This is a genomic window from Gemmatimonadota bacterium, from assembly GCA_009838645.1.
Classification (GTDB): domain Bacteria; phylum JAAXHH01; class JAAXHH01; order JAAXHH01; family JAAXHH01; genus JAAXHH01.
Window position 1 is genome coordinate 71,983 of sequence record VXRC01000045.1, and the last position, 57,209, is coordinate 129,191.

49 protein-coding genes are annotated in these 57,209 nt (G+C 61.9%); 23 read left to right on the forward strand and 26 right to left on the reverse strand.

Translation table 11 applies throughout. From position 1 onward, the window contains the following. From F4Y38_12755 to ggt, 3 genes are all read right to left on the reverse strand, one after another. On the reverse strand, nt 1–1,301 hold a 1,301-nt coding region (locus tag F4Y38_12755; protein MXY50151.1), incomplete at its 3' end, for a hypothetical protein. Continuing rightward, on the reverse strand, nt 1,279–2,301 hold the full coding sequence (locus tag F4Y38_12760) for a pyridoxal-phosphate dependent enzyme (GenBank protein MXY50152.1): 1,023 nt from the start codon (nt 2,299–2,301) through the stop codon (nt 1,279–1,281). The genes F4Y38_12755 and F4Y38_12760, both read right to left, overlap by 23 nt. A 72-nt stretch (nt 2,302–2,373) precedes the next feature. After that, nucleotides 2,374–4,146, reverse strand: a complete 1,773-nt coding sequence (gene ggt, locus F4Y38_12765; GenBank protein MXY50153.1) for a gamma-glutamyltransferase — start codon at nt 4,144–4,146, stop codon at nt 2,374–2,376. Nucleotides 4,147–4,458: 312 nt separating this feature from the next. Between ggt and F4Y38_12770 the strand changes: the two genes are divergently transcribed. The 3 genes from F4Y38_12770 to F4Y38_12780 are packed head-to-tail and all read left to right on the forward strand — an operon-like array spanning nt 4,459 to nt 8,080. Further along, nucleotides 4,459–5,604 carry an alanine--glyoxylate aminotransferase family protein gene (locus F4Y38_12770; GenBank protein ID MXY50154.1) on the forward strand — a complete coding sequence of 382 codons (1,146 nt, stop codon included), beginning with the start codon at nt 4,459–4,461 and terminating at the stop codon, nt 5,602–5,604. Between the two features lie 14 nt (nt 5,605–5,618). After that, entirely contained in the window at nt 5,619–5,945 is a 327-nt protein-coding gene (locus F4Y38_12775) for an NIPSNAP family protein (GenBank protein ID MXY50155.1), read from the forward strand. Nucleotides 5,946–6,004: 59 nt separating this feature from the next. Continuing rightward, a complete protein-coding gene (locus F4Y38_12780) occupies nt 6,005–8,080 on the forward strand; it encodes an amino acid permease (GenBank protein ID MXY50156.1) in 2,076 nt (691 codons plus the stop codon). Nucleotides 8,081–8,149: 69 nt separating this feature from the next. On the opposite strand, the gene F4Y38_12785 is transcribed toward F4Y38_12780, so the two are convergent. Then, a complete protein-coding gene (locus tag F4Y38_12785; GenBank protein ID MXY50157.1) occupies nt 8,150–9,082 on the reverse strand; it encodes a hypothetical protein in 933 nt (310 codons plus the stop codon). Between the two features lie 171 nt (nt 9,083–9,253). On the opposite strand from F4Y38_12785, the gene F4Y38_12790 reads away from it, so the two are divergent. Further along, nucleotides 9,254–10,168 (forward strand): hypothetical protein, encoded by a 915-nt coding sequence (locus F4Y38_12790; protein MXY50158.1) that lies wholly within the window; start codon nt 9,254–9,256, stop codon nt 10,166–10,168. Between the two features lie 68 nt (nt 10,169–10,236). Here F4Y38_12790 and F4Y38_12795 read toward each other — a convergent pair whose 3' ends face one another. After that, on the reverse strand, nt 10,237–11,676 hold the full coding sequence (locus F4Y38_12795) for an amidohydrolase family protein (protein MXY50159.1): 1,440 nt from the start codon (nt 11,674–11,676) through the stop codon (nt 10,237–10,239). On the opposite strand from F4Y38_12795, the gene F4Y38_12800 reads away from it, so the two are divergent. The 3 genes from F4Y38_12800 to F4Y38_12810 are packed head-to-tail and all read left to right on the forward strand — an operon-like array spanning nt 11,240 to nt 14,167. Further along, the gene (locus F4Y38_12800; protein ID MXY50160.1) at nt 11,240–12,574 is read left to right on the forward strand and encodes an aminotransferase class I/II-fold pyridoxal phosphate-dependent enzyme; all 1,335 of its coding nucleotides are present in this window, start codon (nt 11,240–11,242) and stop codon (nt 12,572–12,574) included. The two genes, F4Y38_12795 and F4Y38_12800, sit on opposite strands and share 437 nt — an antisense overlap. A gap of 24 nt (nt 12,575–12,598) precedes the next feature. Continuing rightward, the gene (locus tag F4Y38_12805) at nt 12,599–13,363 is read left to right on the forward strand and encodes a hypothetical protein (protein ID MXY50161.1); all 765 of its coding nucleotides are present in this window, start codon (nt 12,599–12,601) and stop codon (nt 13,361–13,363) included. A 3-nt stretch (nt 13,364–13,366) separates the two neighbouring features. After that, entirely contained in the window at nt 13,367–14,167 is an 801-nt protein-coding gene (locus F4Y38_12810) for a phytanoyl-CoA dioxygenase family protein (protein MXY50162.1), read from the forward strand. Between the two features lie 33 nt (nt 14,168–14,200). Here the strand turns inward: F4Y38_12810 and F4Y38_12815 are convergent, their stop codons facing one another. Further along, nucleotides 14,201–14,716 (reverse strand): hypothetical protein, encoded by a 516-nt coding sequence (locus F4Y38_12815; protein ID MXY50163.1) that lies wholly within the window; start codon nt 14,714–14,716, stop codon nt 14,201–14,203. Nucleotides 14,717–14,722: 6 nt separating this feature from the next. After that, the gene (locus F4Y38_12820) at nt 14,723–15,829 is read right to left on the reverse strand and encodes an ImmA/IrrE family metallo-endopeptidase (GenBank protein ID MXY50164.1); all 1,107 of its coding nucleotides are present in this window, start codon (nt 15,827–15,829) and stop codon (nt 14,723–14,725) included. Nucleotides 15,830–16,125: 296 nt separating this feature from the next. Between F4Y38_12820 and tenA the strand changes: the two genes are divergently transcribed. The 6 genes from tenA to F4Y38_12850 all read left to right on the forward strand — a co-directional run bounded on the left by tenA (nt 16,126) and on the right by F4Y38_12850 (nt 22,328). Next, on the forward strand, nt 16,126–16,809 hold the full coding sequence (gene tenA, locus F4Y38_12825) for a thiaminase II (protein ID MXY50165.1): 684 nt from the start codon (nt 16,126–16,128) through the stop codon (nt 16,807–16,809). Between the two features lie 205 nt (nt 16,810–17,014). Beyond that, the gene (locus tag F4Y38_12830; protein ID MXY50166.1) at nt 17,015–17,269 is read left to right on the forward strand and encodes an AbrB/MazE/SpoVT family DNA-binding domain-containing protein; all 255 of its coding nucleotides are present in this window, start codon (nt 17,015–17,017) and stop codon (nt 17,267–17,269) included. After that, nucleotides 17,269–17,601: a type II toxin-antitoxin system PemK/MazF family toxin gene (locus F4Y38_12835; GenBank protein ID MXY50167.1), complete on the forward strand. Its 333-nt coding sequence runs from the start codon at nt 17,269–17,271 to the stop codon at nt 17,599–17,601. Before F4Y38_12830 ends, F4Y38_12835 begins: the two co-directional genes overlap by 1 nt. Before the next feature lie 177 nt (nt 17,602–17,778). Next, on the forward strand, nt 17,779–18,072 hold the full coding sequence (locus tag F4Y38_12840; protein ID MXY50168.1) for a type II toxin-antitoxin system Phd/YefM family antitoxin: 294 nt from the start codon (nt 17,779–17,781) through the stop codon (nt 18,070–18,072). Nucleotides 18,073–18,691: 619 nt separating this feature from the next. After that, nucleotides 18,692–20,857, forward strand: coding sequence for a helicase (locus tag F4Y38_12845; GenBank protein MXY50169.1), 2,166 nt, complete (start codon nt 18,692–18,694; stop codon nt 20,855–20,857). A 73-nt stretch (nt 20,858–20,930) separates the two neighbouring features. After that, nucleotides 20,931–22,328 (forward strand): AAA family ATPase, encoded by a 1,398-nt coding sequence (locus F4Y38_12850; protein MXY50170.1) that lies wholly within the window; start codon nt 20,931–20,933, stop codon nt 22,326–22,328. Nucleotides 22,329–22,534: 206 nt separating this feature from the next. Here the strand turns inward: F4Y38_12850 and F4Y38_12855 are convergent, their stop codons facing one another. After that, on the reverse strand, nt 22,535–23,365 hold the full coding sequence (locus tag F4Y38_12855; protein ID MXY50171.1) for a DnaJ domain-containing protein: 831 nt from the start codon (nt 23,363–23,365) through the stop codon (nt 22,535–22,537). Between F4Y38_12855 and F4Y38_12860 the strand changes: the two genes are divergently transcribed. Next, on the forward strand, nt 23,261–24,310 hold the full coding sequence (locus F4Y38_12860; protein ID MXY50172.1) for a phytanoyl-CoA dioxygenase family protein: 1,050 nt from the start codon (nt 23,261–23,263) through the stop codon (nt 24,308–24,310). The genes F4Y38_12855 and F4Y38_12860 overlap by 105 nt on opposite strands. On the opposite strand, the gene F4Y38_12865 is transcribed toward F4Y38_12860, so the two are convergent. Both F4Y38_12865 and F4Y38_12870 read right to left on the reverse strand, forming a co-directional pair. Continuing rightward, the gene (locus F4Y38_12865) at nt 24,307–25,002 is read right to left on the reverse strand and encodes a methylated-DNA--[protein]-cysteine S-methyltransferase (protein ID MXY50173.1); all 696 of its coding nucleotides are present in this window, start codon (nt 25,000–25,002) and stop codon (nt 24,307–24,309) included. The two genes, F4Y38_12860 and F4Y38_12865, sit on opposite strands and share 4 nt — an antisense overlap. A gap of 184 nt (nt 25,003–25,186) precedes the next feature. Continuing rightward, nucleotides 25,187–25,747, reverse strand: a complete 561-nt coding sequence (locus F4Y38_12870; GenBank protein ID MXY50174.1) for an RNA polymerase sigma factor — start codon at nt 25,745–25,747, stop codon at nt 25,187–25,189. 193 nt (nt 25,748–25,940) lie between these two features. Between F4Y38_12870 and F4Y38_12875 the strand changes: the two genes are divergently transcribed. Then, nucleotides 25,941–26,180, forward strand: a complete 240-nt coding sequence (locus tag F4Y38_12875; protein MXY50175.1) for a hypothetical protein — start codon at nt 25,941–25,943, stop codon at nt 26,178–26,180. A gap of 17 nt (nt 26,181–26,197) precedes the next feature. Here F4Y38_12875 and F4Y38_12880 read toward each other — a convergent pair whose 3' ends face one another. Then, on the reverse strand, nt 26,198–28,009 hold the full coding sequence (locus tag F4Y38_12880) for a peptide ABC transporter substrate-binding protein (GenBank protein MXY50176.1): 1,812 nt from the start codon (nt 28,007–28,009) through the stop codon (nt 26,198–26,200). Between the two features lie 173 nt (nt 28,010–28,182). On the opposite strand from F4Y38_12880, the gene F4Y38_12885 reads away from it, so the two are divergent. After that, nucleotides 28,183–28,668, forward strand: a complete 486-nt coding sequence (locus tag F4Y38_12885; GenBank protein MXY50177.1) for a YgjV family protein — start codon at nt 28,183–28,185, stop codon at nt 28,666–28,668. A 103-nt stretch (nt 28,669–28,771) separates the two neighbouring features. On the opposite strand, the gene F4Y38_12890 is transcribed toward F4Y38_12885, so the two are convergent. The 4 genes from F4Y38_12890 to F4Y38_12905 form a co-directional block, all read right to left on the reverse strand. Further along, entirely contained in the window at nt 28,772–29,779 is a 1,008-nt protein-coding gene (locus tag F4Y38_12890; GenBank protein MXY50178.1) for a phytanoyl-CoA dioxygenase family protein, read from the reverse strand. A gap of 33 nt (nt 29,780–29,812) precedes the next feature. Next, entirely contained in the window at nt 29,813–30,601 is a 789-nt protein-coding gene (locus tag F4Y38_12895) for a hypothetical protein (GenBank protein ID MXY50179.1), read from the reverse strand. A 35-nt stretch (nt 30,602–30,636) separates the two neighbouring features. Further along, complete coding sequence (locus tag F4Y38_12900; GenBank protein MXY50180.1) at nt 30,637–31,716, reverse strand: exo-alpha-sialidase; 1,080 nt, start codon at nt 31,714–31,716, stop codon at nt 30,637–30,639. 154 nt (nt 31,717–31,870) lie between these two features. After that, nucleotides 31,871–32,524, reverse strand: a complete 654-nt coding sequence (locus F4Y38_12905; protein MXY50181.1) for a chloramphenicol phosphotransferase — start codon at nt 32,522–32,524, stop codon at nt 31,871–31,873. A gap of 271 nt (nt 32,525–32,795) precedes the next feature. On the opposite strand from F4Y38_12905, the gene F4Y38_12910 reads away from it, so the two are divergent. Next, on the forward strand, nt 32,796–34,229 hold the full coding sequence (locus F4Y38_12910; GenBank protein ID MXY50182.1) for a hypothetical protein: 1,434 nt from the start codon (nt 32,796–32,798) through the stop codon (nt 34,227–34,229). Nucleotides 34,230–34,271: 42 nt separating this feature from the next. Here the strand turns inward: F4Y38_12910 and F4Y38_12915 are convergent, their stop codons facing one another. After that, on the reverse strand, nt 34,272–35,066 hold the full coding sequence (locus tag F4Y38_12915; protein MXY50183.1) for a TIGR02206 family membrane protein: 795 nt from the start codon (nt 35,064–35,066) through the stop codon (nt 34,272–34,274). A 5-nt stretch (nt 35,067–35,071) separates the two neighbouring features. On the opposite strand from F4Y38_12915, the gene F4Y38_12920 reads away from it, so the two are divergent. Beyond that, nucleotides 35,072–37,858, forward strand: coding sequence for a hypothetical protein (locus F4Y38_12920; protein MXY50184.1), 2,787 nt, complete (start codon nt 35,072–35,074; stop codon nt 37,856–37,858). 20 nt (nt 37,859–37,878) lie between these two features. On the opposite strand, the gene F4Y38_12925 is transcribed toward F4Y38_12920, so the two are convergent. Then, on the reverse strand, nt 37,879–38,106 hold the full coding sequence (locus F4Y38_12925) for a hypothetical protein (protein MXY50185.1): 228 nt from the start codon (nt 38,104–38,106) through the stop codon (nt 37,879–37,881). A gap of 238 nt (nt 38,107–38,344) precedes the next feature. On the opposite strand from F4Y38_12925, the gene F4Y38_12930 reads away from it, so the two are divergent. Next, nucleotides 38,345–39,151, forward strand: coding sequence for a phytanoyl-CoA dioxygenase family protein (locus tag F4Y38_12930; protein MXY50186.1), 807 nt, complete (start codon nt 38,345–38,347; stop codon nt 39,149–39,151). Further along, on the forward strand, nt 39,148–39,975 hold the full coding sequence (locus F4Y38_12935) for a phytanoyl-CoA dioxygenase family protein (protein ID MXY50187.1): 828 nt from the start codon (nt 39,148–39,150) through the stop codon (nt 39,973–39,975). The genes F4Y38_12930 and F4Y38_12935 overlap by 4 nt, the downstream gene beginning before the upstream one ends. 93 nt (nt 39,976–40,068) lie before the next feature. Here F4Y38_12935 and F4Y38_12940 read toward each other — a convergent pair whose 3' ends face one another. From F4Y38_12940 to F4Y38_12975, 8 genes are all read right to left on the reverse strand, one after another. Then, the gene (locus F4Y38_12940; protein MXY50188.1) at nt 40,069–43,332 is read right to left on the reverse strand and encodes an efflux RND transporter permease subunit; all 3,264 of its coding nucleotides are present in this window, start codon (nt 43,330–43,332) and stop codon (nt 40,069–40,071) included. Between the two features lie 21 nt (nt 43,333–43,353). Then, nucleotides 43,354–47,256: an efflux RND transporter permease subunit gene (locus tag F4Y38_12945; protein ID MXY50189.1), complete on the reverse strand. Its 3,903-nt coding sequence runs from the start codon at nt 47,254–47,256 to the stop codon at nt 43,354–43,356. Nucleotides 47,257–47,261: 5 nt separating this feature from the next. Next, entirely contained in the window at nt 47,262–48,401 is a 1,140-nt protein-coding gene (locus tag F4Y38_12950) for an efflux RND transporter periplasmic adaptor subunit (protein ID MXY50190.1), read from the reverse strand. 141 nt (nt 48,402–48,542) lie between these two features. Beyond that, a complete protein-coding gene (locus F4Y38_12955; GenBank protein MXY50191.1) occupies nt 48,543–49,382 on the reverse strand; it encodes an amidohydrolase in 840 nt (279 codons plus the stop codon). Nucleotides 49,383–49,494: 112 nt separating this feature from the next. After that, nucleotides 49,495–50,379, reverse strand: a complete 885-nt coding sequence (locus F4Y38_12960; protein MXY50192.1) for a DMT family transporter — start codon at nt 50,377–50,379, stop codon at nt 49,495–49,497. A gap of 174 nt (nt 50,380–50,553) precedes the next feature. Continuing rightward, nucleotides 50,554–51,594, reverse strand: coding sequence for an ACR3 family arsenite efflux transporter (arsB, locus tag F4Y38_12965; GenBank protein MXY50193.1), 1,041 nt, complete (start codon nt 51,592–51,594; stop codon nt 50,554–50,556). Beyond that, a complete protein-coding gene (locus tag F4Y38_12970; GenBank protein MXY50194.1) occupies nt 51,575–52,324 on the reverse strand; it encodes a protein-tyrosine-phosphatase in 750 nt (249 codons plus the stop codon). Before F4Y38_12970 ends, arsB begins: the two co-directional genes overlap by 20 nt. 11 nt (nt 52,325–52,335) lie before the next feature. Then, on the reverse strand, nt 52,336–52,749 hold the full coding sequence (locus tag F4Y38_12975) for a metalloregulator ArsR/SmtB family transcription factor (protein MXY50195.1): 414 nt from the start codon (nt 52,747–52,749) through the stop codon (nt 52,336–52,338). A gap of 258 nt (nt 52,750–53,007) precedes the next feature. Between F4Y38_12975 and F4Y38_12980 the strand changes: the two genes are divergently transcribed. Continuing rightward, nucleotides 53,008–54,480 (forward strand): sulfatase-like hydrolase/transferase, encoded by a 1,473-nt coding sequence (locus F4Y38_12980; GenBank protein MXY50196.1) that lies wholly within the window; start codon nt 53,008–53,010, stop codon nt 54,478–54,480. 21 nt (nt 54,481–54,501) lie between these two features. After that, on the forward strand, nt 54,502–55,296 hold the full coding sequence (locus tag F4Y38_12985) for a S1/P1 nuclease (GenBank protein MXY50197.1): 795 nt from the start codon (nt 54,502–54,504) through the stop codon (nt 55,294–55,296). Between the two features lie 33 nt (nt 55,297–55,329). Here the strand turns inward: F4Y38_12985 and F4Y38_12990 are convergent, their stop codons facing one another. Continuing rightward, a complete protein-coding gene (locus F4Y38_12990) occupies nt 55,330–56,190 on the reverse strand; it encodes a sulfite exporter TauE/SafE family protein (protein ID MXY50198.1) in 861 nt (286 codons plus the stop codon). 111 nt (nt 56,191–56,301) lie between these two features. On the opposite strand from F4Y38_12990, the gene F4Y38_12995 reads away from it, so the two are divergent. Continuing rightward, a complete protein-coding gene (locus F4Y38_12995) occupies nt 56,302–56,961 on the forward strand; it encodes an NUDIX hydrolase (protein MXY50199.1) in 660 nt (219 codons plus the stop codon). Nucleotides 56,962–57,209 lie beyond the last annotated feature (248 nt).

Sequence of the window (57,209 nt, forward strand, 5' to 3'; positions counted from 1 at the left end):
TTGGCCGCGTCCTGCTGGTCGTCTTTGGCTGCGACCTGCTGGTCGTTCTCGCCGCTGGCGGGAGCCGGCGCGCCGTTCGACTTCTGGCGCGTTCCGCGCCGGCCGCCGGATTGCCGGGACCTGCCCGATCCACGCTGCGAACGCCCCGTGCCGGACCTGCGGGATGAACGGGCTGCGGGTTGTTCCGTTTCGGCCGCCCCGGTCTCGCCTCCGGCGTCGCCATTGGCCGCGGGCGGCAGCACCCGGTAATTGAGCCGGCCGGATGCGGCGGGCACCGATTTGAGCTTGTTGATCAGGCGCTTGGGGAAGACCATGCGCGCGGTCGTCAATGGATTCCCCCACTGGCTGACGCGCAGGCTGCCGCCCAGGCTGACCAGCGCGTAGGCCGTATCGAAGTCGAGCCCCTTGTCCTGCGAGATCCATTTCACCATTTCCGTGATCGCCAGGCGCGCCGCCTGGTCCACCGTAGACGCGGACGTGATGGTGATCCATTCGCCCTTCGATTCGACTCGGGGCCAGGAGAACCGGCCGCCCGGCAGTGTGTCCACCCGCAGGGTGACCTCCGCTTCGACTTCCACGCCGGAACCGGCGATCTGTCCATCTCCCACGCAGGCCTTCACATCGCCCAGCGACAACAGGGCGCCGTTGACCTGCACGGGGAGGTAGACCCGGGACCCTGTCGTGATTTCCAGGGTGTCCATGTTTCCGCCGTGCCGGCCCGGGTAGACGGTATCGATTTCCCCGTGCCTGGCAGCCACGCCCATGCTCCCGATCACCGGGTGAAGCGGCAGCTTGAGCCGGTCGTCCAGGTGAACCTGGTTTTCGTTGACTTTGAGGACGCGCACCTCAGGTTTTTCGATATCCTGACCGGGAACGCCTGACTCCGGCCGCACGGCGAACACGCCGGTACCGGCCGTCTCGATCTGCTTGACCTGGATCGACAGCACATCGCCGATGCTGGCTTCTTCCACGTAGATCGGACCGGTTACGGGTATACCCCCGGGCCGGTCGACGTCTCCATGGGTGTTGGGTTCTTTTGTAAGGAGACCCCGGTAGCAGTCCTGCGTTTCCACTACGACGGTTTCGCCGCGGCTCACCGTGATGGCCGGTGAGACGTTCGGACCGAATACCTGGTGGACCCGGTCTCTGGTAACCCGTCTGGTCAGGACGGCCTGCTCCTTGCTGTCTGTCTTGGACGTTCGTGACGTCCTGGATGATCTGCGAAACAAAATAGATATAACCTCTCGTGAATGGGTTGGTGTATCCAACCGGAGCGGCTCAACCGAAGAGCTCGTCTCCATAGGCGAATACGGCGGGCGTTCCTCCCGTGTGAAGGAATACGACGGAATCGTCCGTCCGGAACCGCCCCTCGCGGATGTGTATGGCCAGGCCGTCCATGGCCTTGGCCGTGTATACCGGGTCAAGTACGATGCCCTCGGTCTGCGCCACCAGGCGCATGGTCTCGAGGCTGGTTCGCGACGGTTCGCCGAAATCCGGTTTGGCGAACGCGCAGGAGACATCGAAATCGTCCGGTGTGAAAGTGTGTTTCAGTCCGATGACCGAGGCGCATTCGTTGGCCACGGGCGCGAGACGTTCCTGCATCTCCCGGTCGTCTCCCACCCAGTAGTTGAGCCCGACGGCCTTGAAGCTGGCGGAGACGGCGCGCAGTCCGACTACCAGCCCGACGATGGTATGGGTCATGGAACTCGTATAGATGGCCCTTGGTGTTATGCTCCGCTGCGCGAGTTGTTCGCACAGTTCGAGGACGGCGTCGACGTAGGCCACGGCACGCAGGATCGCACCGTCGCTGCTCGTGTCGTAAGCCTTCGATCCCTTCGTTTCCAGGACCTCGATCTGCTTTTTCAACTCGTCCTTCACGGTCAGGGGAAAGACGTACTTGATCTGGTCCGCCATGAGGTGGTTGAGCAGCAGGTTGCCGGAAACGGGATAGGATCGGTGGTCCCGCGGGATGACCACGATGGACTTCATGCCCAGCCGGGCGGCGGCCGCGGCGGTCTGCGCGGACTGGTTGGACTGGGAATCGGAGCCGTGGACCAGGTAGTCGCACCCGTTCTCGAGAGCGGGACCCAGCGAGTAGGTGAACTGGCGGGCCTTGTTTCCACCCATGGCCAGTCCGGTCATGTCATCGCGTTTGATGTATATACGAGGGCCCCCGAGGGCCTCCCCCAGGCGAGGACAGTCCTGTAGCGGAGTGGGCAGGTGGGCCACCGGCGCTCGGGTGAACCTGCCCAGAAGGTGACGCAGTTCCTGCGCGGCGTCACGGTCGTACAACTTCAATATGGCTGCTCCAGCAGGCGAGAGGCCGGGTTCCCCGCGGGAATCATCCCGGCGGGCATCATCCGGCGCGTTCGCCTAATGTCCGAATGCAGCGCCTTCGATCCTGGGGTCCGGGGCGCCCAGCCGATCGCCGGTTTCGGGGTCCACCATGATACTGTGGCCGTCTCCCTGGCGGTATGATCCGCCCCCCCATCCGCGACTGCTGAGATTATGCCCCTTCGTCTTCAGGGCGTCGACGACGTCGGTCCCCACTCCGCCTTCCACGCGTAGGAAGTCCGGGAACCACTGGTGGTGGATGCGCGGCGCGTCGACTGCTTCCTGGATGTTCATGCCGTGATCGACGACATTCAGGATCAGCTGCATGGTCGTATTGATGATCGTGCGTCCCCCGGGGCTGCCCACTACCAGGTACAGTTCGCCGTTGCGCGTAACGATGGTCGGCGACATCGAACTCAGCATCCGCTTGTTCGGTTCGATGAGGTTCGGCGGCGTGCCGATCTGTCCGGTGTTTCGGGTGACCCCCGGTTGGTAATTGAAATCGCCCATCTCGTTGTTCGTGATCATGCCCGTTCCCGCGATGACGATGTGGGAGCCGTACCCGCCCTCAAGCGTATAGGTGTTCGATACGCCGTTGCCCCACTGGTCGACGACGGAATAATGGGTTGTTTCCATGGGCTCCGTTGCCATGGTCAGTTCAGGTCCCAGTTCCTCGCTGGGCGTGGCGAAGAAGGGATCGATCGTGGCCCGAAGCTCCGCGGCGTACTCCTTCGTCGTGAGATGTCCCGGTATCTCGACGAAGTCCGCGTCTCCCAGGTGGCGGGCGCGTTCGGCGTAGGCCCTGCGCATGGCTTCGGTCATGACGTGAAGGGTGTTGGACGCGTTATGGCCCATCCGGCCCACATCGTACCCTTCGAGTATATTGAGCATCAGCGACATGGTGATGCCGCCCGAACTCGGCGGGGGCATGGAGATGATCTCGTATTCCCCGCGGTAGGTGTTGCGTATGGGTTCCCTGACGATCGCCTGGTAGTTGGCCAGGTCGGTCCGGTCGATCATGCCGCCGCCGGCCATCATGTCCTTCTCGATCAGCTCGGCGGTTTTTCCCTTGTAAAAGCCGTCGTGACCGTGTTGCGCGATAAGCTTCAGGGTTTCCGCCAGGTCTTTCTGGATCCAGCGGTCGCCTTCCTGCCAGGCTTCGCCGTCGCTGCGCAGCATGGCCGCCTTGCTCGCGGGGATCTGGTCGAAAATGACCTTGCGGCCGTTCAGTCCCCGGGCGATGCGTTCCGTCAGGATAAAACCGTTCTCGGCGAGATCGATGGCGGGCTGGATAACCTCCGCCATGGACATGGTGCCGTACTTCTCGAGGGCCAGGGCGAATCCCGCGACGGTGCCCGGGACGCCGATGGCCAGGTGGTGGATCCGGTTGGTGAAGGGATGATAGGAGGTGCCGTCGCCGCGGGTGAGGACGACGTTCTGGTTCACGGCCCGGTTACCGTCCGGATCCAGGTACATCCGGGCATGGGCCTTCCCGGGCGCCTTTTCCCTGTAGTCGACGGCCACGGCCGTACCGTCCGCCAGGCGGATGACCATGAAGCCCCCGCCGCCGATGTTGCCGGCGGAAGGATGGGTCACCGCCAGGGCCAGCCCCAGTCCCACGGCCGCGTCCACCGCGTTACCACCCTTCTTGAGGATGTCCGCGGCGATCTGCGTGGCCAGGGGTTCGACGGCCACCGCCATGCCCTTCTTGCCGACAACCGGATTGCGCGAGGCCGCATGGGAAGTTTGAACGGTCGCGGACAGAAGGATGAAGCCGAACAGAACGGCCAGGGTCTTGAATCGATGGTTCATTTACCGAAACCTCATGCTAATGGTGACGATTCCGCTGTGTTTACGGGTCGAATGCAAATCGGGGACATCATCTTCCTCAGGTACAGACAGAAGTAATAAAGGCGGACATCCTGTCTGAGTCAAGGCCAATGTATATCCGGCAACCTGCGAAAGCCCACAAATATACTATTTAACATACGGCGGCCACCCTTTGCACCTTCAGTTTTTCTCTGTTGATCCACCTGCCGCGTTGCCGTATATTCGAACGATGTTTCGACCGCCAGGAAACGACGACCGAGCTCATCTGATGCTCCCTATCCACAGGTAACCTCCATGCGCAAACACTACCGCCTGATGATCCCCGGCCCCATCGAAGTCAGCCCCGACGTGCTCGCCCACATGAGCGATCCCCTCACCGCACATTACGGCGACCGATGGGTCGAAATCTGGCGCAAGACCGTATCCAATCTCCAGCGCGTGATCGGGACGGAAGGCGACGTTTTCCCGCTCGTGGGATCGGGCCACACGGCCAACGATGTGGTGATGAACAGCCTGTTCAATCCCGGCGACCGGATTCTGACCCTGGACAACGGCCTCTTCGGCAAGCGACTGGACGATCTCGCAAGGGCTTTCGGGCTGGATTCGGTGGTGTCGAAGAAACCCTGGGGCGTGCCCTTCGAGGCGACGGACATCCACGAGGCAGCCGCGGCGAATCCAGGTCTGAAGGCGGTCTTCATGGTGCACGGGGAAACGTCGACAGGCGTAGCCAACCCGGTGCATGAACTGGCCGCCGCCGCCCGGGAACACGGCATGCTCGTCCTGGTGGATACCATCGCTTCCGTGGGCGGCGAGCAGTACCTGATGGACGCCTGGGACATCGACGTGACGGTGTGCGCCTCCCAGAAGGCCCTGGGCGCGCCGCCGGGCCTGGCCCTCGTGGCCGTGAGCGACCGGGCCTGGGACGCCATGAAAGACCGGCTGGAGCCCCGTGGGTTCATGGCCGACCTGCAGAACCTGCGCCACTTCGCCGAGACCCAGGCCGACGTCCATCCCCATCCCGGCACCATGCCCGTCAACAACTTCGTCGCCTTGATCAGAAGCACGGACGATATCCTGGAAGAGGGGCTCGAGGCCTGCTGGACCCGGCACCGCAAGGTCGCCCGTGTGGTGCGGGAAGGCGTGCGCGCCATGGGTCTCGAGGTCATGGCCGAGGAACGGGCCGCCTGCGTCAACATGACGGTCATCCTGTCGGAAGACCGGTTCAAGCCCGTCGCTTTTTCCGATTTCATGAAGGCCGAGTACGGCATGCATGTCGGCCTGGGCCTGGGCGACTACGTGAACCGGACCATACGCGTGGGCCACATGGCGCACAACGCCAACCTGGAGGCCGTCACGCCCTTCCTCGTCGGACTGGAGCAGTACCTGCGCCGCCAGGGATTCGACGTGGAGCGCGGCGCGTGCCTGGCCGGCCTGGACTGATCGGAGATACCGAGATGATCTACGAAGAGCGGATCTACAAAGTCATGCCCGGCCGCGTGCCGGATATACTGGACCGGTTCACGAACCATGCCGTGCCCCTCTTCGAGAAACACGGTATGAAGCTGGTCGGTTTCTGGCAGACCGCGGTAGGCCCGAGCAACCACGAGGTCACCTACCTGCTGGCCTTTGACGACGCGAACCACCGCGACCGGGCCTGGGCGGCTTTCATGGCCGATCCCGCATGGATCAAGGCTAAGGCCGACAGCGAAAGGAACGGCGTGCTGGTCGCCGAGGTGGCCAACCGGATCCTGACGCCGGTTCCCTTTTCTCCCCTGCAATAGAACGCCCCTGCAGCAGCACGCCCCTGCAGTAAAACGCCCTGCAGCAGATCGGCACCGACATGGCGAAAACACAGCGCCTCAGGAAGGAACTGCGGTTCTCCGAAGTCTACGCCGTCGCGACGGGCACCACGTTGAGCGCGGGCTTCTTTCTGCTGCCCGGCCTCGCGGCGATGGAGGCCGGACCATCCCTCGTACTGGCCTACCTGCTGGCGACCCTTCCCCTCATCCCGGCCATGCTCTGCATCGTGGAACTGGCCACCGCCATGCCACGCGCGGGCGGCGTGTACTACTTCGTCGACCGTTCCCTGGGATCTTACGCCGGACTGATTACGGGGATCGGGACCTGGCTGGCGCTCATCCTCAAGGTTACCTTCGCCCTGGTGGGCATGGGCGCCTACATCGCCCTTTTCTTCCCGGGCCTGCCCCAGCTGCCCGTGGCCCTGGCGCTTGCAGCGGGCCTCGGCGCGGTGAACTACTTCGGCGCCGCGAGGAGCGGCCGCCTGCAGATCTACCTGGTGATGGCCCTGCTCCTGCTGCTGGCCGGTTTTGTCGGCGGCGGGGTCCCGACACTGGATGCCGTTGCGTTCGAGGGCCTCTTCGACGTCGAGCTCACCACGCTCATGGGGACGGCGGGACTGGTCTACATCAGCTACGTAGGTGTGACCAAGGTCGCCAGTCTCGCGGAAGAAATCGAAAAACCGGAAAAGACCCTTCCCCGGGGCGTATTCCTGGCCCTGGCCACCGCCGTCGCAGTGTACGCCCTCGGCACGGCGGTCATGGTGGGCGTCATTCCCATCGAACGCCTTGCGGGCGACCTGACGCCGGCGGCGACGGCGGCCGGCATCCTGTACGGCTGGTGGGGAAGCCTGCTCCTCTCCGTGGCGGCCCTGCTCGCCTTCGTCTCCGTGGCGAACGCGGGCATCCTGAGCGCTTCCCGCTATCCGCTGGCGATGAGCCGGGACCGCCTGCTGCCCATCGGAATGAGCCAGGTAACCGCCAAGGGCGTGCCGGTCCACTCGCTGATCGTTACGGTGGGAAGCATCCTCGTTATCCTGCTGACCCTCGACCCCGTGGGCATCGCCAAGCTGGCGAGCGCCTTTCAACTCGTCGTTTTCGCCGTCGTGTGCCTCGCGGTCGTCGTGATGCGGGAAAGCCGCATTGCCGAGTACGACCCGGGATACCACTCGCCCTGGTACCCCTGGATGCACATCGCGGGCATGATTCTGCCCTTCCTGGTGATCTGGCAGATGGGTTGGCCGGCCATCCTTTTCATCGTCGGATTCATCGCCGCCGGGACCCTGTGGTATTTCTACTACGCGCGGTTCAGGGCGGACCGCAACGGCGCGATCTACCACATCTTCGAGCGGCTCGGCCGGTCGCGTTACCAGGGGCTGGACCGGGAACTGCGCGGGATCCTGAAGGAAAAAGGGCTCCGGGACGAAGACCCCTTTGAAGACATGATCACCCGGTGCCAGCCGGTCGATCTGGAAGAGAAAGTCGATTTCGAACGGGTTATCGCCGTCGCGGCGGAAAAGCTGTCGCCCAGAATCGGGCTTTCAGTCGATGAAATCAATGACAGGTTCATGCAGCAGGCCGATGCGGGCGGCACGCCGGTCGCCGAAGGCGTGATGATGCGCCATTTTCGCATGCAGGATATCGCCCTGCCGGAACTGGTACTCGTCCGCTCATTCGAAGGCGTGCGGGTAGACAATACAAGTCCCGTGTCCGGCACACTGAGTTCCGACGAAATTTACGCGTTTTTCTTCCTGGTCAGCCCCGCGGAGCACACCGCGCTGCATTTGCGCATGCTGGCCCGGATCGCGGAACGGGCCGATGACGTGAACTTCGGCCTGGTGTGGATCGCCGCGGTGGACGAACACGCCCTTCGCGACATCTTCCTGCGGAGCGACCGGTACCTGACCGTCCCGGTCCTTCCCCAGTCGCCCGCAAGCGGCCTGATCGGAGTGCCCGTATCGGAAATGGAAATCCCGGGAGGATGCCGGATCGTGTGGATACGCCATTTCGACGAGGTGATCGTTCCCACGGGCGACACCGTGATCAGGTCCGGCGATCTATTGACCGTTATCGGAGATCCCGGGGACTTGGACGCCTTCCGGCGGATGTACCACGACTAGGGCACGTAGTCGGCGGTCTCGTCGGATATGTCCACGCCGGTGATGCCCCCTTCCGACGCTATGTCCTGCTCAGGGCACGTAGGGCGTCCCTGTCCGGCGCAGCTCCTTCGTAACCGCCATCTGGCAGGTCACGTAGGCCTGGGCGTCCGTGTTGCCGCGGCGGTTCAGCAGGCCGGCGGCGTAGCCCGGACGGGCGTCGGCGATGGTGCCGACGATGAGGTTGGCATATTCCACGGTGGTGTCGTAACGGTCCGCGATCAGGGCGTTCATCTCGCTCCAGGCGATCTTGACGGCCTCTTCCCAGTTGTAGCCCTGCCCGCTGGTCAGGTATTCCTCCTGCGACTCCACAATGCGGGTCTTCTCTACCACCGGCGCGCTGCACGGAAACCCGGGCGACCGGTCCACGCGCATCGTGATCGTCGAATCGATCTCCACGCCCGTGCCCGTCAGCTCGCCGTCCCCCATCCGGGCGTGCACGTCGCCCAGGGACAGCAGTCCACCCGGCTTCTGGGCGCAGATGTGCACCGTGCTGCCCGGTTGAATCGCGTTGAAATCCATGTTACCGCCCGTATCGATCTGGTGGAGGGCGACCGATTCCAGCATGACGACGCCGATCATGGGCCGCACCGGCACCACGAAATCGGGCGGGAAATGGACCAGGCCGTCCCGCACCGGCGCGATCAGGCGCAGACTGCCCCAGTGTGGGCCGCCGTTGCGGTAGAAGCCGTAGGGACCGACCTCCATGTCTAGGATCTCCACGGACACCCAGTCCCCGGCCTCGATCCCCTCGATGTGGAAGGGACCGCACGGCCGTGAATACCGGTAGGGATCCACGTCCATGACCGCTCCGGCCCGCAGGTCCTCTTTGGCCAGATAGTCCTGGTCGTGGCCGCCGTAGGTTTCCACCTGGACCGTCTCCCCGGGTTCGAGCACGCCGCGGATCTCCTTGAATGCCGGATCGTCCGGTCCTGAGAGATAGGGGGTGCGGGTAAACCGGCGCATGGAACGCTCCTTCCTTTTGGGCCAACGATTTTACACGTATAGATGGTTCTCTTATCGCGCCCCGCAGTGTTTTTTGTCACCATGGGAAACCGGCGCGTTATATTCTGGATTGTATTTGATCCATCGGTGCCTAACAAGCCTTAAACCTACCCAAAATCAGCGGTCCGGCTCATGCAGCGGTCCGACCGATCCAGCGGACCGACCGATCCAGCGGTCCGGCGCGGAGAACAAACCATGCGACTGACGAAAGAACAACTGGCGTTCATGGATACCTTCGGCTATCTCGGATTCCCCGGGTTGTTGAAGGACCGGATCGACGAGATTACCGAAGCCTTCGAGGCCGTCTGGACCGAACGCGGCGGCGGTCACGACGGCAAGCCCCACGACGGCACGGCCAGATCCTGCATCGTGCCCTTCATCGACCAGAATACCGTGCTGTCCTCGCTCATCGACGACCCCCGCATCAACGGGATCTTCAGCAGCCTCCTGGGGGACGATTTCGTGTACCTCGGCAGCGACGGCAATTTCTACGTGGACGACACCCGGTGGCACTCGGACACGGACTGGTCGGGCAAGATGCGCGGCGCGCCTCCCCGTATCTACTACAAGATGGCTTTCTACCTGGATCCGTTGACGCGGGAAACCGGGGCGCTACGGGTGATCCCGGGCAGTCACCGGTGGGGTGACGCCTATGCCGATTCGCTGGAATCCCAGATCCGCGAATCGCCGGAAAAATGGGGCATCGAAGGCTGGGAAGTGCCCGCCGTGACCCTCGAAACGCAGCCAGGGGATATCGTCGTGTTCAACCAGAACACCAAGCACAGCGCCTGGGGCGGCGGCGACCGGCGGAGGATGTTCACGATCAACTGCACGGCCCGGTTCGCCGAAAAGGATATACCGATCCTGAAGAACGAGATCGCCGCCGCCGCACGGTTCTGGCTCGACAGCGTCTACGGGGAAGCCATGCTGGAGACGGCCGGACCAGCGCGCATGAAGCACCTGGAACAGCCCCTGGCCCACCAGGACCATCTCGTGGAGGAGGTCCGCAAGGCCAGGCTGCGCATGGCGGAGCCGTCGCGGGGGTAGTACGCGACAGCGCGGACGGCGAGCGCGCTGACCTGCCCTCGGCGCGGCGCCGTGCGTACGTTGACCTATTACCGCCAGTCCTGCTGTCCGCGGACCTGCCGCAGGAACCTTCTGGCGTTGCCGGAGAAATGGTCCTCGATCTCCTGCGACGTCAGACCCAGCATGTCCGCCACCTGCTTCTCCTGCCGTAGCTGCTCGTAGATGACCAGCGTCGCCCTGGAATCGCAGTGGGGTGTCGTTTCCGTCGTGCCCTCGTAGTAGGTCCACGCCCGCCCGTAGGTGACATATTTGCCCCGGGCGCAACCCGCCACCACGTTGTCCGAACCGAACATGACCCGCGACCGGTCCTCGTGCTTCATCAGCAGGTACTGGGAGTAGAGGTCGTTCACGGCCGACGTATCGTACCAGATGTTGGGCAGGTCCGTGAGAAAGTGGATGGCGCGCTCCATCATGAAGCAGTTGAAAGCCCGGGCGCAGTGGGCTAGGATCCACTGTGCGCGGGGATAGCGCTTCGTGTAATCGGCGAGATCCCGCTGGTTGTCGGCGTCCGCCGGTCCCTCCGGCTTGGACATATGCATGGTGATGGCCAGTCCCAGGTCATGGGCCACCTCGATGAAGGACTCGGGCAGGAAGTCCCGGATGCGGCAGTGGGTGGGATCAGGCGCGAAGGTCCGGTAGGGTTTGAGGCCCAGGAAGCCGTGTCTTTTCACCTGGGCGGCCACGTATTCCGGCGTCATGTCGGGTGTGACCATCATGTTGATCGCCGATTCGGGGTCCTGCTTCATCTCCCCGGCCATCCAGTCGTTGTGCCCTTCCGTGTCGATCCCGCCGGGGATCGGCGTGCCGAGGACCAGGTAGTGCATCCTGCGGCCCGGATACAGCTTCTCCGCCCAGGCCAGGTGGTCCTGGTAGTCGATCTCCACCCGAAGCCCCGTGGGGTCCGGGGGAAGCTTGCCGCGATGCCGTTCCGACCACATGTGCACGTGCATGTCGTAGACGGTTTCCGGCACGAAATCGGCCAGTTCCTCGTCCCAGAAACTACGATCGAAATCCTGATAATCTGGTACGCTCATGGAGGTTCCTCGCGGTTGCGGGGGAAACTGCGATTCGTATGAGACTGGTTCAGTGTACCCCCATCGCGCATCCTTTTCAAGGCCAAAAGAAACTTTGACATTGCACGGTTTCATAAGCACATTTGCCACTAGATCACATCCAATCAGATCGCCATCGAAGACGGAGGCAATTATGGCTGAAGCACAAGACATGAACCGGCGCAGTTTCCTGCGCAGCACCATGCTCGGCGGCGCGGGCGTCACGCTGATGGGCACGCCGGCCTGGGAAGCGGCGGCACAGATGGTCAACGGCACCGCAGACAGCCCCGTGAACGGCGTGGGACTCGACGACCCCCTGCTCGTCCAGCTCAGTATCAACGAGAACCCCCTCGGCGCGTCGCACCGGGCCATCGAGGCGGTGGCGGGCAAGATGTTCGGCATGAACCGGTATACCATGCACAACGAGCTCGAAGAAGCCCTGGCGGGTCACCACGGAGTCGACCCCGAGTCGGTCGTCCTGGGCGTGGGCTCGTCGGAAATCCTGCTGACCGCGACATTGGCGGCTTTCTGGAACAATCCGGGAAACGCGGTCACGGCCTTCCCGTCCTATAGGTCCATTCCGAGGACGGCCGAGGAACTCGGACAGGCCGTCAAGCAGGTTCCGCTGACCGGGGACTGGCAAATCGATCTGCCGGCCATATCGGCAGCGGTAGACGATAACACCCGCATCGTCAGCATCTGCAATCCCAACAACCCCACCGGCCAGCTCCTCGATCCCGCCGAGTTGGAACGAACGATCCGGGCGGTACCGAACGACGTCATCGTCTGCGTGGACGAGGCGTATATCCAGTTCGTCGACGATCCCGCATATCCGTCCACGATTTCCCTGACGAAGGAAGTCGAGAACCTGCTGGTGTCCCGGACCTTCTCAAAGGCCTACGGATTGGGTGGCATGCGGGTCGGTTACGGCGTGGCCCATCCCGCCCTGCTGGAGCGCATGCAGCGATTCAGCATCGGCCTGCTCAACAAGAACACCCTGTCGATCGTGGCCGCGATGGCCGCGCTGAAGGACCAGCAGCACGTCCAGCGTACCGTGCAAATTGTCCGCGAGGGGAAGGCATTTCTCTACGAGGAACTGGAGGCCATGGGATACAGCCCCCTGCGCACGCAGACCATCTTCGTCACCGTCGAGGTCGGTCCCAACCTGGAGACCCTCCTGGACCGCCTGTGGGAGAAGAAGGTCCGGGTTCGCCAGGCCTTCGACATGGAAGGCTTCATGCGCATATCCGTCGGCCTGCCCCGCGAGAACGAGGCCTTCATATCCGCCTTCAAGCGGGAACGCAGCGCGTTGTAGAGGGCAGAAAGGGTTCCGTCCTGGATGAAATACCCGAACCCGCTCAAGCAGCGTATCCGAGACGGCGAACTGCTGCTGGGCACGGTCCTGCCCGCCCACGATTCGTTCACCGCCTCGGTGGTATGCCGTTCCGACATTGATTTCCTCTGGATCGATACCGAGCATTCCGCGAGTGCCGTGGAAGACCTGGACATGGTCCCGGTGATTGCGCGCCAGAACGATGTGGCGCCCATGATACGCGTCGCCTGGAACGATCCCGCGCTGATCAAGAAGGCCTATGACATCGGCGCCGTCGCCGTCATGATCCCCCAGGTCAATACGGCTGAGGAGGCGGCGCAGGCGATGCAGTTCGCCCGCTATGCGCCGGAGGGACAGCGCGGCGTATCCCCGTACTGGGCCATGCTGGCCGGGTTGGACTTCAGCCACGTGGCCAAAACGGCCAACGCGGAAACCGTCACCGTCCTGCAGATCGAAAGCGTCGAAGCCCTCGCCAACCTGGACGAAATCAAGCAAGTGGAAGGAATCGACGTCCTCTTCATGGGACCCACGGATCTTTCCGCCACCATGGGGATGATCACGGAAACCGAGTCGGTCGAGGTGCAGGCGGCCATCCGGGAATTCCCCCGGCGGCTCGAGGGCTCGGGCATAATGGCGGGGACTACGCTGGACGACCTCCAGGACATCCGGCAGAAAATCGAGTGGGGCTACCGTTACATCAACGTCGGCAGCCCGTTGGGCTATGGATTGCGCGTCCTGCAGGACAACCTGGACGCACTGCGGAGCGGATGAAGCATGGTTGGTGACGAACAGATCCGGATATTCCAGGAGCGGGGATGGTTGGTCGTCGAGGATGTCTACGGTCCCGAAGAGGCCGACTCGGTGGCCCGATTGGCCGTGGAAACGGCGGATTCCATGGAAGTTGAGGAATCCATGGAGGGCTACCTGCTGGACCGATCCGAAACAGGCGAGACCGCTCCGCGCAAGATCGACAGTCCCTACCTGCGGAATCCGATATTCCGCGATTTCGCTTTGGATGGCCGGCTCCGGGACATCCTCCTGCAGCTCACAGGTGAAGAACCCCTGCTCAAGAGCGACCAACTCTTCATGAAACCGCCGCGGTTCGGGTCGGAGAAACCTTACCACCAGGACAACTTCTATTTCCGGTGCACACCGGGCGGACACGTCATCACGGCCTGGATCGCCCTCGACGACGTGGACGAGGAGAACGGCTGTCTCAGGTACATCTCAGGTTCGCACAAGAAGGGCATCATCGACCACGTGGAGGTCCCCGGCCAACCCTACAACCTAGCGCCTCCCGACGACCTGATCGACTGGGACAAGGAAGCCTCAGCGCCGGTGCACAAAGGCGGCGTGGTCTTCCACCACTCGGAAACGCTCCACTCCTCGCGCCGCAACACGTCGGACCGCTGGAGGCGCGGCTACGCGACGCACTGGGTTACCGCGTCGGTCACGACCGAAACGGACAATCTTGAGGGTGCCTACTTCCGGGGCGACGATTATGCGGAACACGTGCGTGCAGTCGATCAGCGGAAGGACGGCGCGACAGAAGTTGGGACTACGGTACGAAGCTAAGGGTAATGCGCCGTCCAGATCTATCGATCGTCCTCAGATAGGCTCGTCTTTCTCCATCAAAAGTAACTCGCCGATCACGCGTTTGTGCCATCGTCTCGTGTATGCTGGGCGCAGGGTGGTTCTTGACCGGTTTCCGACATTATCGAGGAGGTCTTCGAGCGATACCAGTCGCTGCCGGAACCCAAGTCGGACGCCGCAACGAAGACTTGCCCGGTCGGGACCGCACAAGACCCATGCGTCGGTCCTGCTCAGTGCATGGGCCCAAAGCGAAGCCTCTCCCCTGTCCAGTGTGATACCTGTGATTCGAATGGCCAATGCTGCGCGTTCGCGGTTTTCGACCGCATGGACCGCTTTCAGGGAATTGCGCAATTCACCTTCGATAACTCGAATCGCGGACCCTCGGCGCTGAAAACCCGCCTGCGTTTCTGCGACGCAATCCTCGACGGTTTCCACCGGGTAGCCGCCTGCCAACGATCGCCACGATCCTGTCCGATAAGTCTCAAGAATAACGTTCGTATCGACCAGCACGGTGCCTTGATGCCGGGCCATGACGCCTCACAGTTCGATTGCGCATTGGACGTCATGTGCTGCGAAGAGATCCACGAGGTCCTCGACACTGAGGTCGAGCAATCCAGCGACACTACGTACCGAGACTAAGCCCCTCTCGATCGCAAGACCGAGTACCTTCATGAACGGTCTCGAGAACAGGGCTGGCGTGCCGTTCTCAGCCTTTTCTGATCTGTTGTTGCGTAATATCGCATCCGGGAGGGACCGCGCGACCGCAGGTTTCAATTCACCGAGTGCGACCAGCCGCCATCTCAGTGCCGAGGCCGTCACGCGAAACTCGTTCGCCACCAGGTGTAGTTTCCGGATCAACTTATCTTCAGTGAGGTCCGACCAACTACCGAATCTCGCCAGGATGGCGGTCGGCATCAGAACCGCCGCCGCGAAGTTGTTGGTGAGTTGCTCGGCACGGTTGCCTCCGGTCTCTATCGCATCCTCGGAGTGTTCGGGTGGCATCGCATCCCAGGTCAGTATGTGAAACAACTCATGGGCGAGATCGAAGTGGCGGCGTCCGACGACTTCACGTCGTGCAATCAGCACCGCGTCGAGTTCGGGCAGGCGGCAGGCCGCGCCCGAGATGCCGTGCTCGGTGTCTATCATGAGGACCAGGATGCCGAGTTCGCGTTCCATGACTTCCATGAGGCGCGCGGCGGGGACTTCACCCAGGTCAAACTCGGTGACGAACCGCTCGCCGGCCGCCATGGCGTCCTCGAAACGTGCACGGCGGGTGAGACCGAGCGCGCGCCGCATCAGCGGGGTTTCGTATCCGACCTGCGGCGCCAGTGTGCGGTACGCGCCGATCCAGCGACCGGCGCTCTGTTCACAGGCCTTGAGCCGTTCAACTTCGACACCTGTCTGGCGCCAGGAGAAGCGTCCGTCGCCAGCCAGCAGAAACGGGTCGGTAAAGTACTCGAGCGGTGCCCCCAGTCTTTCGACGGCGAGCAGCAGTTCCTCCGCCGTCACGCGTCTCGTGCCCGTCTCGATAGCCGATACCGTCTGCCGATCCGAGAAGCCGAATAGGTTCGCTACGCTTTCCTGAGATAGCCCGCGTTCCTCGCGCAATGCCTTTATCCGCCTGCCGATAAGCTCAGTCGTCATCTGTACCCTCCCGCGAATATAAAATCTTGCATTTTTTAATATGCAATATTTTTATGCAAATTGCAATGTGTTTTCGATGCTACCTCACGATTTCTTCCGGCCCCAGTAAGCATAGTGCATACGCCGGGAGCGAAGGAACTGCAATGAGTCTGCTTGAAGTGCAGTAAATCTGCTTTGGGTTTGATTACATACTACGAAACATGTATTTTTGAGAGATTGTAGGATCATACAACAGAATTACAAATCAGTAGGATTCAACTATCCTCCTGTGATGAAGGTAATCAGGGAGTATTTAGATGACGACCGCATCGGCGACAGAATCCATTACCGATCTCATGTGGTCGGAGACGGCCGCGATCTACGACGCGATCCTCGCCCACCCCTTCATCAAGGGGCTTACCTCCGGCGACCTCGACCGATCGGCCTTCGAATTCTACACCGTCCAGGACGCGCTGTATCTCAAGGACTACGCCCGGGCCCTGAGCCTCGCCGCGGTGAAGGCACCGGACGAGGACACCATCATCCTCTTCAACGAGCATGCCAAGGGATGTCTCGTGGAAGAACGGGCCATGCAGGAGAACTTCTTCGACGTCTTCGGCCTGTCGTCGGAACAGGTCTGGGCTACGCCCAAAGCGCCGGTATGCCAGGCATATACGAGCTACCTGCTTTCCGTGGCCTATGGCCGGCCATTCCACGAGGTGGTGGCCGTGGTGCTCCCCTGCTACTGGATCTACTGGGAGGTGGGCAAGTTGCTGGCCGAGAAGGGTTCGCCCGATCCCATGTACCAGCAGTGGATCGACACCTACGCCGGCGATCAGTTCGCCGAGTGCGTCGTCGCCGTTCTGGAGATCACGAACCGGGTCGCACAGAGGCTCCCCGAGGAGGACCGCGAGGCCATGCTGGAGCACTACATTACGACCAGTCGCTATGAGTGGATGTTCTGGGATATGGGGTATCGGAAGGAACAGTGGCCGGTGTGATAACAGGCCTGGTGTTCAGCGAGTACGTGTAAGAGTGGAGGGAAATGACAACGGAGCAGCAAGAAGCATCCTAATTACTTGATGTGGAAATCTAGGTGAGTCTGGCTCGACATGTATTTATGAGCGAAAGGTGATATCGCATTGACACGGGCAACTAATGTAATTACTATAATTACGTGATAAGTCCACAGCGGGGGTGAAACGTATGGACAAATCAACACGCATCAGGGAAATCAAACTGATTCCTATTGGGAACTCCAGAGGCATCCGCATTCCCAAGGCGCTGCTGGACAAGTACGGATGGAGCGACAGACTGACGCTAGAAGAGATGGAGGAAAGCGTCGTCTTACGGGGCAAGGACGCTCATAACCTGTCCTGGGAGGAGACCTACCGTGCCATGGCCGCGGAATCAGAGGACTGGAGCGACTTCGACGTCACCATAGCCGATGGATTGGATTGATGGCCCCGTTTCCCCGGCGGTATGCCGTGTATATGGCCGATTTGAATCCGACCAAAGGCGCTGAAATCCACAAGGTCAGGCCGGTGGTTATTGTCAGCCGCGATGAGATGAACCGGCACCTCGAGACTGTAGTCGTCTGTCCACTTACCTCTAAACTGCATCCACGCTGGCGAGGCCGTCTGCAAGTAAGGTTCGCGGACCGGTCCGCCGAGATAGCCGTTGACCAGATACGCACCATCAGCAAGCAGCGTCTGGGCCAACACATCGACAGCCTTTCCTCCGACCGCGCGGCACAGTTGCGGCGCATCATCATCGAGATGTACGCAGAATAACGGTTGGAACGGACGATGATAGACGCACCAGAGCCAGATAAGACAGCAGTGGTGTACGTCGCGGTTACGGCAGTGGGATAACTTCGAGGTTAATCATCGAACTTGCTTTCCTTAACGGTTACAATAGTACCCGGTGTAATGATCCATAATAGTCTATAATGGTCCGGCATGAACTGAATGGGTGGCACATTGAATCAGCACGAAGCTAAACCTTCACGAGTCTGGAAGGTAAGCGAGGCCAAGGCGCGGTTGTCCGAGATACTGCGCCTGTCGGAAGAAGAAGGCCCGCAACGCATCGGAACGCGCAGACCGTTCGTCGTGATTCCGGAACGTGTCTGGCGAGAGCGAAAGGAAGGTCCGCGGAAAGCGTTCGGTCAGTGGCTGTTGGAAAACATACCGCGCGGCACCAACCTGACCAAACCGGACCGCAGCACCAATCGCAAGACGCCATTCGCTGACGACGATGAATAATGAGCGGGTGCCTGCTGGACACCCATGTCGTTTCGGAACTGACGAGGGATGCTCAATGCGGTCGTCATACGGAACGACGGGCACTTCGATGGCCTCGGTGTCGATACCGTAAATCCGTGGAAGACGCCGTGACCAAGCTCACCGAAGTGGACGTCGAGCAGCTGCCCTCGGCTGGCTTTCCGACCACTGCAGGACCGTGACCCACGACCCCCAAATCACCCCCGACACCCCGAACATCGAGCTCGACACCTACGATCAGGTGGTGCAAAAGCAGCGGCTGTGAGACGCCCTCGCCGCATACAGCCCGCCCTACCCTCGTACGATATTTACTGTTCAGCAAATATACCGTTTTTCTTGAAGCATGTGTTGTCTCCTAAACAGGACAACAAAAGCCATCCCACCGGCTGACGTTTCTTACAAGAATCCCTCGTTTTTCCCTACTAATCTACTACACAACCCTGAGAACGCAGTCTGAACGGACAGCCAGCCTGGCGCAGACTGGCTGCAGCCGGGCTGCATCAGAATCCGTCGTTTCCGAATCGTTGAAAACGTGTGCGTGGCGCGTGCGTGACGCGTGCGTGACGCGACTGTGGAAGCGACTCGGTGGAAAGGAAACGTCATGAGTGTCGATATCGTACGAGGTACCAGCCAAAAGCCCGTGTCAAGCGAAGCCCTGGTGGAGGTGGTTTCACAGCAGTCCGCATGGTCGGGGCGCTTGTTCATCGGCTATCCGATTTACAGTACGTCCGAAGGACATCAGATGATTGACGCCCTGCTGGTTTCGGCTGATATGGGCGTGGTCGTTTTCGATCTTATCGAGGGGCGCGAAACGGGTGATTACGGGGCGCGGCAGGACGATTCGGCCAACAAGCTCGAAGCCCGGCTTAAAGTTCACCAGGCATTGATGCAGCGCCGGGACCTAATGGTTCCGATCCATACCATCTCATTCGCCCCCGCACTAAGCAACCCGGATTCACATCGTATCGGCGATTATCCGCTCGCGAACGCCTCTTCACTCAAACAGGAATTGAACCGGTTCACCTGGTCATGTCCCCATGGCCAGGATATGCAGGATATGTGCGATAGGGTGCTGTCGGTAATCGAGCACATTTCCACGGCTCGAAAAGGCGAATTAAGTCGGAGCGTAACAGAGGAGGATTCGCGAGGCGCAAAGCTGGAAAAACTCGAGAAATCGATCGCGACACTGGACAACATACAAAGTCAAACCGTCCTGGAAACGGCCGAAGGCGTACAGCGCATTCGCGGTCTGGCGGGTTCGGGCAAGACCATCGTACTGGCGCTGAAAGCGGCTAACCTCCATGCACAACATCCTGACTGGCGCATCGCAGTCACCTTCAATTCACGTTCCCTCAAGGATCATTTTCGTCGCCTGATCGACAGCTTCTTCATGGACCAAACCGGCGAAGAGCCTGATTGGGATAGGCTGCGTATCGTAAACGCCTGGGGTTCCTGGCGGGGTAAAGAACGCGAGGGGATCTATCATGAGTTCTGTCGTCTGCACGGCATGGCGTTTCTCGATTTCGGAAGGGCGCGCAGCAGATTCGGACCAGGCAGGGAGTTCGAAGGTGCGTGCGAATATGCCCTTTCCTATGCTCGTGAACTCGAACCGGTCTACGACGCGATATTCGTCGACGAGGCGCAGGATTTGCCGCCCATGTTTCTGAGACTTTGCTTCAAACTGCTCAAAGATCCCGGGAGACTGGTGTACGCCTATGACGAACTGCAGAGTCTTCGTGGCAGTTCCCTGCCTTCTCCGGAGGAGATCTTCGGGAAGAACGAGGATGGATCGCCCAAAGTGCGGTTTGACGACACCGGCCATCCCGCACCGCGGCGGGACATCATGCTGTCGAAATGTTACCGCAACTCGAAGCCGGTGTTGGCTACCGCTTTTGCCCTTGGATTCGGGATCTACCGGAAACCGGCCCATGTGACGGAAACCGGTCTTGTCCAGATGTTCGACCGGGCTCATATCTGGGAGGACATCGGCTACAGGGTGCGGGCCGGTGCACTGCGCGACGGCTCTGCAGTGACACTTGACCGTACAGAAGATACGAGTCCCGGATTCCTGGAAGACCATTCCGACCCCGATGACCTGGTCCGTTTTGTCACCTTCAGAAACGCAGATGAACAGACGGACTGGCTGACGGAGGCCATCGCCGAAAACCTCAATAAGGACGAACTGCGACACGACGACATCATGGTCATCAACCCCGATCCTCTTTCGACACGACTGACCGTCGAGCCGATACGCAGACGTTTGAAGGAATTGGGCATCCGATCCCATCTCGCCGGAGTAGACACGGATCCGAATACCTTCTTTCGACCGGGCAAAGCATCGGTGACCCTGACCGGAATCCACCGCGCCAAGGGCAACGAAGCCGGAATGGTCTATATCATCAATGCCCAGGACTGCCATTCAGCGGTTCGTAATCTGGCGAGCATACGTATTGGCCTGTTTACGGCGATAACGCGTAGCAAAGCGTGGGTTCGCGTGCTTGGTTTCGGCGAATCCATGGCCATGTTGAAAGCTGAGTATGAGAAACTGAAAGCGCGGCGTTTCGAGTTGCAGTTTACCTATCCGACTTCGGAGCAGCGGGAGCAACTGAGACTCATTCACAGGGATAGGACCACGGCAGATTTCAAACGCTTCAGGAACCGCGACAGGTATCTGGATGACCTTCTGTATGAGCTCGAGTCCGGCGAAGTGCAGATCGAAGACCTGGACGAGAAGACGATTGCCCGGTTCAGGAATGTGCTGATGTAATAGCGATATCGACCCGTTTACTCCCCGAAAGATCAGTGTGTATGACAGACCAGCGTGTATAGGAGACTATGGAATGAATACCGAACAAATCATCCCCCTCACAGCCTCCGGCGAGTCCGAGACGCTGGAGTTCAAGGAGACGACCGGAACTCGCCGGGAGGCGGCCAGGACAGTGTGTGCATTTCTGAATCAGGACGGCGGACAGGTGCTCTTCGGCGTGACGCGGGACGGAGGCGTCGTGGGTCAGCAGGTAGGCGAGCGCACAATCGAGGAGTTGAGCGCCGAGCTTCGGCAGATTGATCCTCCGGCGTTTCCGACCGTCGAGCGGGAACCTTTGGGTGGTGGCCGTGAAGTCATCGTGGTCAGTACAGGCCGGGGACCGACGAGGCCATACATCTACCGTGGCAACGCCTACCGACGGGTCGGAAACACCACGCTGGCGATGTCTCCGGACGAGTACAACCGGATGCTGTTCGAACGGATGCACAGCGAGCAGCGCTGGGAAAATCAGCCTGCCGCAGGATGGTCGATCAACGACCTCGACGTGGCGGAGATTCGACGGGTCGTCGCTGAGGGCGTTCGGCGCGGCCGCATGGATGAGCCACCGAGCAGGGAGCCGGCCGATCTGCTGCGAGGACTCGGTCTGCTACACGATGGCGTATTGCTTCGAGCCGCAACCGTGCTGTTCGGCAACGGCGATCGGCTGGAGGTAGATATGCCGCAATGCCTGCTTCGCGTGGCCCGCTTCCGGGGTACTGACAAGATGCAGTTTCTGGACAATCGCCAGTTCAACGGCAACGCCTTCACGCTCCTTGCGAACGCGGAACGTTTCCTGCGCGACAGCCTGCCGATCGCCGCTCGGTTCGAAGAAGATCGCTTCGACCGTATCGACGAACCGCTTTATCCACCACTTGCGACGCGGGAGGCACTCGCGAACGCGTTGTGCCATCGCGGTTATTCCATTGGCGGAGGCTCTATTGGCGTGGCGATCTACGATGATCGCCTGGAGATTACGTCCGCTGGTTCACTGCACTTCGGCTTGACGCCGGAAAAGCTGTTCGTTCCGCACGAATCACGTCCGTGGAATCCACTAATCGCCCGCGCTTTCCATCGACGGGGGATCATCGAGGAGTGGGGGCACGGAACGCTGAAGATGTCGGACCTGACCAGCGCGGCCGGACTCCCCATGCTCGAAATCGAAGACGACGGCTGGTGCGTCACGGTGCGGTTCCGACACGGGCAGTACGTGCCTCAGCGGCGTGGTGGAAAAGCAAATTTCTCCGAACGACAGGAAATGATACTTGCCTTACTGGCCAGCACGGAAGATGGTTTGACGCGCCGTGAAATCCACGCCCGATTGGGCCCTTCTGTCAGCGAGCGTCAAGTGCGTAGAGCACTGGAGGAGTTACAAAACCACGGGCTGGTCGTGTCCCCTGGGCGAGGAAAATCGGGGCGGTGGAAACGCGCGTAGAGGCGTAGATGAATCTAAGGGGCGTTATAGGGGCGTTATAGGGGCGTTATAGGGGCGCGATATGAGTTTAGTCGGCGTCAAGAGATGCATACACAACATGCACAAGTCAGAACGCCTTCCTACACTCCACTACAGACGTACTTTGACCAAAGTTCTGGTTGACCAAACTTCTGGTTCGGAACTGAGCTGCACAGAATGGTTTACGTTCAATCGTTTCCGATCAGGTTCCCGAGAATGCTCACCAACGCCCGTCCCGGTCCATTTTCCGCATAACCCGCGAGTTCGAACTTCCGGTTTCCTTTTCTGCGCACCACGATCTCACTCCAGAAGAAGAAACCCTCCTTCAAACGGACTTCCACCAGGTCGCCGATGTCATAGAGGGTCCCGGTGTTGTTGTTGACCAGGTGGTTCGACCGGGTGATGGCCATGCCTTCCTCGCCGGAACCGTCGATATCGTAGAACACCAGCAGATCGTTCACCGTCGCGGCCGCACCGCAGAAACGATGGTTAAGCTGCAAAGCAACGATGAAGTTCGCCGCCCGATCGGCGTCGATATCGGGGTAAACGTACAGGCCGGCCCTGGAATCGGTCCAGATGCCGCGAGCGGCCTGCCGGACACGTTGTACAGCCGGATCGGCTGACGACCCGGCTCCCGTGCCGCTGGAGTCGTCGGTCCGGGAAGCGCCGGTTCGACCTGACGCGCCGGGTCGGGAGGCGCCGGACCGGGAATACTCCTCTCGGGTATGGGAAGATTGCGAGGAAGAACGGTATCGCGGAGGCGACTGGCGTTGCGAAGTTGTCCGGTAAGGCGACCCGGTTGACGAAGATCTCCGCAGGTTTTTCGGATTGCGGACGAGCCACTGGTAGGCCTCGTTGATCTCCGTGAACTTTGCGGTGGCCCGGTCTTTTACCCGGTCGGGCACCTTGTCCGGATGCCAGATCAGCGCCAGTTCCCGGTACGATTTCTTCACGTCATCAAGCGACGCGCCCGGAGCGAGGTCGAGCGAATGCAGCGCTCTGTTGGTGGTATCATCCATACATGGTTATTTAAGTCATTCAAAGGGTTGTCTCAAGCGATTTTTGCCGGTATATTCAAGGTCGCCACCAGACCAGGTTCCACCCGCCAACGACATTTGAAAAGGTCGCCCATGCCCATCACCGATGCCCTGCCCGACATGAAGCGGGAACTGCGTTTTTTCCCGGCAAGAAACGAGAACCCCAAAACGCTTTCGCGCGAACAGGTCGAGTTTTTCAACACAAACGGGTATCTCTGCCCTCTCGACGTCTTCTCCCCGCGGGAAGCCGAGGAGAACCGAGCGTATTTTGAAGACCTGATGGACCGCGCGGAGCAGGAAGGATACAACAGCTACTCCATCAACGGCTGGCAGCGGCATTGCGAGGGTATCTACAACCTGGCCATGAACCCGCGGATTCTGGACTACGCGGAAGACCTGGTCGGAGAAACGCTGATCTGCGAAATGACCCACTATTTCTGCAAGATGCCGGGCGACGTAAAGCGGGTGAGCTGGCACCAGGACGCGTCCTACTGGCCCCTGACCCCGAGCAAGGTGGTGACGATCTGGCTGGCCATCGACGACGTGGACGAGGAAAACGGGCCCATGACGGTCATCCCCGGTTCCCACCTCCACGGGCAGATCCCCTTCGAAAACAGCACGGATGCCGAACGCAACGTGCTGGGACAGACCGTCCACGACCCGCTCAGGTGGGGCGGTGATCCCGTGCCCTTCGTCATGAAGGCGGGCCAGATCTCCATGCACACCGACCTGCTGCTGCACGGATCCGAGCCGAACGTATCCGACCGCCGGCGATGCGGCCTGACGATCCGGTACCTGCCGCCGGACGTGCGGGGCCGCTACCCGGAGTACCACCGGGCCGTAATCTGCCGCGGCAGCGATCCCTCCGGTTACTGGAGACCCGTACCCCGACCCGTCGGCGACGAAATTCCTCCACGCAATCGCTAGACCGACAGCGGCCTGCAGTGCTTGCATGGCCGGCATCCGCTGTTCGTCGCTTCCTCCGCACCGCTGAATTCAAGGCGGTGCCGCGGCTGGACGCGGCGGGCGTCGCGGCAGGTCGGATAGCAGTAGATGCCGGTCGTCTGGCTGCCGATGAAGCGAACCCCGCGCTGCTTCCAGTTCGCAAGGTCCTCCCGCGGGATCCCTTCCCGTTCCAGCAAGGTCCATTTCATTTCCGGCCCGTAGTAGTAGTTTCCCACGCCTCCGGTCGAGGGAACGAGCCGGTGGCAGGGCATCAGGAAGGGAACGGGGTTGCGGGCCATGACCGTGCCGACGGCCCGAATCGCTTTTGGCCTGCCTACTTCCCGGGCGAGCCAGGCATAGGGTCGGACCTCGCCTGTCGGTATCCTGGCCAGGTGCTGGAGCACGGTCTGTTCAAACTCGGTCAGTCCTTCCAGCGTGACCGGCGGCCGGGTGATCTTCTCTCCTTTTATGGCCCGCCTGACCGCTTCGACATACGCTTCGGGCAGCGAACCTCGGACCGTGGTCCGCCCCAGCCTTTCTTTGTAGTAGGATTCGAAGGTGCCGTCCTCATCCACATCAAGTTTTACCGCCGATATGCCCCTGGGTGTGCATGCCACGTGTGCCGACCCGAAATCCGTTTCGATCACATCGTATCGGTCTGCAATCCTGATCATCACTTCCTCCTGTATCCCCGAAGGGGCAGTCAGTTTCAGTTTGGGAGATTCCTCGCCAAGGTTTTCCAGAATAGCCGCTTCTTCTCGTAAATCTGCGCACCTTTCCAGGTGTTTCGTCGCGGACCGGCTGGCCTCATCGTCCGCCTCGCCGGTTCTGATCTGATCCAGGTACTGTCTTGCTTCATTAATGTCCACTGGAACCGTCCTCCATGATTCTGCGAAGTTTACGCAGCGCCCGGTACACCTTGCCCCGCAGCGCCGATTCCGATGAGCGGGTGACCTTAGCGATTTCCGCGTAGGTGTACTGCTCAATGAAGCGCAGGATGATGAGTTCCCGGCTCTCTCTTCCCAGTTCAGCGAGGGCCGACCGGATCGCTTCTGCCCTGGTCAGGTCGTTTCCGGTTTCGAAGACCTGTGCTGGTATGTTTTCCCTCATGCTGACCAGCGCGTCGACTCTTCGTTTGCGCGACCTCAGCCTGTTCAGCGCCAGGTTCCGGACGATGCGATACAGCCAGGGTCGGATTTCGAGCGTCCGGCATCGCTCTGCGTCGTACTTTCCGGCGAGCGTGGTGTAGGCTTTGACAAAGGCTTCCTGCGTGACGTCGAGGGCGTCGTCCGACCCTCCGAGCATATGGAAGGCGTAAGTGAAGAGCCTGTCCTGGTAGGTCGCCACCAGGTCCGTCACCGCGTCCCGGTTGCCACGATGGATTTCCAGCGCGATGCATCGTCCCTCGTCTTGCCTCATGCAAAATCCTTTGCTGGCCGGGGTCGGTCGGTACCAATCTTAAAACACCATGTATGAGGTTTTCGTTCGGGGAAAAAGAGAAACTTGCATCCTTCTTGACAGGTGTTTTCTTATTTCGTTCCTTTCACCTCGGCGATGACGCCAGAGACTATCAGGAACAGGCCATTCGTGTAGCGATAAAGGAATCACAGAAATGAAGATGAGTGCTCGATATGTGAAAATCGTGGAGTGGTCAGACGAAGATCAGTGTTACATTGGCAGTTGCCCCGGTCTATTTTACGGTGGATGTCATGGGGAGAACGAGCAGGAAGTGTTCTCCGAGTTATGTCGGATCGTAGAAGAAACCATTGATTCGTATCAACGGGACGGTGAGTCTCTTCCTTCACCGACTTCGGGAAAAGACTATGCCAACAAAATGCTGAATATCGTCTGATTTGCCTCCTGCTTCGCCTACCCGCCGCCCCCAAGCACCCGCTCCCAGAATCCTTTCGTCCCGGTGTCATGCTCCCCGTCTTCCGCGATGTAGATCGTGAAGGCCGTGTTTCCAATCTGCTCGCCCCGCCAGGCTCGGAATCCGCGGCGGTTCGGTTCGAGGGCGTCCCCCCTGATGTCCGATTTCCAGATCTGGTTCATCGTCGGGTACCACACGAAGAGACCGCCCACTTCCTCCACCAGGATGCGTTCGGCCTGCCGGTAGACGTCCATTCGCGCCTCGTAGTCGCCGACGACACCTCCCGCCTGGACGACCAGCTGGTCGAAGCGGTCGTGCCTCCATGCGTGCCGGCCCGATGAAAGCCAGAGGTTCATCAGGCTGCTGGGATCGATGAAATCCGCCCCGAACCGGACGAGTCCCAGGGGAAGCTGGTGGCTGTTGATCGCGTCCATGAAGATCTTGACCTCCATGTTGCGCACCACCAGGTCGATGCCCAGGTTCTGCTTGATCATGGCGTGGATCGCCTCCCCGGCCTCGTGGACCGGCCGGACGTCGCGGCGGACCCACATCTCCACGCGCGGGAAGCCCTTGCCATCGGGATATCCCGCCTCGGCCAGCAGTTTGCGCCCCAGGGCGGGGTCGTATCGCTGGACGGGATTCAGGGCTTCCGTCGCTTCCGCCGGGAAGCCGGGTGGCAGCATCGAGTAGGCGGGGATCGCGAAGCCATTCAGCGCGGTCGCGCACACGGCGTCCCGGTCGATGGCGTGACTGAAGGCCTGGCGCACCTTCAGGTTGTCGAAGGGCGGGTTGTACGTGTCCATCGTGAGGTAGTAGGTCGCGAAGTCGGTGTAGGAATGCAGCTCCCGGCTCAACTGCGGATCGGTCTTTATCCGGGCGAGTTCGGCGTGGTTCGTCACAAGACCGAAATCCACCTCATCGGCCTCGTAGGACGCGAGGAGGGGCGGCGGCGTCGAGGCGTTGTGCAGCTTGGCGATCAGCGTCTCCAGGTAGGGCCGTGCGGCTCCGTGGTACCGGGGGTTGGCCTTGAGCACGACCCGGTCCGCCTTGGTCCACTCCGCCAGGTAGAAGGGCCCGCTGGCGATGGAGGTCTCCGGGCTCGTCGACCAGGCGTCGCCGTACTTCTCCACCGCCTGGCGCGGAGAAACCCAACTGTCCACCATCAGGTCCGGCATATAGGCACAAGGTTCGTCGGTTTCGATGAGCAGCGTGTAGTCGTCGACCGCGTGGACGCCCAGCGAATCGAGGGGCAGCTCCCGGCCCACGACGCGGCCCCAGTTCTTGATCGGACGGTAATACCACTCCACGTCGTAGGCGTTTTGCGGATCGGCGCCGCGCCGCAGGGTGAACACGTAATCGTGGGCGGTCAGCGGCTTCCCGTCCGAGAACTCGAGGTCGTCCCGCAGGTAGAAGTACCAGCCCAGTCCATCGTCGGTGGGTTCCCAGCGGTTCGCCGCCGCCGGGATCAGGTTGAAGTCCTTGTCGAAACGGATCAGCGGTTCGGCGATGATCCGGTGGCCGTAGGTCCCCTTGTAGATGGTGCGGAACCACTCCATGTAGGTGTTGTCCAGCTGAAACGTGCGGACGTACTGCTCCGAGGGCGGCGCCGCGTCGGGCGGTAGTTCGACGCCCGCTGAGTTCACGTACCGGGAGGATGATTGGTCGGGCTGGTCACCGGCCGGACTGCCCGGTCCGCCCGGACCGCCCAGGACACGCAGCATCCCGGCCGAGACCACGAAGAAGATCACGGCGATGGCAATGGTGCGGACCAATTTGCGTATTGAGGGACTAACGCGGGCATGGGTGATCATTGAGGGACCATCCGTTGGTCACGATGGAGACGTTCACGTTGGGTTGGACGGGCCGTAAAGTACCTTATTCACTTCCCGGTCCCGCGTCAAGCGTAGTCAGGTGAATCGCCTTGACCCGTTTCCGGCGGTCTGTATTTTGCACGTGGACACCAACCTGCCGGGTAAATCGCCCTATGGACTCCTTCCTCGTATCTCAGGCACTCGCCGCCGTCGCTTTCACCTGCGGCGTGATTTCCTTCCAGTGCAAGAAGCGCCGCGACGTATTGCTCTGGCTGAGTGCCTCGGCGCTGACGAACGCATTCCACTTCTTCGTGCTCGGCAGAAGCAGCGCCGGAACGATGTATGTCGTCATGGGCGTCAGGGTCTTCACCGCGGCCTTTACGACCGACCGGCGCCTGATGTACCTGTTCATGGCGCTGATCCTGGCCGGCTTCTTCTTCTCGTACGAACGTCCCCTGGACATCCTGGCGCTTTTCGGTTCCCTCCTGCCAACCTACGGCAATTTCCAGCAATCCGACCGGAAGGTACGGCTGATCTACATGGTCTGCGCGGTGACCTGGATGGTGCACAACTACCTGGCCGGCAGCCCGGTCGCGGTGCTCATGGAGACCACCTTCCTGGTCAGCAATGTGATCGGGTACTGGCGGATTTATCGATAAGAGCTTAAGGCCTGAGCGGGCAGGTCCGATCCCCGCCGCTTCAACCGGTTCGTTGAATGCCTGGACTACGCGACGCTTCAGCTGGAACGTCGCGCCGCTGGACCTATCCGTACATCCGGATCAGCGTCGGCTCGGTGGGCTTGTTCTTGCGGGGCGGACGCTGCGCCGTGACCTTCAGCGCCTCCTCCCATCCCCGGTTCCAGGTGGCGTAGTCCGACAGCACGAATTCGGGATGGCGCCGGCTGCGGACGATGAAGTTGGGGTAGAACGAGCGGCCCGTGGGTAGCCCGGTTTGCTGGTAACGCAGGTCGAGGCTCCACCGGATCGTTCCGGAACGGTTGGGGATGGACCGGTGCGGGATCAGCTTGTGCATGAGCAGGACGTCGCCCTTCCTCATCGGCAGGGACAGGACCTCGCCCTCGGGCAACCCGCCGTCCTCAATGCCGAATCCTTCGCTCCAGTACACGGTCCGGCTGTGGTGCACCCGGGGGATGATCTGCAGGCATCCGTTCTCCTCGTCGGTGTCGCACAGGGGCAGCCAAACGGTGAGAATGAACACCGGGTCGGCGTCCTCGAGATGCACCTGCGCGTCCTGGTGCCAGGGCGCCACGTTTTCACTGATGCGGGCGGCCAGGGCATCCTCTTCGCCGTTGCCACCGCCATTCCCGCCGCCGTTGCCGTGACCCGACAGCCTGTTCAGGCCCTCCGGCAGCTTCGCCCGCAGATGCTGAATGGGGCTGCACGTGATTTCGGGTCCGACGAGGGATTCCACGAGGTCCAGCATGCGGGCGTTGCCGAGAAAGCGGAACACCGCCTCGGCCCGCATGTTCATGATGTCGATGTCATCGTAGATCGCGGTGTTTTCCCGGGTGATCAGGGCCAGCCGCCGCTCGAAGGATTCGTTCTCGTGCAGTTCGGCGATCCGTCCTTCGCGGTGGAGTTCGCTGGCCCTTTCGTCGACAAAGTCCTCAATCCCTGCAATAACGGGATCCAGGTCGTCACTGGTGAGCGCGCCTTCGACGATGACGTAGCCTTCATCCATGAAATGTCGTAACTGATCCTGTGTAAGAGACATGCTGGTGGGATTCCCCTTCCGGTGCCGTGTTTTCATGCCGTGCCGCAACTTCAAGCCGGCGTCACATCGTCAAGCCGCTTTCGGAATGTGCGTAATCAGGTTCTGCAGGTGCCGCAGTCGTTCGGACGAGGCCGTGGACAGCAGGGGGCCGTCCTCCCTGCCGAATACCTCCCGCGTGGTATAGCCATGTTGTCGGATGATCTTCCTGAAGGCCTCAAGAGTTGGACCGTCCGTGTGGTGTCCTGTGTACACAATCGTGAACATCCGCCTTCTTTTACCTCCACCCCACGCGCTGTGCTTGGTCGAATGGTTGAACACGGCGAGGTCTCCGGGCCGGGTCTCGACGGCGACCGCCGGTACGTCGCTGCCGTGGAGTCCACCCCAGCCGCCCATTTTGCCCGTCAGGTGCGCATGGACGGTTTCCGCGTACCCCTCGCCGAACCGGTGGCTTCCCGGTATGACCCGCAACGCGCCTGTGTCCTTCGTCATGGGATCCAGGTAGATGGCCATCTTGTAGAAACGGATGGGCTCGGGCCACTGGGTGTCGGAGTGCCATCTCGTGTCGCCGACGTAGAGGTTCCCGTCGCTATTCCAGTACTGGTACTGATCACCCAGCAGGCCGGCCGCGATGCCGTGAATGCGCGGATCGTCCAACAGCGTGCACAGGTACGGATCATGGTTGATGAACGGCACCACGGCCAGCCGCTCCAGGCCTTCGTGGTCGTCGCCCCCGTTTTTCTTCAACAGCCCGTCGAAAGCCTCTGTGATCTCATCGATCCGGTCGTCGAGCAGACCGGGGAAGTGCAGATACCCGAAGGTATCCATGAATTCTTTCTGGTGTGCATCCAGTTGAAACATGGAAACTCCCAAAAGTCTTTTATAGCCGGAATGGTTCAGTATTCCTCGAGCACCGATCCTTCTATGCCTCGTGTGCCGTCTTCATAGACAAAATAGTAAACGACCAGCACCCGTCCATCCTTCAATTCGAGCGACCATGGATACCCGCAGTCCGGCTCCAGGGAATCGGCGCGCACGACGATGTCCGGCGCGGTGTCCAGGTCGCCGGCCTCGGGTTCGAGGACCCGGGCCAGGCAGCCCATCTGTCCCTCCCACCGGGTGCCCACCGTGGCCAGGATGCGGCCGTCCCGCAGCCCGAGCAGGTGACCGGGACAACCCCGCATGGTCGTAGACCGCCAGGGGGACCAGGTCGCGCCGCCGTTGTCCGAGTGCACTTCCACCAGGTGCACGTCCTGTCCCGGCGGCTGGTTCGGATGACAGCGGAAGAGCACCAGGATCCTGCCGGACGGCGTCCGGTAGATCGCGGGCTCGCTGAAGTGGGCGACATCGTCCTCGGCGATACGGCCTTCGTAGACCCAGGTACGTCCGCCATCCGTCGACGATTGCATCATGCCGAAGAACGGGGGCCGTCCTTCCGGATGGTCTGTCGCCTTGCCCGGAAGCAGCATCCGCCCGTCCGGCATCTCCAGCAGGCCGCTCCGGCAGATCCCCGAGTGCGAGGCGGGATGGCCGTTCACGGCATCCGGGAGCAGCGGAAACGGCTCGGGGTGCGTCCAGGTCCGCCCGTTGTCCGATGAACGCACGTGGAATCCCACGCCGGGACGGGAGACCCAGGTATGCTTGGAGACTTCCGGCGCCTGGGCAAGTACCAGGTCAACCGTGCTGGCGTGCAGGAAGGTCTCGCCGCCGGCCAGCGTGTGGGTCCCGAAATCGATCACGCCGCCGTACGGGTAGGCCGTCACCAGTTCGGTCGCCCCCCAGGACTGCCCTTCGTCACCGGAACGGCAGGCCCGTATGTCGAAAAGAGGGTGGCTGTGGTGGCTGAACCCCGTGGCGGGCGACCGGTGAAACAGGACCAGCAGGTTGCCATTGGGGGTCCGGACGACGTTCGGATGGGCGCCGTACCAGCCTGCCTCGCGGTAGATCGTCATATGCCCCGCTACGCGCCAACCCATATGGACTCACCTTCCCGGTGCTCGATGCAGGTTTTGCACCCTGGTTTGAGTTTTATCGAGATCGACGATGGATTCAAGAATATACCCGTGCCTTCATCGTGGTAAATGGAAATATGGACAGGATGCGCTTCGACCGAGAGTTGGTCGATGCGTTTCATCCGGACATCGCGGCAAGCCGCCTGAACGCATCCGGCCGGGGACCCGTTTCGACATGCGCCAGGATCTTGCCGGCACAGGCCTCGGCGCTCAATTTCGATGTATCGACCTCGAGGTCGTAGATACCGGGTTTATGCACCTCCCGGTCCCATATCCGCACCAGTTCGGGCAAGGGTGCGTCATCCGGTATGTATTCTTCCTTCAGCCAGGTATCTTTGCGCCGTTGCCACACGACCTCGGCGGGACAGCGCACGCCCACGAAATGCGCGTTCAACTCCTCCAGACGTCCCGCGCAGTTGTATAGGATACCGCTCAGCGTGGCGTAATCGTCGTGATGCGTGACGTCGGCCACCACGTTCAGGCCCAGTCGAAGGTGGGCCGCGATGGACGCGTAAAGCGCTCCGTACAAACCGGGAATCAACGGCTCGAGATCGGGCCTTTCGCCACCAGGCCGGTTCGCGATACCGGCGGGACGGAGCCCGATCCCGGGGCGCAGTCGCTCCGGCGTGATTTCAATGAATCGATCGGCGCCGAGGTTCATCCACGGTTCCCGCGACATGCGCTGGATGGCGAGCGCGATGCTGGACTTCCCTGACCTGGGGGCGCCGTTTAGAACGACTGCCGTACCCGGAAGCGTCGCGGCATCCGGCATGGCTGAATTCTCCTTACCTGGGTAGGTCGCGGCATCCGGCATGGCGGTCATCTCCTCGTAACGTGCGGAAACACCAGTGACAGCATTATCGTAAATCCAGTTGCGAAAAGGTATGGCCGAACATCGGTTTCGCTGTGGATTAACCGGAATATAGGGTGTATCTTTTGCGAGACAAATCGGTATTGCGTACTGCCCTGTTTTATGGGGTACCTCTCGCCGTCTGGAAGTTAGTCGACCCTGTATTTGTCGTCCCCAAATCCGGATCCAGTCGATGTTTATCCGACGCGTAACAGGCAACTACGAGCTGAGCGCAAGCGTTGCCGGTGCGGAATCGACGCCCGCGACGAGCGTACCCGCGGCGCGTACACCCGCGGCGCGCACACCCGCGGAGAGCGCACCCGTGGCTCGCATCCGGTTTTCCGGATCGGACGGTTCCGTGAGCGTGTACCTGGAAATCGACGGACAGGGATTCCGCGTGGCAAGACAGGACGGAGAAGTACGTACGGTTTTGAAGAAATATCCCGGCGGGGGACCGCCCCCGTGGGAAATCCGCGTGCTGAAGAAGGGCAACTTCTTCCGGTTCGGGGTGAACGGAAAAACGGGCTGGATCCGGGGACCGTCGGGCGAGTGGGATGGGTGGTACGATCCGTGGGAAAACGAGCTGAACCTGGAGGGAACCGGCGGCTGCGGATACGAGTCCTGCACGGTCACGGCGCTGCCCTGGCTGGACCAGCGGACGGAACCGGTCATCGCGCGGGGTCCGGCCGGCAGCCATTACGAGAAGCAGATCATACCGGGCGCCATTCTTGAGATCGACCGCCGATTCTACATGTACTGCATGGCGGGCATGGAGGGCGAGCAGGAAGGATCCTCGCGGCGCACCGTCGCCGTGGCGGAAAGCGACGACCTGCGATCGTGGGAGGTGCATCCCGTTCCGGTTCTTTCCCATGCGGACGCGCCGGGGGACAATATCTACGTGAACGGCGCGGTCATTGCACCCGACGGGCGGATCGTCATCATGTACGCCGTCCAGCAGTATCCATCCTGGCTCGGATTCATGATGGCTTCTGCCGACGATCCTAAAGGGCCTTTCACGCCTTATTCGCGCAATCCCGTCTACCGGCATTTCAACGACGCCGCCCACGAGTTCGACCTGTTGCGCGTGGACCATCCGGATTACCGGTACGTCATGTGCTATGCCGGCTACACCCCGCGGCCTTCGGGAGGCCGGCCCGGAGGGGACCGGGGTTATCTGCTCTTCAGCGACGATCTCTTGGACTGGCGCGAGGCCGAGCACAATCCGGTGTTCGGACCGGAAACGGCGGACGACTGGGACGCCGTACATGTCCGGCCGCGGTCCCTGAACCGGATCGGCGATACGTGGTATCTCTGGTACGAAGGCTGCAACGCATGGACGCCGCCGGGTGCGGCCGGATCGGAGCGGTGGTGCGATTCGGTGGGCCTTGCCCGTTCGACGGACCTGAAAAACTGGTCGTACTATCCCCGTAATCCCGCCCTTCCGGCCCTTGGAATCGGCACGGAGCGTTTCGACCACACCTGGACGGGCTGGCCCCGCATGGTCGTAAAGGACGGCCTGGGATTCGTATTCTATACCGGGAACGCCCAGGTCGGACTGAGGACGATTCCGATTCGACGCCTGGTGGACTGGGAAAGCGAAGGCGGCGAGACGATTCGGATGGTCTAGGCGGGTGACTCCGGCTAGGACCGGGCGGACCGAACGGACCACTTAGGCAAGCTTCCCTGGTTCGGACCGGTTGGAAGGTCGCAACTGCCGTGATTCACGCCGTCGTGACAGGTGCACCGGCAGGTACACCGCGAAGAACATGGCCAGCGCGACCACGTCGAGGATGGGGATGTACCAGGGCCACGGCGCGAAGAAGAAGGGCGATACCGTCCCCCAGGGCGGCCGAGAAAGGTACATGTAATTCGATCCCAGCACGAGATTTACGATACCCACGACGACGGCGAACACATTCAGGGCGACGAAGGCGCGAAAGAGTCCGCTCAGCGTGGGCCGCATGCCCAGGCCCCAGGTGGCGTACAGGACGGCCACGACGATCCCGGAGTGGACAATGAAATACTGGAAGAAACGCCACGATGGGAAGCCGGCGTCCATGGCGCCCGGGGTGATCACGGCGTTGGCGGAACCGACGAGACCCCAGAAGTAGGCGATTTCGTAAGTGTACTTGTTCCGGAATATCAGGGTAGCGGCCGTGATCAGGCTTGCGACGCCGCAGATATGCAGTGGAAGGTGATTTCGGACCATGTATTCAGGACCGAACTGCACGAGGCGGTATCCCCAGGCCGAGAATTCGTTGACCAGCAGCATGGCGGCGAGCAGGTAACCGATCCTCACCGCCGTCTGCTCATTGCCCGCGCTCCGTGCGAGTTTCGAAAGCAGGATGGGAAGAACGAGAGTGAGCCCCATGACGATGAGATGGGGCGGCCCGAAGGTCTGGAAACCGGTTGGTGTCATGATGTAATATGAGTACAGGAAATTAAACAGTAAGACAACCCGCATTGCCCATGTTTACACTTTTCAGGAACAGACAGGCCACGTCGCGGATCGTGCTTTCACCCACGGTGGGACCTTCCGGGCAGCGGGCCGCCAGGGAGTTTCAACGGATTGTGAAGCGCATGGGTGGAGTCGTGATCCCCGTCCTTGAAGAACCGGACCGGCCAGTGGTGAAAGGAGCCGGTAGATCCCCTGGCGGCCACGATATGGAAACCGGCCGGGTATACATCGGATGGGCGCCCGCGGAACTCAACGTCGATCTCTCCGAATCCGCCCTGGGATACGATGGCTACGTCATCAGGCGCGTCGGGAACAGCCTGGTGCTCGCGGGTCGCCGCCCCTACTCCGCGCTTTATGCCGTGTACCGGCTGTTCGAAGATCATCTCGGTTGCGGTTTCTTCGAAGAGGGCGAACAGATCCCGCGTAGAGAGACCATGTCGATCGGCGACTTGAATGGACCGGAGATATACCACAAGCCCCGATTCAAGTGGCGGATGTACTTCGCGAACATGCAGGACGCCTACAGTGGCATGCGCTGGTGGACCTGGGAGGAGTTCAGGCCCTGGGTCGACTACCTGGTCAAGAAACGGTTCAACATCCTGGAAAGCGGCAACATCGCCGACTGCTGCGGCATCGGCGCGCTGGCCGCCAACCGGCTGGGCGTTCCCGTGCAGCTCACGGACTGGCAGAGGGAGCGCATCGCACTGCTGCGGCGAGTCTTCGACTATGCCCGGGAGGCCGGCATCCGGATCCGGTACCGCATGCAGCTCCACGTGGGCACCCCGGCGGTGAATCCGGGGTTCTCACCCTACGCGGACGGGCGCCAGCTCCAGGAATTCGTGGACGGGTACGAGGCCATGACCGACGAGAAGATCCGGGTCGTGCCGCTGGAGTGGTGCGGCGAGTCCGAGATCGTCCTCGACCCGCGGGACCCGTTGACGCGGCGGTTCACCACCGCCGTGGTGGAGTCCTACGCGGAAGCGCTGGGCACGGACCATCTCTACAGCCTGTGGCTGCCCACGGAGGAGACCTGGGTGGAGGAGGATCCGGACCGGGCCGCCGAACTGACCCATGCGTCCGTCGATGGCATGATCCAGGCGATACGTGACGGCGATCCGGACGCGGAGCTGTTCAGCCCCCGGGTGTGCACGGACAACCCCACGGCGGCCGCCCAGGCGCGGGCGGTCCGGGACGCCGGCCTGCCCGTAATCGGCAACATGTTCCTCAACCACGCCGGACGTATGTACGACTTCCTCCGGTGCGACTACTACTGGGGGTTGCCGTGGTCCACGGGCATGTGCGGCCAGTGCGGCCGGGAGACCAATCCCAACGGGGACATAGAGACGGCGATCGACAATGCCCGGTCCCTGGCGGATCATCCCCGGGCATCCAACCTGCAGGGGTTCATGGTGTCCTCGGAAACCAATCACCGGAACGTGATGACCATGGATCTCTACGCGGAACTGTCCTGGAATCCCGCGGACCTGGAACCGGACGCCTACGTCGAGCAGTGGAATTACAGGCGGTACGGACCGGCGGCCGAAGAAACGCGTCCGGCCGTGCGGATTTTCGCCGAAACCATCATGGCCTATTTCGATCCGTGCACCCACAACGGCCCCCTGTACCGGAATTGGGACGGAACCCTGCTGCCCGGTCTCACCTCGGGCTCGGTCAAACGGCTCATCGGGTTTCTGCCGGCGCTGCACGACCTGCTCGAGATCCTGCTGTCCCAATATGATGCGCTTGAAGATTCCCCCATGTACCGCTTCGACCTGGTGGACATCGGCCGGACCTACCTGGCGGGCATCTTCAACCACCGGCTGGCCGCCGCGCGCAAGGCCTTCCGCGCAGGGGACCGGGATCGGTTCGAACGGATGGCCGGGGAGACGGAACGGGTGATGCTCGCCATGGCCCGGTACTGCAGCGCACATGAACAGTTCAGGCTGAAGACCCACGACGACTGGGCGGCCCGATGGCCCGAGGTCGTACCGGGACGCGCCAACAGTGAAAGCAACTGGATCACCTTCACCGCGCTGATTTCCCTCGAAAACTGGCAGGTGCTGCTCGACTACCTCCCGGAGGATTTCGCCGAGGTGATCGTCCATTACTTCCTGCCCCGCGTCCGGCAGTACCTGGACCGGATGCGGACGCTCATGGACCGGGGAACGGACATCTCAGAGCGGTTGGTTGACCGGGATTCGGACGTCGATCTGCCCTCCCGCGTGGCGAACTGGTCGACACCCCGGGGCAACGCGCCCTGGTCGCCCTACGGGGACACCTGCGAACCCGAGTTGACCGGAGAGGACGAGGCCCTGGCACTCCGGCTCATCAAGGCCGGATCCGTGAGCGGCCGGTACGACTTCCATGAAGGGCCGCTGGATGCCCTCGTCCGCGAGATGCTGGACGCCTTTCCGCCGCCCGGGGACATCGAGGAGATCCTCGCGGAGGAAGACTACGCGCCGCCGGGCAACCGGCTGGTATTGCACGGGATGCCTGGAGAATCAATCGAGGGATTCAACGTGCCCGGTTTCGTGGAAAGGGTCGAGGTTCCGCGAGAACTCCGCGGGATCATCGCGGTGCGCGAGGTACGCAGGGAATACAACATCGCCCGGGGTGAGATCGCCCTGTACCAGGTGACGGTGCCGCCGGAGATAGACCTGACACGCCACGAGGACGAACCCGCCCCATCGGACGGCCATAACGTCGCGGTGTTTACGTTCAGCGCCGGAGGCGCGGAGTATAAGGTGTGGTTCGATAGCGGGACGGACCTGGACGTGGCGTCCTTCGTGGTGAAATGATCCCCGTCATCACGTTAGTCCTACTTTGTGGAAGGTGACTTCTCGGCGTCGAACACGGGCAACTCTATATCAGGAACAGCAGCAGCACCAGCACCAAACTTGAGATACCCCCGGACTTCATCAACCTTCGTTTCGACGCGGTCGATTTTATCTCCCAGGTTCCGTATTTCAGATCGGATCTCGGCTTTCAAGTCCAGATACATCAGGACGGCCGCCCCGATTAATGCCGCCTTAATGGTCGTGTCCATCCAAGCTTTCCGGTCCATCGCCACCGCCTTGTTTTCGTGTTGCCTGTCCCAACACAGTCCGTGCTCTTATATAAAGAGTCGGGCAATAACCGGCAGCTCTCGTAATTAAAGTTCAAATACTCCCTACCGCATCCGAATCTCTCACCTTCACGGCATTTGCCTTTGACACTGCGCTTTCCGCACCCGTAATATATCTCCCGCTCACACGCTCACGACATGCTGCCCGGGGCATCCACCCATGACGCCTGTGCCAACAGACTACGACCTCGACCTGAAGGTGGCGGAACTCAGGATCAGCGGGTTCACGCTCTTCGAGGACCTCGTCGCGCCGGAGAAGATCGACCGCATACGGGCGGCTTTCATGCCGCGGCTCGACCGGCTCAGGGCCCGCGAGTCGAATGAGGTCCACCCGGAGGAGCGGGGCGAGGTGAGGACGGGCAAGGGACGGCAGCAGTTCGTCAATCGCTATACCATGCACGTTCCCTGGGAACCGCCTTTCTCCGATCCGGAGATCTACGAGCACCCCGTGGTGCTGGCTTTCCTGGAACGATACTGGGGCGTCGACGATTTCCACATCACCTGCTACCACTCCAACAATCCCTATCCGGGCAGCGAGTACCAGCCCTGGCACCGGGACATTCACCTGATTACGCCACATATCGGCCTGCCGGTCTGCCCTCATTTCGGCATCAAGTTCCCCCTGGTGGACACCAGTGAAGAGAACGGCAGCTTCGAAGTCATGCCGGGCACGCAATACCTGGCGGACCCCAACATGGAGAAATCCTACGATGACGTGCTGCTGCGGGGGGATTTCCCGCCCGCCCACCGGCTGAACCTGAAGAAGGGCACCTTTTGGGTGCAGGACCCGAGGGCCCTTCACCGGGGCACGCCGAACCGGTCGAACCATGCCCGGGCGGAGCTGGTCATCTGCTATTCGAGACCGTGGTTCCGCACGTCCACTATCGAGATGACGGAAGCGGAATATGGGAAACTTTCGGACCGCGGCAGGGCATTGCTGTCACGCAGCAGGATCGTGGCGGCGTGATCCGGACCGGTCATCCCGCTGAAAAACCGGAGCGCTCCATGCTGTCCGGCGGCCAGATCGTACATTTTCACACTTTTGGTTTCCTGGTCATTCGACAGGCGTTTGCCAGGGACGAAGTAGACGCGCTGATCCAGGAGGCCGCCACGGCGTGCACGCAGAAGCTCGGCCGCGACATCGGCGAAGAGGAATGGTTCTGGGACGGGGAGTTCGTGGAGTCGCGCCCCGAATTGACGCGGCTCGTGGAAGACGACCGGATTTACCTGCCTGTGACGGAACTCCTGGGCGACGACCTCATCTGGATCGGTTCGGAGGGGATGTGGGGAATCGACCCTGAGCTGGCCGACCACACCTGGCATTTCGACGGCCACAAGACGTCACGGTTACTCGACTATACCCGGACCAAGGTCATGCTGTACCTCGATCGGCAGACGAAGGATACGGGCGCGCTGCGGGTCATCCCCGGTTCCCACCGGGATCCCTTGCATCAGGCGCTCCTGCCCCTCCAGGACGCTCACCTGGGCGGCGATCCCAGCCCTTTCGGCGTCGACGGCCCCCGGATCCCCGGCTGCGCTATCGAAACCGAACCCGGCGATATCGTCCTGTTCAACCAGTGGCTTTACCATGCGGTTTACGGCAAGGCGGGTAAACGGCGGGTCATCGTCTTCAAGTTCGGCCCCCGTCCGCGCACTGGCGCTCACAGGGACATGCTGCTTGAAGGCGTGCCGCAGGGGTTCAGGCCCCATCCGTCGTTCCTGGAAACCGAACGTCCCCGTTTACGGCGACTGGCCGCGGGTATAGAAGCGGTCGGCAGGAAAGCCGAATAGGCGAACCGAAATCCCGGCGGCGAAAGAGACGCCCGGCGGCAGGTCAGACGTCCGCCGCCCGTCAGACCGGTCGCTCGTAATTCAGGGCGCCCGTCAGACCGGCCGCTTGATCCTCGCCACGATTCCTCCCCACCAGTTTCGCAGGTCTTCGAAGGCGCTGTAGACCAGGGGCAGCGCGATCATGGCGCCGATGGTGGAGAAGATCAACCCGCCCATGACCGACCGGCCCATGGGGTAGTAGGGCTGGTCGCCGAGGGTGGCGGTTCCGATCGCCATGGGCAGCAGGCCGAGCATGGTGGTGAACGCCGTCATCAGGATCGGCCGCAGGCGGTCGCGACCGGCCTGGATGATCAGTTCCCGGCCCTTCAGGCGGCCTTCCCGCTCCAGGTGCTTGATGTGGTCGATGAAGACGATGGCGTTGTTGACCACGACCCCGATCAGGATCACGATGCCGATCATGGCGAGTACCGACATGTTGGTACCGGTAGCCCATAGCATCCAGTAGCACCCGAAGTAGGCGAAGGGGATGGATACGAGGATGATGATCAGGGGATCGATATAGGACTCGAACAGGGACCCCAGGAGCAACAGCACGGCAACGAGCGCGAGAAGGATCGCGGTCACCATGGCGGCCGTATCTTCTTCCAATCGCTCCCACCGGTCCCCGAGGCGCCATGAATAGCCCCTGGGCAGGGAGAGGTCCGCCAGGCTGGTGCTGATTTTGCCGCCGATGGTCTCGATGCCCTCTTTGGTGGTGTTCGCGCGGACCATCAGGATGGTCTCGCTGTCCCTGCGGAATACGGTCCTGAAGGCCGGCGTCTGGGTGAAACTGGCCATGGTGGCAAGTGGGAGCTGGGTCCCGTCGTCCAGGTAGACCGCCTGGTCCCGGAGCTGGTGAACGGTCTCGCGGTCTTCCTCCTTGGACTGTACCCATACCCGGATCTCCCGGTCTTCGGTCTTCAGGCGTCTCAGTTCGTTGCCTCGGATGCCCGAAAGGGTCATTTCGGCGACGCGCCGGGGCGTAAGGCCGAACTTGCCTGAGATCTCCCGGTCCACGGTGACCTGGACCTCGTCCTGCGTTTCCTCGTTGTCCAGGTCGGTGGTGATGGCCGTGATCTCGGGCAATTGGCCCAGCCGCGCGTTCACGTCCTCCGCGATCTGTTCGAGCCGCCTCGGGTTTTCTCCGTGCAGGGCGATGCTCACCCTCGGATCTTCGTCGCCGCCCTCGCCCCATCGCCATCTCACGACGAGTCCCGGTACCTCCGGGATGGTGTCCCTGATGATCCGGGCGACCTCTTCCGAAGAACGGTACGACTGCACGCCGCCCTGGGTGCCGAGGATCAACAGGATCGCGATGTACAGTGCCGTCAGCACGGCGGTAATCTGCAGCGCGTTGGACTTCCTGCGCACCAGGACGAGTACGACCGCGCACAGGGCGAGCGATCCCCAGACCCACGGCGCTTTTGCGTTGTGCCGGAGGCTGTCCCAGACCGAGTCGTCCGAACCGCTATGGAGGAACACTTCAAAGGTGATGCGCCCGGGCCGGAAATCGGAACGAATAGCCCGGATGTTCAGCGAATCGGCCGAAGCCATCCACTGGTTCTCCAGGTCGGTCACGAATCGATCGGTGTATTCCAGGCTGGCGAACTCGCCGGGTTCGATATACATCCAGACCCTTCGCGGGTCCGAGGACGAATTATCCAGGGTCACGCTGCGCATGGGCACCAGGAAGGTCAGGATGACGAACCCCCCCAGGATGAGCGCCACGTCGAGCCGGTGGTTCAGTACCCATCCGATCACCTGGGCGTACCGGTGTTCGAGCGCTTCCAGCAGGCTGACCGTGGGCAGGCGTCCTTCCTTCAACAGCCGGGAAGCCAGGAGCGGTATGAAACTGAGCGACATCACCAGGGACGAGATCAGGGAGATGGTGATGACGAGACCGAACTCCCGCATCTCCGTCTGCGCGTTTCCGCCTCCGATGAAAAGCAGGGGCAGGAACACGATGGCCGTCGTCAACGTGGCGGCGCTGACGGCCACAGATACTTCGCGGGCGCCCTGGATCGCCGCCTGCACGGGCTCCAGGCCCATCCGCCGCAGCCGGACAATGTTCTCCAGCACCACTACGGCGTTGTCCACCAGCATGCCGATACCGAGCATCAGTCCCATGAGCGAAATGAGGTTGAGCGACAGGATGCCGTAACCGGTATTCACGAAATACATGACCGTGAAGGTCACGAGGATGGACGCGGGGATGGATGCGGCGATGATGAAGGTCGTCCGGTACCTCCGCAGGAAGAAAAACAGCACGCCCAGGGCGAACAGGCCGCCCCACATGCCGGCGGTACCGAGCGCTTTGAGCGAATTCAGGATCCAGGAAGACTGCTCGAAGAAGATGAAGTAGGACAGGCCGGGCCAGCGCGGATCGCGGGTCAGGTCGCTCAGGGTCTCCTTCACGGCCGCCGTGACTTCCACCGTGTTGGCGTTCGACTCCTTGCTGATCACCATGCCCACGGCGTCCTGGCCGTTCAGGCGGAACCGGCGAAATGACGTGGGTTTCCGGTATTCCACCCGGGCCACGTCGCTGAGCTTGAGGCCCCTTTCATTGATGGGGTAGGACTGGATGTCCTCCACGGTTTCGAAGGCGCCGGAGAGCCGGACGATATAGCGGAACCCGCCGTCTTCCACGTAGCCTCCGGGCGAGTCCATGTTGGCCTGGTCCATGGCGCGGATGAACTGTTCCACGTTCACCCTGTACGCCTTCAGCAGGTCCTCGTCCAGGTCGATGATTACCTGCCTGGACCGGGACCCCCACGCGTCGATGCCGGCGATGCCGTCGATCCGCTCGATGCGGGGGATCAGCTGCTCGTCGACGACCTGAAACAGGGCGTCGCGGTCGCCGTGCCAGGACAGGGAGAGAAACATGATGGGGATGTCCGTGCTGGAGAACTTCCGCACCCAGATCCGGTTGATCTCGTCCGGCAGCGCCGGGCGCACCCGTTCCACGCGGTCCCTGACCTCCACGTAGGCCAGCTTCATGTCAGTGCCCGGTTCGAAGACAAGGTTGACGTTCACGCCGTTGGTACTCGAATTGGATTCCACGCGCTGCAGTCCGCGCAGGGTCTTCAGTTCTCCTTCCAGCGGACGGGCGATCAGGTGGACGTTGTCCTCCGGCGTGGAATTTGGATAGGGTACCCAGACGTTCATCCAGATCCCGTCTCTCGCCGGAACGAGCTCCATCGGCAGCAACCGGAAAGAGACCGCCCCGAAGAGGATCGCGCTCACCAGGACCATGAACACGGTGACGGGCCTTCGGAAGGCGAAGGCGGTCCAGTTGTGGGGGGATAGGAATTTGAACATATCAGGCTCGTTGGTTTCCGGTCATGACTGGACGGGACCCTCCGGGACAGGGCCTGCCGGGACGGGACCCACCGGTGGCGCAGCCTCTGCGGGAGCGCTGTGCTGATCCCGGTCCACCAGCGAGTAGATCACCGGGATCACGATGAGGGTCAGGAAGGTCGAAGCGATCAGTCCGGCGATCACGGTAACGGCCAGGGGCGTGCGGATCTCGGCGCCTTCGCCCAGTCCCAGCGCGAGCGGAAGCAGTCCCAGGATCGTCGTGGCCGAAGTCATGAGTATGGGGCGAAGCCTTACCCGGCCCGCGGTGATGACCGCCTCGATCCGCTCGATGCCGCGGCGCCGCAACTGGTTGATATAGTCCACCAGCACGATGGCGTTGTTCACCACGATCCCGGCCAGCATGATGATGCCGATCAGGACGATCACGCTGATCGCGATGTCCAGTAGATAAAGGGTAAGCAAAACACCCGAGAGGGCAAGCAGAAAGGAGATCATGATGATGAAGGGATGGAGCAGCGACTCGAACTGCGAAGCCATGACCAGGTAGACCAGGAATACGGCCATGGCGATGGCCAGCAGCATGCTGCGCGAAGCGATGGTCATCTCCCGGTACTGGCCGCCGATGTCGATGCTGAAGTCGTCGGGAAGACGCATTCCGGCAAGCCTCTCCTGCATGTCGCCGGCCACGCTTCCCAGGTCGATGCCGGTCAGATTCGCCGTCACCAGGGCCACGCGCTGCTGGTCGATGCGCCGGATCTCGCTGGGGCCTTCGTCCAGCTGGACCAGGGCCACGGCGCCGAGCTGGATAGGACCGCCTTCCTGCGCGCGGGATGAAGAAGCCTGATTGCTCGGTCGGAATGCCGACTCCTCCCCTTCTTCGTTGCGGTTCGTACGTTCATTCTGCCCGGTGTTACTCCGTTCGCCCGCGTTTACGGCCATGGCCTTCAACTGGGCGATCTGCCTCCGGTCTTCTTCCCTTGCCCGCACCAGGATGTCGATCTTGCGTTCTCCCGCCGAGAACCGGGTGGCCACGCTGCCGCGGACCTTGTTCCGGATCGCGTCCGCGGCCTGCCCGATGTCCACTCCGAGGGCCGCCATCCGGTCGCGGTCGAATACGATCACGGCTTCGGGGTAGCCCGCCTCCATCAGGGACCGCACGTCCCTCAGGCCTTCCAGTCCGTCGAGGACGTCGACCACCTCGCCGCTGACGCCGCGGAGGTCCTTGAGGTTGTATCCCCGGATCTCGACCTCCAGCGGAGCCTTGAAGCTGAACAGCGCCGGCCGGACGAATTCGACCCGGGCGTCCGGTATATCGGCCAGGCGTTGCCGCAGACGGTCCATGACGGGATCGCTGCCTCGTGTCCGAATAGCTTCCGCGTCGAGCATGACCCCGACGCGGGCCACGTTCTCGCGTTCTTCATCCATGAGCGAACCGCTGGACTCTGTCGCGCCCACCACGACGTATACCTGCCTGATGTCCGCATCCTCCCGGATCAGCGATTCGATCATCGTCGCGGTTTCGTCCGTTTCCTCCAGCGGCGTGCCGGTGGGCAGGATGAGGTCCACCGCGAACTCGCCCTGCTCCATTTCCGGGATCAGCTCGGTGCCGAGGCGGGGAATGAGTACCATGGTCGTCCCTACGATCGCCGCGACCACGAGCAACGTGACAAAGCGCTGGTTGAGCGCCCTGGTGAGGAAGGACACGTAGGCCGACTGAAGGCCTTCAAGCCCCTTGGTGAAAACGTAAAGGATCGGTTGAGCCACCTTGCCCAGCACCCAGAAGACCCCGCGCAGGAGAAACCACGCGGGTACGAGGGCCACGAGAAGCAGGTTGGGGACGATCGTAAACAGGATCTTGAACAGGCTGCCCACCAGGAACCGGACAAGCCGGTAGACGGGCAGGATCAGCCGGGTGAGGAAGACGAGGATCCAGCGCGGAGCCCACGCGACCGCACGCAGCCACCGGTTCTTGGGAGGCCGAACATCCGGGCTGCGGTACTGCCTGACGCTGCCCCATAGCCAGTGGACTGCCAACAGGAGGATCCTGCCGACAAGGTATAAGGGAAAGAACAGGATCCAGCGGGCCGCACCTGGGGCCCGATCGCCACCCTTCTGCCGGAAATGCTGAGCGATCTCACCGAACCAGCGCAGGCCCGGGAAGGTGTTCACGAACCAGTTCGCCGAATCGCTGCCCAGCCTGCCGGCAAACCATCGGATCGTCCCACCGCGCTCCTCCGCGGCCGTCCGCCTGAAATCTCCGAAGGCCGACTGTACCCAGAGGCCCCGCCCCGCCCTTTCGCCCAGGCTGCCTTCCCGCGAAGCCATCATGGGAATGAAGGTCAGGGCCACGGCCAGGGACGCCAGGAGGGCGAATGTGACGGTCAGGGCCTGGTCGGTGAAAATCTGGCCAGCGATGCCTTCGATGAATACGATGGGAAAGAACACGGCGATCGTGGTCAGGGTCGAAGCGGTCACCGCCATCCCCACTTCCGACGCGCCTCGGCGGGCGGCTTCCACCATGCTGTCGCCTTCCTCCCGGCAGCGGAAGATACTCTCCAGCACGACGATGGCGTTGTCCACCAGCATGCCGATGCCCAGGGCCAGGCCGCCGAGGGACATGATGTTGAGCGTGGTCTGGCTGAAGAACATCAGGATGAAGGTGATCAGTACGGACACCGGGATGGCCACGCCGACGATGAGCGTGCTGCGGAGGTTGCGCAGGAAGAGGAAGAGGACGAGGATCGCCAGCACGCCGCCCCACTGGGCCGTCTTGATGACTTCGTCGATGGCGTTTTCGATGAAGCGGGACTGGTCCGACACGAGGTGCAGGGTCACCCCTTCGGGCAGCGTCGAAACGATGGTGTTCGCCTCGATGCCCATCACGGCGGCACCGGGTCCGGCGCCCGTTGATTCCGCGCCGGCCGCGGCTGTCTCTTCCGACTCCTCGGTTGCTTCGTCTTCCGCTCCGTCGGCAACTACCGGTTCCGCATCCTCCGTTGGTTCAGCGTCCCCTGTCTCCACATCACCCAGCCGTTCCCGGATTGCCCGGGCGACCGTCACCGTGTTGGCATCCGCTTCCTTGAACAGGGCGATTTCCACGCTTTCGCGGCCGTTGATCCGCGTAAGCGTCTTCCTTTCCTTGAAATGCCGCCGGACCGTGGCCACGTCGTGGAGGCGCACGGGTACCTCGCCCCGGCTGGAGATGATGATCTCGCCGATCTCCTCGACGGTCTGGAACTCGTTGACCGCCCGTACGATCAGCGCTTCGTCGCCTTCCTGAAGCTGCCCCCCGGCCTGGTTGATGTTCTCCGCGGCGAGACGCTGGTTGATCTGGCCGAAGGTAAGTCCCAGCCGGGTCAATTGCGCTTCGTTGATCTCAACCTGGATTTCTTCTACCAGCCCACCCTTGATACGGACTGACGCGACGCCCGGCACCGTTTCGAGCTGCCGCCTGATCTCCCAGTCCGCCAGGTTCCGCAGCATGATCAGGTCGTCCCCGGACAACCCCAGGCGCATGATGGGATCGAGCTCCGGGTTGTACCGCAGGAGGATGGGACGCTCGGCGTCCTGGGGCAGGAATACGCGGTCCACCCGTTCCCGCACGTCCATAATGGCCAGGTTCATGTCCGTGTCCCAATCAAACTCGAGCACCACGTCGGAGACGCCCGCCCGGGAGATGGAACTGACTTCCACCAGGCCGGTAACGACCCCCACGTCCTCTTCGATCCTGCGGGATATGAGGTTTTCGATTTCCTGGGGAGCGGCGCCTTCGTACTCCGTGCGCACCGTGAGGGAAGGGTAGGAGATGTCCGGAAGGAGATTGACCGCCAGACGCTGGAAGGACACGTATCCGAAAATCAGCGCAGCCAGTACCAGCATCGTGATGGTGACGGGCTTGCGAATGGCGAAATCAACGATGTTCATGGAGGTTATTCCGGCGCTTCGGGAGCGACGATCTTAACCCGGGTGCTGTCTCTCATGCTGCGATGGCCGGCGATCACGACCAGGTCGCCCGGGTTCAGCCCTTCCTGGATCTCGGTGAAGTCCGCATCTTGCAGGCCGAGGGTGAGGGCGACGCGCGTTGCGATGCTGTCCTTCACGGTGAAGACTTCATCGTCTTCCAGCAGGGCGATCTTGGGGATCAGCAGCACGCCTTCGTGCTGGTCTGCGAGGATGGTCACCTTGACGAACATGCCCGGCTTGAGCCGCCAACCGGGATCGTCGATCCTTATGGTGACCTTGAAGGTGCCGTTCTGCGGATTGATGATGGAGCTCACTCGGTGTATCGTGCCGTTGAACGTGCCGTCCGGCAGGGTCTCCGTTTCGAGGATGACCTGCTGGTCCGGGGCCACGTGCGACCACTCCATTTCTGGCAGATGGGTGTAGATCAGCAACGTGTTCAGGTCGACCAGTGTGAAAAGCGCATCCCCCGGCCTGGCCATGTTGCCGACGTTCTGGTGGCGTTCCGTTATGGTGCCGCTGAAAGGCGCGCGTATGGTGGTCTTGTCGAAGGCGACCTTGGCGGACTCCCAGTCCGCCCTGGCCATGATCAGCTCCCGCTCCTTCGCCTCGTGATCCACCTCGCTGATGAGCTGTCCCTCCAGCATGGCCGCCGAACGATCGAATTCCTGCTTGCGGGCATCCCGGATGGCCTCCGCGCGCGCCAGGGTTACTTCCTCTTCGTCGTTTTCCAGCACGGCGAGGACATCGCCCCGCTTCACGTAGTCGCCTTCTTCGACGCGCATCTCTTCGATCATGGCGGTCGTCCGCGGGAAAATCTGGGCATCGCGGTCGGCTTCCACCGACGCGGTCGTCAGCACGACATCGGAAATGGTGCCGAGGGAAGCCTCGAACACGTTCACCGGGACCGGCAGCACCTCCGTGGTGTCGGCTTCAGCCTCGCCGTCCTTGCCGACGACCTTCTCTTCGCCGGTCTCCCCTTCCGCGGCCTCGGAACTGGCGTCGCCGCACCCCGTGGCAATGAATGCCGCCAGGAAAGCGATGCATGCCGCGGCGGCGGCTGTCCGGGAAAGACGCATTATGAGGGGTAGAACGCCTGGACGACGCATGCCTGCTCCTTCAGAACAGTACTACATCAATACTGACTATGTTTATACAACCGCAAACGCTTGTCATTCATGTGAAGTTCCCGCCTGTCTGCACCATTAGACAGCGGGTGCGGGGCGATAGTTTCCGTTAAATTCGAGGTTTTATCCCGCCGCCGCCAGCAAACGCGCCATGTTCCCGCCCAGGATGAGGTCCATGTCCGCCTTCGCGATGAAGGTGCAGTGGGTCCGTACGGCTTCGAGCGAGTGCTGGTACGTACTCGCCCGGGCGACGGGCGGATAGTTGGACGCCCAGCAGAGGCGGTCGGCCCCGTAGTACTCATAGAGCTTGCGGACGATCCACATGCAGTCCGAGTAGGGATATTCCCAGGCGGTCTCCGAGACGTATTGGAAACCGGACAGCTTGATGTGGATGTTGGGTACGTCCGCCGCCGCCAGGACCTCCCCGAGCATGGGCCGGGGCGCCGGTTCACCCACCTTCACGCCGGCCATGTGATGGCAGAGGAAGGGCGTGTCGGGGAATCGTCGCGCGAGCTTGCGCAGCGCGGGCATCCAGGCCGGACCCAGGGCCAGGGAAGCGATCTGGTTGAGTTCGGCCGCCTTCTCGAAGAACGCGAGGCCTTCCCGCGACTCGAACCAGTCCGTATCGCCCTTCAGATAGTGGGTGAACCCTTTCAGCCGGTACTTCTCTACCGATGCGGCCAGCCGGTCGGCGCTGCCCGGGATGTGGTAGGTGTCGGACCAGGAACAGTCCACGTCGGCGAACTGAATGAACCGGTCGGGGTATCGGCGGACGCACTCGGCTCCGTAGTCGTTGTTGTTGGGGTTGTGTTCGATCCGGGCGCAAACCAGTACCGCCTTGTCCACCCCGGCCAGGTCCATTTCGTGCAGCAGCATCTCTGCCCGGCCCCGGTTCTCCGGATCCGGGACTTCCGGTTCGTAGGGCCAGTAATCCCACGCGTGGGCATGGCAGTCGATGATCATCGTTTGATTCCTTTCTTAAGTTGTAGATTGTCGGCCTTCGGTCGTCCAGGGCCGGTTGGCGCGGCCCGACTGGTTAATGCGGCTCGAATGGTCTACGCGGCCCGAGCGGTCTTCAATACCGGTTGACCACCCAGAGCCCGGCCGCCAGCAGCACCAGGCCGCCCGTGAGGTAAGTGGTCACCTGGTCGCCCAGGATGAGCCAGCTAAGGAGGACGCCGAAGAGGGGCGTCGTGAAGAAGAAGGCGCTGATCTGGGTGGCGCTGTGCCGCTGCAGCAGCCGTATCCAAACGAGAAAGCAGAATCCGGCGACGATGGCGCCCTGGTACAGGACCGCCGCCACGATGGACGGGTCGATCGTGACGGGCAGGTGCCATTCGGTCGACACCCAGAGGACGGTGAAGATGGGCAGCACGACCACCTGCTGCCAGAATATGACCGAGACGGGGGAGATGCGCCTGACCAGGACCTTGTTGATCATGATCTGTATGGCCAGGCTTATGGAGCTGAAGAGGACCAGCACGTCTCCCAGCGGGGTCGACGGCCCGCCGGCTTCGTCGTATATGGTCAGCACCATGCCGGCGCCGGCAAGGACCAGTCCGAGGTTCTTCATCAGCGTCAGGCGGTCGCCCGGGATGATGTAGTGGGAGATGGCGGCGACGACGAAGGGGTAGGTCTGCATGAACAGCACGGCGTGGCTTCCGGAGGTTTGCTCCGCGCCGATGTTCAGGAAGAGGATCTGCGCGGCCATGACGAGGGCGGGCACGGCGATGATCAGGCGGTCTCCCCGCGCCACGAAAAGCGAGACGCCGGCCAGGCGCGTCCAGGCGAAGACGCATACCAGGGCGACCCCGAAGCGCAGCACCGCCAGGAGGATCGGCGGGATGCCTTCCAAGCCCACTTTGACCGATACGACCAGGCCGCCCCAGAGTGTGCAGAGCATCAGCACGAGGAGGACGGACCTCGTCGTCAACGGCTGGTTTTCGTCGATGTGGGTCACCCTGGCCAGCCTTTTCGCGGGAGGCAGGAAGCGAGAGGAAACGGCAGGGCGAGATTATACGAAGCGGGAGCGCCTGGAAGCAACGTTAAAGTTCAGGCCAGGCGTACAGTTCCGGCGTACGGTTCCGGCGTTCAGGCCCGGCGTACAGGCCCGGCCGCGGTGCGCCGCGACGGCTTACCGGTCATACATGCGCCGAAAACGCAGGGCCACGTTGACCAGAGCGATCATGACCGGCACCTCGACGAGGGGGCCGATGACCGCCGCGAAGGCCACGCCCGATTCGATACCGAAGACCGCCACGGCCACGGCGATGGCCAGTTCGAAGTTGTTGCTCGCGGCGGTGAAGGAAAGCGTGGCGTTCTTCGAATAGTCCGCGCCGATTTTTCGTCCCATCCAGAAGGTGATCAGGAACATGAGCACGAAATATACGAGGAGCGGTACGGCGATCCTGACTACGTCCAGGGGGATAGCCACGATCGTATCGCCCTTCAGGCTGAACATGACCACGATGGTGAACAGCAGCGCCACCAGGGTGATGGGGCTGATGCGGGGGATGAAGGTCGACTCGTACCACGGCCTTCCCTTGAGCCGCAACAGGACCAGGCGGGTCGCCATGCCGCCGAAGAAGGGAATGCCCAGGTAGATGAGCACGCTTTCCGCGATCTGGGCGATCGTCACCGGCACGACGCTGCCCTCCAGCCCGAACCAGGGCGGAAGCACCGTGATGAAGACGTAGGCGTACACGCTGTAGAAGAAGACCTGGAACAGGCTGTTGAAGGCCACGAGGCCGGCGGCGTACTCCGTGTTTCCCTTCGCCAGTTCGTTCCACACGATGACCATGGCGATGCAACGTGCCAGGCCGATGAGGATCAGGCCGGTCATGTACTCGGGATGCGCCGGCAGGAAGAGCGCCGCCAGCCCGAACATCAGGATCGGGCCGACGACCCAGTTCAGGAAGAGGGAAGCGCCGAGGATCCGCACGTTGCGGAACACGTCCCACAGTTCCTCGTACTTCACCTTGGCCAGCGGTGGATACATCATCAGGATGAGCCCGATGGCGATGGGCAGGTTGGTTGTGCCCACCTGGCCGAGTTGGATCAGGGCGGGCACCTCCGGCGCCCACACGCCGAGCGCGACGCCGAGGCCCATGGCCAGGAAGATCCACAGGGTCAGGTACCGGTCGCGCGCAGACAGTTTACTCGTCGTTGTATCCATGGTCACGCTCAGGTTTATTTTGTGGTGGATCTGCGCCCGGCCGCCGGGCCGTTCCGGTCACTTTGTCCGCCTCGGCCACGGCGTTCGTTCCGGCCGCCCTCGCGAACACCCATACCATCTCGCGGCAGATCTCCCGGCATCGTTCGTCGTAGACCTCCGCCTCCCGATCCGTGCCATCGGCGGACTTCGGATCCTCGTAGGGGACGAGCACGCGCCGGTCCGCGCTGGGTATCACCGGACATTCGCGATCGGCGCTCGAACAGGTCAGAACCGCGCAGAAACCATGCTGTGGATTCGTTGGATCGTGGTAAGCCTTGGAAAACGCGCGCGCCGGGGAGATCTCGCTTCCCGCGTGAACGAGATAAACCGTGTTGTCTTCCGTGGTGCACCGTTCGGCCCGGAATCCCGCCCGGACCATCGCAGATACGGCCCTTGGATCGAAGGTGGTGGCCTCCGTGCCGCCCGAGCAGGTGGCAACTCCCCGTAGGTCGAAGAACCGTGCGGCGGTCTGGGCCCAGATCTGGGCCATCTGGCTCCGGCGGGCATTGTGCGTGCAGATAAAGGTCAGTCGGGCCGGCTTACTGTTTCGCAACCGCTCAAGGATGTATGCGGAAACGCGTTCCAGTACCTTCTTGCGGTCGGCCGGAATCTGGCTGGATTCCAGCAGTCGCGCCTGCAGATAGCGAATGAGGTCCGGGTAGATGGCGGAATCCCGTGGGGTCGGTTTCACTGAAACTCCCGTTAAATCAACGACCGGCCGTGCAGGGCCGGGTCTTCACGTTCGTCGACCTGGAGCAGGGCCATGGAGGGCCGGGGCACGCAGATCTTGCCCTCGCTGGCCAACCCGCGCAACCGGTCCAGGTCCGCCTGGACCCGCTCGTGGACCTGGCGGGCCGAGACGAGATAAACCGACACGTACTTAAGGGCGATCGAGGAGTCCGTGGCCAGCGCGTAGTAGATCCAGACCCCGTCGCGGCGGTCCTTGAGCAGGCCGTACTGCTTCAGCACGGCCAGGTGCCGGGAGATCTTGCCCTGGGGCATATCCAGGACCGCCATGATTTCGCACACGCAAAGTTCCCGCTCGGTCAGCAGGAACAGGATGCGGAGGCGCGTCGCGTCCGAACAGGCTTTGAATACGGCTACATCATTGTCCATATCTGAACACCCCAGCGCAATCAGCACCTGCGCGTCGTCCTTCGTGCGGTAGCCCCGAGCGGCGGCTTACGACCGATGAATACGACTATAACCTGATAAACGAATATACAGATATAATATGACCTGTCAACACGATTCGTCAATGAAAGTGCATAGCCTGAAATCGCCGGTACTGGTGGACATCGGGAAGTGCGTGTTGTATATTGCGGTATTCTTTCAACGTACTTGAACTCGATATATGATGTATACGTGAGCGCCATGCCGTCACCTCCCCACGTACTGCTCGTTTGTACCGATCATTGGCCGGGCAGGCTGTTCGGCCACGCGGGACATCCGGTGATCCAGACGCCCACCCTGGACACGTTGGCCCGCAGCGGGATGAGGTATACACGGGCCTACAGCGAATGCCCGGTGTGCATTCCCGCCCGCAGGACGATTATGACCGGCACGACCACGGCAACGCACGGCGACCGGGTGTTCAGGGTCGACAACCCCATGCCGCGGATCCCCACCCTTGCGCAGACCTTCCGTGACAACGACTACCAGGCCTACGCCGTGGGCAAGTTGCACGTATACCCGCAGCGTGACCGGATCGGGTTCGACGACGTGATCCTCGCCGAAGAGGGCCGTCCGAACATCGGCGCCCTGGACGACTACGAGGCTTTTCTCGGCGAGAACGGTTACGCCGGGGAAGGATTCACCCACGGCATGAGCAACAACGACTACGGCCAGCGGCCCTGGCATCTACCCGAAGCCATGCACGTGACCAACTGGACCACGCGCCAGATGGCCCGGATGATCCGGCGCCGCGATCCGACACGGCCGGGATTCTGGTACCTGTCTTACTGCCATCCCCACCCTCCGCTGACCCCGTTGCAGTGCTACCTGGACCTGTATCGCGACGAGGATCCGGGCGAGCCGTACCACGGCGACTGGGCGGAGGACCCCGACGGCCTGCCCTATGCGCTGAAGGCGGTTCGGGGTAATAACTGCGGGATGAACGACGCCCAGGTCGCATGGGCGAGAAGGGCGTTCTACGCGCTGTGTACCCACATCGACCACCAGTTGCGCGTGGTAATCGGCACGTTGCGGGAGGAAGGCCTGATCGACAACACGATCGTGCTCTTCACGGCCGACCACGGGGACATGCTGGGCGATCACGGCCTGTGGGCGAAGCGCCTGTATTACGAGCAGTCGGCCAACGTGCCCATGATACTCGTGGACCGGGCCGGCGACGACCGGGTCGGCCACAACCGCACCGACGACCGGCTCGTGGGCTGGCAGGACGTGATGCCCACGCTGCTCGATCTCGCGGGGATCGAAGTGCCGGGCACGGTCGAAGGCCTTTCCATGGCGGGCGAGGACAAGCGCGAATACCTTTACGGCGAGTGTGGCGAAAACGCCCAGGCCACGCGCATGATGCACGACGGCCGGCACAAGCTGATCTACTACCCCGTGGGCAACCGAACGCAGTTATTCGACGTCGAGCAAGACCCGGAAGAACGCCGCGATCTGTCCGGATCATCGGACCACACCGGGATTTTAGCCCGGTTGAAGACACGGCTGGTGGACCAACTGGCCGACATGGACCCGGCGTGGATACAGAACGGAGAACTGACCGGTCTGCCGGACCGCGAATACAGGCTGCCACCCAACCGGGGCCTGTCCGGCCAGCGCGGGCTGCACTGGCCGCCGCCCCCCACGGATCCGGGGTCTTCCTACGTACCCTGAACGCATACGGGAGAACCGCTCATGCGCTCTGCACGAATCGTCATCGCTTCGATCCTCCTGTTGTTCGGATCACAGCCGGCCGCGGCCTGGGGGCCGAACGGCCACCGCATCGTAGGGCAGATCGCCGAGAATCACCTGACGGACGCGGCCCGTAAGGGCATCTCCGAACTCATCGGACGCGCATCCCTGGCGCAGGTCAGTACCTGGGCCGACGAGATCAAGTCCGATCCCGCCTGGCGCCATGCTTCCCCCTGGCACTACGTCAATGCGCCGCCGGGCCAGCCCATAGAAAAAGCGCATAAAAGCCCGAGCGGCGACGTGGTAGAGGCCATTCAGCGTTTCGAGCGGGTGTTGAGGGACCGCGAATCGGGCAGGAAGGAACGGGTGGACGCGCTGAGATTCCTGGTGCACTTTGTGGGCGACATCCACCAGCCGCTGCACGCGGGCTACGCCAGCGACCGGGGAGGCAACGACATCCGGGTGCGGTGGTTCGGTGAGAGCACCAATCTCCACACGGTATGGGACGAGCACCTCGTCGAGCACCAGCAGTTGAGCTTCACGGAATGGGTCCGGTTCTTCGGACACGCCGAACCCGGCGAGATCGAGGCATGGCGCCGTTCGTACGTATATGACTGGGCGCGGGAGTCGCGGAGCATGCTGCCGGCCGTCTACGACTACGGCAGCTCCCGTTCCGAAAGAACCCCCTACCTGGGATATGCCTATATCTTCAAGCATGCCGACGGGGTCAAACTCAGGCTGCTGCAGGCCGGCATCCGCCTTAGCGGACTGTTGAACGATATCTTCGCTTCACCCTGATTCACCCCCTGGCCATCGACCTGACCGCACCTGTCAACCTCCGAAAAGCATGACCCCTCCCGCCGCCAGCACCAGTCCGGTGATGGTGGTCTGCAGGTAGCGCTCCGGGAGCTTGCGGGACATCCGCACGCCCAGGGGCACGCCCACCAGCGATCCGGCCGCCATGGTCACGGCGATGGCGAGATCCAGCTGGCTGCTGCCGGCGTAGATGATCGAACTCGTGAAGGTCAGCGACAGCGCGATGAAGATGGAGGAACCCACCGTGTCCACCGCGGTGAGGCGGAAGATGATGATCATCAGCGGCACGATCAGGATGCCGCTGCCCACCGAGGTGGAGGCGATCAACCCGCCGATGACGGTACCCAGCGCCACCGCGAGAACGATCTTCGCACCCGTGACCCGGGCAGAAATCTGCTGGCCCGCTTGGTCCGCACGGTCCGCCTGGTCCGCCCGGTCCTTTACCGCGCGGGAAACCGGCCGCATGAACATGTGCCACAGGATCAACAGGCCGGAAAGAATGACCACGGCCGCGATGAACTGTCGCAGATTCGTCTGGAGTGCTTGCCAGGCCGGGTCGGCTGGGTCCATGTCTCCGGCGTACCCCGTGATCCAGAGGGCCACGGCTACAGAGACGGGCACCGCACCTGCCAGGAAATACGCCGAGGTGCGGAACCGGATGGTACCCTGCCTGAAGTGGAAAAACACGGCCGGGAGCTTGCAGAGGCAGGAATAGAGATGGGCGGTGCCCACCGCCACCGTGGACGGCAGGCCGAATCCCAGCGTCAGAACGGGCAGCAGGAGGACCCCGCCACCGATGCCGGTCATGCCGATGCAGGCGCCGATCAGCGCGCCGGACACGAGTTGTACGACGGTTTTCAGGACTTCCAGGTCCATAGAAGGTGAAACGGCTCCCTTCGCACGGGCGCAAACCGCTTCCGACTACCTGCGCTCCCACCTATTTTTCTCTTGCCACACCCCTGCAAACGATGCAAACATGACCTTGCGATGATTCCGACCAAACCATACGCGGCCACGGACCTCGGCATCTTCCGGTTTCTCGACGGCAAGTTGCTCGTCTACCTGGTCGAGTTGAAGATCGAACCCTTCGTGGGCCGATATTCGCTGCCCGGAACCCTGGTGCTCGAAACAGAAGACCTGGAGGCGGCGGTGCGGCGCGCCTACCGCGAGGCAACGGGCTGGTCGGGCGCCTACTTCGAGCAGGTCTACACCTTCTCCGCCATCGACCGGGACCCCAGGAGACGTACGATCTCAACGGCCTACATGGGGTTTCCCGACCGTCCTGGCGAACCCTTTGAACCGGTAGACAAGTACCGCACGGGGGAGTGGTTCTACGTCAATGACACCCCGTCGCTGGCGTACGATCACAATGAGATTCTGAAGGTGTGCACGGACAGGATCGCGGCCAAACTGAATTACACGAATATCGCACTGCTGCTGCTTCCCGGAGAATTCACGATGTCGGAACTGCAGTGCGTGTACGAACAGGGGCTGGGTGAAGAACTGGAAACGGGGAGTTTCAGCGACAAGGTCCTGTCACTGGGCATGATCGAAGCCACCGGCGGGGAACGCCCGGCAGGGAACGTCCCGCCGGTTCCCCTCTACCGCGCCGTGCACCGGGAACTGCAGGAAATCCCCTTCATCTGAATCGCGGAATCACCCGGTTACCGCGGCTTCAACCCGCAGCGACGTTGTCTCAATCCGGTGCACCGTCGTCTTATCCCGCTACATCATGCGCTTGATGATCCGGTCGGACTGCTCCTGGCTGATCCCCAGGTCGCGCCGCGCGATCGCGCCGCCTTCGTCCAGCACCGGCTCCTGGTCACCCAGCGTGGGCGCGCCCTTCTTCTGAAAGAACAGCCCGGTGTAGATCTCGTCTCCCCAGATCATCGCCT

What these genes read in the sequence shown, in the direction of transcription:
- ggt (MXY50153.1), bottom strand. Translation starts at nt 4,146, where the DNA reads ATGAACCATCGATTCAAGACCCTGGCCGTTCTGTTCGGCTTCATCCTT.
- F4Y38_12770 (MXY50154.1), top strand. Translation starts at nt 4,459, where the DNA reads ATGCGCAAACACTACCGCCTGATGATCCCCGGCCCCATCGAAGTCAGC.
- F4Y38_12775 (MXY50155.1), top strand. Translation starts at nt 5,619, where the DNA reads ATGATCTACGAAGAGCGGATCTACAAAGTCATGCCCGGCCGCGTGCCG.
- F4Y38_12780 (MXY50156.1), top strand. Translation starts at nt 6,005, where the DNA reads ATGGCGAAAACACAGCGCCTCAGGAAGGAACTGCGGTTCTCCGAAGTC.
- F4Y38_12785 (MXY50157.1), bottom strand. Translation starts at nt 9,082, where the DNA reads ATGCGCCGGTTTACCCGCACCCCCTATCTCTCAGGACCGGACGATCCG.
- F4Y38_12790 (MXY50158.1), top strand. Translation starts at nt 9,254, where the DNA reads ATGCAGCGGTCCGACCGATCCAGCGGACCGACCGATCCAGCGGTCCGG.
- F4Y38_12800 (MXY50160.1), top strand. Translation starts at nt 11,240, where the DNA reads ATGGAGGTTCCTCGCGGTTGCGGGGGAAACTGCGATTCGTATGAGACT.
- F4Y38_12795 (MXY50159.1), bottom strand. Translation starts at nt 11,676, where the DNA reads ATGGTATACCGGTTCATGCCGAACATCTTGCCCGCCACCGCCTCGATG.
- F4Y38_12805 (MXY50161.1), top strand. Translation starts at nt 12,599, where the DNA reads ATGAAATACCCGAACCCGCTCAAGCAGCGTATCCGAGACGGCGAACTG.
- F4Y38_12810 (MXY50162.1), top strand. Translation starts at nt 13,367, where the DNA reads ATGGTTGGTGACGAACAGATCCGGATATTCCAGGAGCGGGGATGGTTG.
- F4Y38_12815 (MXY50163.1), bottom strand. Translation starts at nt 14,716, where the DNA reads ATGGCCCGGCATCAAGGCACCGTGCTGGTCGATACGAACGTTATTCTT.
- F4Y38_12820 (MXY50164.1), bottom strand. Translation starts at nt 15,829, where the DNA reads ATGACGACTGAGCTTATCGGCAGGCGGATAAAGGCATTGCGCGAGGAA.
- tenA (MXY50165.1), top strand. Translation starts at nt 16,126, where the DNA reads ATGACGACCGCATCGGCGACAGAATCCATTACCGATCTCATGTGGTCG.
- F4Y38_12830 (MXY50166.1), top strand. Translation starts at nt 17,015, where the DNA reads ATGGACAAATCAACACGCATCAGGGAAATCAAACTGATTCCTATTGGG.
- F4Y38_12835 (MXY50167.1), top strand. Translation starts at nt 17,269, where the DNA reads ATGGCCCCGTTTCCCCGGCGGTATGCCGTGTATATGGCCGATTTGAAT.
- F4Y38_12840 (MXY50168.1), top strand. Translation starts at nt 17,779, where the DNA reads ATGGGTGGCACATTGAATCAGCACGAAGCTAAACCTTCACGAGTCTGG.
- F4Y38_12845 (MXY50169.1), top strand. Translation starts at nt 18,692, where the DNA reads ATGAGTGTCGATATCGTACGAGGTACCAGCCAAAAGCCCGTGTCAAGC.
- F4Y38_12850 (MXY50170.1), top strand. Translation starts at nt 20,931, where the DNA reads ATGAATACCGAACAAATCATCCCCCTCACAGCCTCCGGCGAGTCCGAG.
- F4Y38_12860 (MXY50172.1), top strand. Translation starts at nt 23,261, where the DNA reads ATGCCAGATCAGCGCCAGTTCCCGGTACGATTTCTTCACGTCATCAAG.
- F4Y38_12855 (MXY50171.1), bottom strand. Translation starts at nt 23,365, where the DNA reads ATGGATGATACCACCAACAGAGCGCTGCATTCGCTCGACCTCGCTCCG.
- F4Y38_12865 (MXY50173.1), bottom strand. Translation starts at nt 25,002, where the DNA reads ATGATCAGGATTGCAGACCGATACGATGTGATCGAAACGGATTTCGGG.
- F4Y38_12870 (MXY50174.1), bottom strand. Translation starts at nt 25,747, where the DNA reads ATGAGGCAAGACGAGGGACGATGCATCGCGCTGGAAATCCATCGTGGC.
- F4Y38_12875 (MXY50175.1), top strand. Translation starts at nt 25,941, where the DNA reads ATGAAGATGAGTGCTCGATATGTGAAAATCGTGGAGTGGTCAGACGAA.
- F4Y38_12880 (MXY50176.1), bottom strand. Translation starts at nt 28,009, where the DNA reads ATGATCACCCATGCCCGCGTTAGTCCCTCAATACGCAAATTGGTCCGC.
- F4Y38_12885 (MXY50177.1), top strand. Translation starts at nt 28,183, where the DNA reads ATGGACTCCTTCCTCGTATCTCAGGCACTCGCCGCCGTCGCTTTCACC.
- F4Y38_12890 (MXY50178.1), bottom strand. Translation starts at nt 29,779, where the DNA reads ATGAAAACACGGCACCGGAAGGGGAATCCCACCAGCATGTCTCTTACA.
- F4Y38_12895 (MXY50179.1), bottom strand. Translation starts at nt 30,601, where the DNA reads ATGTTTCAACTGGATGCACACCAGAAAGAATTCATGGATACCTTCGGG.
- F4Y38_12900 (MXY50180.1), bottom strand. Translation starts at nt 31,716, where the DNA reads ATGGGTTGGCGCGTAGCGGGGCATATGACGATCTACCGCGAGGCAGGC.
- F4Y38_12905 (MXY50181.1), bottom strand. Translation starts at nt 32,524, where the DNA reads ATGCCGGATGCCGCGACGCTTCCGGGTACGGCAGTCGTTCTAAACGGC.
- F4Y38_12910 (MXY50182.1), top strand. Translation starts at nt 32,796, where the DNA reads ATGTTTATCCGACGCGTAACAGGCAACTACGAGCTGAGCGCAAGCGTT.
- F4Y38_12915 (MXY50183.1), bottom strand. Translation starts at nt 35,066, where the DNA reads ATGCGGGTTGTCTTACTGTTTAATTTCCTGTACTCATATTACATCATG.
- F4Y38_12920 (MXY50184.1), top strand. Translation starts at nt 35,072, where the DNA reads ATGTTTACACTTTTCAGGAACAGACAGGCCACGTCGCGGATCGTGCTT.
- F4Y38_12925 (MXY50185.1), bottom strand. Translation starts at nt 38,106, where the DNA reads ATGGACACGACCATTAAGGCGGCATTAATCGGGGCGGCCGTCCTGATG.
- F4Y38_12930 (MXY50186.1), top strand. Translation starts at nt 38,345, where the DNA reads ATGACGCCTGTGCCAACAGACTACGACCTCGACCTGAAGGTGGCGGAA.
- F4Y38_12940 (MXY50188.1), bottom strand. Translation starts at nt 43,332, where the DNA reads ATGTTCAAATTCCTATCCCCCCACAACTGGACCGCCTTCGCCTTCCGA.
- F4Y38_12945 (MXY50189.1), bottom strand. Translation starts at nt 47,256, where the DNA reads ATGAACATCGTTGATTTCGCCATTCGCAAGCCCGTCACCATCACGATG.
- F4Y38_12950 (MXY50190.1), bottom strand. Translation starts at nt 48,401, where the DNA reads ATGCGTCGTCCAGGCGTTCTACCCCTCATAATGCGTCTTTCCCGGACA.
- F4Y38_12955 (MXY50191.1), bottom strand. Translation starts at nt 49,382, where the DNA reads ATGATCATCGACTGCCATGCCCACGCGTGGGATTACTGGCCCTACGAA.
- arsB (MXY50193.1), bottom strand. Translation starts at nt 51,594, where the DNA reads ATGGATACAACGACGAGTAAACTGTCTGCGCGCGACCGGTACCTGACC.
- F4Y38_12975 (MXY50195.1), bottom strand. Translation starts at nt 52,749, where the DNA reads ATGGACAATGATGTAGCCGTATTCAAAGCCTGTTCGGACGCGACGCGC.
- F4Y38_12980 (MXY50196.1), top strand. Translation starts at nt 53,008, where the DNA reads ATGCCGTCACCTCCCCACGTACTGCTCGTTTGTACCGATCATTGGCCG.
- F4Y38_12985 (MXY50197.1), top strand. Translation starts at nt 54,502, where the DNA reads ATGCGCTCTGCACGAATCGTCATCGCTTCGATCCTCCTGTTGTTCGGA.
- F4Y38_12990 (MXY50198.1), bottom strand. Translation starts at nt 56,190, where the DNA reads ATGGACCTGGAAGTCCTGAAAACCGTCGTACAACTCGTGTCCGGCGCG.
- F4Y38_12995 (MXY50199.1), top strand. Translation starts at nt 56,302, where the DNA reads ATGATTCCGACCAAACCATACGCGGCCACGGACCTCGGCATCTTCCGG.